This is a genomic window from Streptodolium elevatio (assembly GCF_040649515.1).
Classification (GTDB): domain Bacteria; phylum Actinomycetota; class Actinomycetes; order Streptomycetales; family Streptomycetaceae; genus Yinghuangia; species Yinghuangia elevatio.
In genome coordinates this window covers 1-46,798 of the sequence record NZ_JBEZFP010000068.1, presented here as the reverse complement: position 1 = coordinate 46,798, position 46,798 = coordinate 1, and the positions used below count along the sequence as shown (strand labels likewise).

Annotated in this window: 42 protein-coding genes; 32 read left to right on the top strand and 10 right to left on the bottom strand. The window is 71.3% G+C overall.

Annotation, left to right across the window (positions count from 1 at the left end; translation table 11 throughout):
* Positions 1–710 precede the first annotated feature (710 nt).
* Positions 711–1,355: a DedA family protein gene (locus tag AB0C36_RS24585; protein ID WP_358357471.1), complete on the top strand. Its 645-nt coding sequence runs from the start codon at positions 711–713 to the stop codon at positions 1,353–1,355.
* A 46-nt stretch (positions 1,356–1,401) separates the two neighbouring features.
* On the opposite strand, the gene AB0C36_RS24580 is transcribed toward AB0C36_RS24585, so the two are convergent.
* From AB0C36_RS24580 to AB0C36_RS24570, 3 genes are all read right to left on the bottom strand, one after another.
* Positions 1,402–2,085, bottom strand: a complete 684-nt coding sequence (locus AB0C36_RS24580; protein WP_358357469.1) for a DUF305 domain-containing protein — start codon at positions 2,083–2,085, stop codon at positions 1,402–1,404.
* A complete protein-coding gene (locus AB0C36_RS24575; RefSeq protein WP_358357466.1) occupies positions 2,082–2,786 on the bottom strand; it encodes a DUF3105 domain-containing protein in 705 nt (234 codons plus the stop codon). Before AB0C36_RS24575 ends, AB0C36_RS24580 begins: the two co-directional genes overlap by 4 nt.
* 98 nt (positions 2,787–2,884) lie before the next feature.
* Complete coding sequence (locus tag AB0C36_RS24570; RefSeq protein WP_358357465.1) at positions 2,885–3,283, bottom strand: hypothetical protein; 399 nt, start codon at positions 3,281–3,283, stop codon at positions 2,885–2,887.
* Positions 3,284–3,567: 284 nt separating this feature from the next.
* Between AB0C36_RS24570 and AB0C36_RS24565 the strand changes: the two genes are divergently transcribed.
* The 7 genes from AB0C36_RS24565 to AB0C36_RS24535 all read left to right on the top strand — a co-directional run bounded on the left by AB0C36_RS24565 (position 3,568) and on the right by AB0C36_RS24535 (position 11,976).
* On the top strand, positions 3,568–5,112 hold the full coding sequence (locus AB0C36_RS24565) for a DUF4153 domain-containing protein (RefSeq protein WP_358357463.1): 1,545 nt from the start codon (positions 3,568–3,570) through the stop codon (positions 5,110–5,112).
* Between the two features lie 50 nt (positions 5,113–5,162).
* Positions 5,163–6,608, top strand: coding sequence for a DUF4153 domain-containing protein (locus AB0C36_RS24560; RefSeq protein WP_358357460.1), 1,446 nt, complete (start codon positions 5,163–5,165; stop codon positions 6,606–6,608).
* A 100-nt stretch (positions 6,609–6,708) separates the two neighbouring features.
* Positions 6,709–8,688, top strand: coding sequence for a threonine--tRNA ligase (gene thrS, locus AB0C36_RS24555; protein WP_358357458.1), 1,980 nt, complete (start codon positions 6,709–6,711; stop codon positions 8,686–8,688).
* A gap of 147 nt (positions 8,689–8,835) precedes the next feature.
* Positions 8,836–9,414 carry a TetR/AcrR family transcriptional regulator gene (locus AB0C36_RS24550; protein WP_358357456.1) on the top strand — a complete coding sequence of 193 codons (579 nt, stop codon included), beginning with the start codon at positions 8,836–8,838 and terminating at the stop codon, positions 9,412–9,414.
* Positions 9,415–9,496: 82 nt separating this feature from the next.
* Complete coding sequence (locus AB0C36_RS24545; RefSeq protein ID WP_358357453.1) at positions 9,497–10,258, top strand: SDR family NAD(P)-dependent oxidoreductase; 762 nt, start codon at positions 9,497–9,499, stop codon at positions 10,256–10,258.
* 680 nt (positions 10,259–10,938) lie between these two features.
* On the top strand, positions 10,939–11,487 hold the full coding sequence (locus tag AB0C36_RS24540; RefSeq protein WP_358357452.1) for an HIT family protein: 549 nt from the start codon (positions 10,939–10,941) through the stop codon (positions 11,485–11,487).
* A gap of 87 nt (positions 11,488–11,574) precedes the next feature.
* Positions 11,575–11,976, top strand: a complete 402-nt coding sequence (locus tag AB0C36_RS24535; RefSeq protein ID WP_358357450.1) for a thiol-disulfide oxidoreductase DCC family protein — start codon at positions 11,575–11,577, stop codon at positions 11,974–11,976.
* On the opposite strand, the gene AB0C36_RS24530 is transcribed toward AB0C36_RS24535, so the two are convergent.
* Together AB0C36_RS24530 and AB0C36_RS24525 are read right to left on the bottom strand one after the other, a co-directional pair.
* Positions 11,946–12,911, bottom strand: a complete 966-nt coding sequence (locus tag AB0C36_RS24530) for an HTTM domain-containing protein (protein WP_358357447.1) — start codon at positions 12,909–12,911, stop codon at positions 11,946–11,948. The two genes, AB0C36_RS24535 and AB0C36_RS24530, sit on opposite strands and share 31 nt — an antisense overlap.
* Positions 12,908–13,369 carry a hypothetical protein gene (locus AB0C36_RS24525; protein WP_358357445.1) on the bottom strand — a complete coding sequence of 154 codons (462 nt, stop codon included), beginning with the start codon at positions 13,367–13,369 and terminating at the stop codon, positions 12,908–12,910. The genes AB0C36_RS24530 and AB0C36_RS24525 overlap by 4 nt, the downstream gene beginning before the upstream one ends.
* Positions 13,370–13,637: 268 nt before the next feature.
* Between AB0C36_RS24525 and AB0C36_RS24520 the strand changes: the two genes are divergently transcribed.
* Complete coding sequence (locus AB0C36_RS24520; RefSeq protein ID WP_358357442.1) at positions 13,638–14,882, top strand: hypothetical protein; 1,245 nt, start codon at positions 13,638–13,640, stop codon at positions 14,880–14,882.
* A 107-nt stretch (positions 14,883–14,989) separates the two neighbouring features.
* Here AB0C36_RS24520 and AB0C36_RS24515 read toward each other — a convergent pair whose 3' ends face one another.
* Positions 14,990–17,152, bottom strand: coding sequence for an elongation factor G-like protein EF-G2 (locus tag AB0C36_RS24515; RefSeq protein ID WP_358357439.1), 2,163 nt, complete (start codon positions 17,150–17,152; stop codon positions 14,990–14,992).
* Between the two features lie 426 nt (positions 17,153–17,578).
* Here AB0C36_RS24515 and pgsA point away from each other — a divergent pair, with 426 nt between their 5' ends.
* From pgsA to AB0C36_RS24475, 8 genes are all read left to right on the top strand, one after another.
* Positions 17,579–18,232 (top strand): phosphatidylinositol phosphate synthase, encoded by a 654-nt coding sequence (pgsA, locus tag AB0C36_RS24510; protein WP_358357437.1) that lies wholly within the window; start codon positions 17,579–17,581, stop codon positions 18,230–18,232.
* A complete protein-coding gene (locus AB0C36_RS24505; RefSeq protein WP_358357436.1) occupies positions 18,229–19,188 on the top strand; it encodes a phosphatidylinositol mannoside acyltransferase in 960 nt (319 codons plus the stop codon). Before pgsA ends, AB0C36_RS24505 begins: the two co-directional genes overlap by 4 nt.
* Positions 19,185–20,318 carry a glycosyltransferase family 4 protein gene (locus AB0C36_RS24500; RefSeq protein WP_358357434.1) on the top strand — a complete coding sequence of 378 codons (1,134 nt, stop codon included), beginning with the start codon at positions 19,185–19,187 and terminating at the stop codon, positions 20,316–20,318. The genes AB0C36_RS24505 and AB0C36_RS24500 overlap by 4 nt, the downstream gene beginning before the upstream one ends.
* A gap of 94 nt (positions 20,319–20,412) precedes the next feature.
* On the top strand, positions 20,413–21,087 hold the full coding sequence (locus AB0C36_RS24495; protein WP_358357433.1) for a histone deacetylase: 675 nt from the start codon (positions 20,413–20,415) through the stop codon (positions 21,085–21,087).
* 97 nt (positions 21,088–21,184) lie between these two features.
* Positions 21,185–21,730, top strand: coding sequence for a hypothetical protein (locus tag AB0C36_RS24490; protein WP_358357430.1), 546 nt, complete (start codon positions 21,185–21,187; stop codon positions 21,728–21,730).
* A gap of 174 nt (positions 21,731–21,904) precedes the next feature.
* Positions 21,905–22,828: a pyridoxal 5'-phosphate synthase lyase subunit PdxS gene (gene pdxS, locus AB0C36_RS24485; protein ID WP_358357428.1), complete on the top strand. Its 924-nt coding sequence runs from the start codon at positions 21,905–21,907 to the stop codon at positions 22,826–22,828.
* Between the two features lie 242 nt (positions 22,829–23,070).
* Complete coding sequence (gene pdxT, locus AB0C36_RS24480; protein ID WP_358357425.1) at positions 23,071–23,676, top strand: pyridoxal 5'-phosphate synthase glutaminase subunit PdxT; 606 nt, start codon at positions 23,071–23,073, stop codon at positions 23,674–23,676.
* A gap of 79 nt (positions 23,677–23,755) precedes the next feature.
* Positions 23,756–24,508: a YebC/PmpR family DNA-binding transcriptional regulator gene (locus AB0C36_RS24475; RefSeq protein WP_358357422.1), complete on the top strand. Its 753-nt coding sequence runs from the start codon at positions 23,756–23,758 to the stop codon at positions 24,506–24,508.
* A gap of 103 nt (positions 24,509–24,611) precedes the next feature.
* Here the strand turns inward: AB0C36_RS24475 and AB0C36_RS24470 are convergent, their stop codons facing one another.
* Positions 24,612–25,889: a mannosyltransferase family protein gene (locus AB0C36_RS24470; protein WP_358357420.1), complete on the bottom strand. Its 1,278-nt coding sequence runs from the start codon at positions 25,887–25,889 to the stop codon at positions 24,612–24,614.
* Between the two features lie 361 nt (positions 25,890–26,250).
* On the bottom strand, positions 26,251–26,745 hold the full coding sequence (locus tag AB0C36_RS24465; RefSeq protein WP_358357418.1) for a group III truncated hemoglobin: 495 nt from the start codon (positions 26,743–26,745) through the stop codon (positions 26,251–26,253).
* A 155-nt stretch (positions 26,746–26,900) separates the two neighbouring features.
* On the opposite strand from AB0C36_RS24465, the gene ruvC reads away from it, so the two are divergent.
* The 8 genes from ruvC to AB0C36_RS24425 all read left to right on the top strand — a co-directional run bounded on the left by ruvC (position 26,901) and on the right by AB0C36_RS24425 (position 36,874).
* Positions 26,901–27,449 carry a crossover junction endodeoxyribonuclease RuvC gene (gene ruvC, locus AB0C36_RS24460; protein WP_358357415.1) on the top strand — a complete coding sequence of 183 codons (549 nt, stop codon included), beginning with the start codon at positions 26,901–26,903 and terminating at the stop codon, positions 27,447–27,449.
* A 4-nt stretch (positions 27,450–27,453) separates the two neighbouring features.
* On the top strand, positions 27,454–28,074 hold the full coding sequence (gene ruvA / locus AB0C36_RS24455) for a Holliday junction branch migration protein RuvA (RefSeq protein WP_358357413.1): 621 nt from the start codon (positions 27,454–27,456) through the stop codon (positions 28,072–28,074).
* A gap of 244 nt (positions 28,075–28,318) precedes the next feature.
* On the top strand, positions 28,319–29,422 hold the full coding sequence (gene ruvB / locus AB0C36_RS24450; protein WP_358357411.1) for a Holliday junction branch migration DNA helicase RuvB: 1,104 nt from the start codon (positions 28,319–28,321) through the stop codon (positions 29,420–29,422).
* Positions 29,423–29,561: 139 nt separating this feature from the next.
* Positions 29,562–29,990, top strand: coding sequence for a preprotein translocase subunit YajC (yajC, locus tag AB0C36_RS24445; protein ID WP_358357408.1), 429 nt, complete (start codon positions 29,562–29,564; stop codon positions 29,988–29,990).
* 151 nt (positions 29,991–30,141) lie between these two features.
* Entirely contained in the window at positions 30,142–32,079 is a 1,938-nt protein-coding gene (secD, locus tag AB0C36_RS24440) for a protein translocase subunit SecD (RefSeq protein ID WP_358357404.1), read from the top strand.
* Complete coding sequence (secF, locus tag AB0C36_RS24435) at positions 32,079–33,275, top strand: protein translocase subunit SecF (RefSeq protein WP_358357401.1); 1,197 nt, start codon at positions 32,079–32,081, stop codon at positions 33,273–33,275. Before secD ends, secF begins: the two co-directional genes overlap by 1 nt.
* A 91-nt stretch (positions 33,276–33,366) precedes the next feature.
* The gene (locus tag AB0C36_RS24430) at positions 33,367–33,903 is read left to right on the top strand and encodes an adenine phosphoribosyltransferase (RefSeq protein WP_358357399.1); all 537 of its coding nucleotides are present in this window, start codon (positions 33,367–33,369) and stop codon (positions 33,901–33,903) included.
* Positions 33,904–34,405: 502 nt separating this feature from the next.
* The gene (locus tag AB0C36_RS24425) at positions 34,406–36,874 is read left to right on the top strand and encodes a RelA/SpoT family protein (protein WP_358357396.1); all 2,469 of its coding nucleotides are present in this window, start codon (positions 34,406–34,408) and stop codon (positions 36,872–36,874) included.
* A gap of 330 nt (positions 36,875–37,204) precedes the next feature.
* On the opposite strand, the gene AB0C36_RS24420 is transcribed toward AB0C36_RS24425, so the two are convergent.
* Positions 37,205–38,434 carry a DUF349 domain-containing protein gene (locus AB0C36_RS24420; RefSeq protein WP_358357394.1) on the bottom strand — a complete coding sequence of 410 codons (1,230 nt, stop codon included), beginning with the start codon at positions 38,432–38,434 and terminating at the stop codon, positions 37,205–37,207.
* A gap of 124 nt (positions 38,435–38,558) precedes the next feature.
* On the bottom strand, positions 38,559–39,377 hold the full coding sequence (locus tag AB0C36_RS24415; RefSeq protein ID WP_358357391.1) for a peptidylprolyl isomerase: 819 nt from the start codon (positions 39,375–39,377) through the stop codon (positions 38,559–38,561).
* A 428-nt stretch (positions 39,378–39,805) separates the two neighbouring features.
* Here AB0C36_RS24415 and AB0C36_RS24410 point away from each other — a divergent pair, with 428 nt between their 5' ends.
* The 7 genes from AB0C36_RS24410 (at position 39,806) to AB0C36_RS24380 (ending at position 46,486) form a co-directional block, all read left to right on the top strand.
* Complete coding sequence (locus AB0C36_RS24410; protein WP_358357388.1) at positions 39,806–40,501, top strand: MBL fold metallo-hydrolase; 696 nt, start codon at positions 39,806–39,808, stop codon at positions 40,499–40,501.
* A 13-nt stretch (positions 40,502–40,514) separates the two neighbouring features.
* The gene (hisS, locus tag AB0C36_RS24405) at positions 40,515–41,774 is read left to right on the top strand and encodes a histidine--tRNA ligase (RefSeq protein WP_358357385.1); all 1,260 of its coding nucleotides are present in this window, start codon (positions 40,515–40,517) and stop codon (positions 41,772–41,774) included.
* On the top strand, positions 41,771–43,624 hold the full coding sequence (gene aspS, locus AB0C36_RS24400; RefSeq protein ID WP_358357382.1) for an aspartate--tRNA ligase: 1,854 nt from the start codon (positions 41,771–41,773) through the stop codon (positions 43,622–43,624). Before hisS ends, aspS begins: the two co-directional genes overlap by 4 nt.
* Before the next feature lie 207 nt (positions 43,625–43,831).
* Entirely contained in the window at positions 43,832–44,461 is a 630-nt protein-coding gene (locus tag AB0C36_RS24395; RefSeq protein ID WP_358357380.1) for a hypothetical protein, read from the top strand.
* Between the two features lie 97 nt (positions 44,462–44,558).
* Entirely contained in the window at positions 44,559–45,044 is a 486-nt protein-coding gene (locus tag AB0C36_RS24390) for a hypothetical protein (protein ID WP_358357378.1), read from the top strand.
* A gap of 55 nt (positions 45,045–45,099) precedes the next feature.
* Positions 45,100–46,092: a phosphotransferase gene (locus AB0C36_RS24385; RefSeq protein ID WP_358357376.1), complete on the top strand. Its 993-nt coding sequence runs from the start codon at positions 45,100–45,102 to the stop codon at positions 46,090–46,092.
* Between the two features lie 67 nt (positions 46,093–46,159).
* A complete protein-coding gene (locus AB0C36_RS24380; RefSeq protein ID WP_358357374.1) occupies positions 46,160–46,486 on the top strand; it encodes a cupin domain-containing protein in 327 nt (108 codons plus the stop codon).
* Positions 46,487–46,798: the final 312 nt, after the last annotated feature.

Sequence of the window (46,798 nt, the reverse complement as noted above, 5' to 3'; positions counted from 1 at the left end):
CTTCGCGGTGGTGGGCTCGCCTTCGGCTTCGCGGTGGTGGGCTCGCCTTCGGCTTTGCGCTGGTGGGCTCGCCTTCGGCTTCGCGCTGGTGGGCTCGCCTTCGGCTTCGCGCTGGTGGGCTCGCCTTCGGCTTCGCAGCTGCGGAACGTCGTTGTTGCTCGCCTTCGGCTTCGCGCTGCTCGGTGATGGCTCGCCTTCGGCTTCGCGGCTAGGTGGTGCTCGCCTTCGGCTTCGTGTGGTGGCTTGCCTGCGCGACGCTTTCCGAAGCCCACGCAATCCTGTCCGGCGCTTCAGCGGCTGGCCGAGGGATCTGCAGCTCGAGGTGCGCGCGGTGTTGATGCGCTGGTCGGAGCAATCGCCGTACTCGGACGTCTTGACCGTCGCTCGCGGCAAATCCGCGCTCGCCGATGCGAGTTGCTCCTCGAACAGCAGCCGCTACTGTTCGGCACCACGATCAAACCCCGAGGACGCAACCCGCGAACGAGAACTTCCACCAGTCCGAAGCCGTAGGCGCTCTCCGTCGCAAGGCCGAAGGTGGGGGTACGGCTGGGGCCGTGGGTCTGCTGTGGGTGGGGTGTCGGGGGTGGGCTGGTGTCGTTGGCGGGTGGGGTTTTGGGACCCGCTGTCGGTGGTGGTCGGGCGGCGCGCGATGATCGGTCGGTGACCGACACCGACCATCCCTGTACAAACCGGTGGACCGGAGGCACGCAGTGACCGCGGCCGGGACAGGCCTGCTGTTCTCGCCCTGGCTGTGGCTCGTACTTCCGCTGACTGTCTGCGCCGACTCTGTTGTGCCGGTGATTCCGGGCGACGAACTGGTGATGGCCTCTTCGGCCGTGGGGCGCGGAAACTTCGGCTACTTGGCGTTGGTGCTGCTGCTCGCGGTGGTCGGTGCCTTTGTCGGTGACCAGTGCGCTTACGCGGTGGGTCGCGCGGGATTGCGGCGTGGTGGCGACATGACGTTGGGGCCTCGCCGGCAGAAGGCCTTCGACCTTGCGGAACGCGCGCTCAATCGGGGCGGGATGGCCGCGTTGGTCGCGGCGCGGTTTCTGCCCGGGGGGCGTACCGCGGTGAACATACTCGCGGGGCGCGTGGGTTATCCGCCGAGACAGTTCCGCGCGGCGACGCTGGTAGGGGCCGGCATATCCGTGTCGTACGCGCTGACTCTGGGGGCACTCGCCGGCAAGTACGTGCACGACAGCCCGCTGTTCGTGGCTGTGTGCGGCATGCTGCTGGGGGCGTCCGTACCGCTGCTGGTCGGCATACCCGCGCGCATCGTCAAAGTCGTGCGGCGCCGGCGGGGTGTGGCGGCGCAGGAAGAGGTTGCTGCGGAGGCCGGGGCGGAGGCCGGCTGACCGACGGCGAGGGCCGGGTACGCGGTGCGTACCCGGCCCTCTCGCGTCAGGCGCCGCGCTTGGCCAGCAGGTCGCGCATCAGGTCCATCTCGGACGTCTGTCCGTTGACCATCTTCTGCGCGAGGTTCTTGACCTGCGGGATCGTGGCGCGGTTGGCGGCATCCTGGGCCATGGCGACGCCCGCGGCGTGGTGCTTGATCATCAGTTGCAGGAACAGCACCTCGGCCTCGCGGCCCTTGACCTGGGCGAGGCGTTCCATCTCGGCCTTGGTCGCCATGCCCGGCATGCGGGGGGTGTCCGGGCCCGGAGTGCCCATCTGGTGGCCCATGGCCGCCATGCCCTCGGGTGACATCCAGGTCATCGGCGGGCCGGTGGTCGTCTGGGTCAGGCCCCAGAGGTCCAGCCAGCCGAACATCTGGCCTTCCTGGTTCTTCTGGGTGGTCGCGATGTCGTACGCGAGGCTGCGTATCTCCTCGTCCTCGGTCTGCACCCGGACGATCATCGACATGTCCACCGCCTGCGCGTGGTGCTCCTTCATGTCGCGGGCGAATCCGGCCTCGACGGAGTTGTCGGCGGGCGGGTTCGCCACCGCGGCGGGCGCCAGGCCGATGACCGTGGGCGGTGCCGACGGCGCCGAGGCCTTGCCGTCGTCGGAGTCGCAGGCCGCGAGTACGGGCAGGGCTATGAGGGCGGTCGCGGCGAGCGCGATCGCCTTGGTGCGGAAGGTCACGCCGGCTTCCCCACTCCGCCCGTGCACGCCGCGCCCTGTTCGGGGGTCTGCGGGCCGTTGCGGTACAGCTTGATGAACTCGTCCAGGCGCGGGTCGTCGACGCTGTCCAGCGGGAGCTGGAGGCCCCAGGCGGTCGCGTTGACCGGCTTGGGCATGCCCGAGTAGGGCGTGAGCAGCATGTACGGCTGGTTGGCCTTCGCCTTCAGCTTCTCGATCTGGTCGGCGGGCAGGCTGGGGTCGTAGGTGATCCACACGGCCCCGTGCTCCAGCGAGTGCACCGCGTTGCGGTTCTGGACGGGCTTGTCGTATATGCCGCAGTTCAGCCAGCGCTGGTCGTGCTTGCCGCCGACCGGCGGGACCTGCTTGTAGTCCACGCCCGAGCCGACGTGGTCGCGCGACGCGGTGTAGGCGACGACGCCGGGGATGGTGCTGGAGACGTTGCCTGCGACGGTGACCTCGGCGTCGATGGAGCCCGCGGGGCCGCTGTCGCCGTCGTCGGAGGTCATGACGATCGCCGCGAGTCCCGCGATCACGCCTATTGCGACGACCGCGGCCGCCGAACCGATGAATATCGAGCGTCGGCGCGCGGCCTTGGCCTCGCGCTCGCGCTGTTCCGCGACGCGCTGGCGCGCGGCGGCCATCTTCGCGTTCTTTGCGGCTTTGTTCTGCTTCTTCGAGCTGCCCGGCTGCTGCGGCCCCATGGTTCCCTCCGGGGAAAAGTGTGTGGGTGTAAGCGGGTGTGCGGACGCGGCCGTCCTGGCCCTGCGGGTGCGGGGCCGGGCGGTCGCAGGGGCCGCTTCTAGGTGCGACTGACGCAGAGGCCGGTCAGATCGGTGGGCACCGCGCTGGGCGAGGTGGCGAGCGCGGGGCCGGTGCCGTCCGGGTCGAGCAGCCACGGCGGGACGAACGAGCCGAGGGGTGCCGGGAGTACCGGCGGGATCGGCGGGACCGTCGACGGCGTGCAGACGCTGACCTCGGATCCGCAGCCCTGGGGGTTGCCCTGCGAGTCGCTCGGGCTCTTCGCGTGGTACGGGCAGGCCAGGGGGCCTGCGGAGGACGGCGGCGGTGGCGCGGGGGCCGGCTCGGCCTGGGCGGGGAAGGTCCCGCCGATAAGCGCGCCCAGCATGAGCAGCGCCACGGCCAGCGCTCGGACGGCGGGCCGCAGCGGTGCGGCCTCTGGGTCCGTCCGATGCATCACGCGCCCATTCTCACCCGAACGGGCGAGCGATCTCGACGCCGGGAGGGATATTTACCCGACTGGAAGGGTAGAGCCGGCCGATTACATGCGACAAAGCGGTTGATGGGGGTCACTCCCGGCGGAGAATCGTCCGCCGATTCCGCACATGATCTTCACGGGCGCTCCGCAGAAGAGCCCCGGAATCCGCGCATCGCCCTTCTACGGTTCTCGTCAAGTCGCCGACGGGGGCGGTGCCTTCGGCGGTTCCCCCGGCATCGGCAGACGGGGACGATGCAGGGGGAGCCGTGGACGACGCGCATGCGCCGATGTACGACGAGGGGCCCGGAACGGGCATATCCGGCCACAAGGAATCGGCGCAGGGGGCGCCTGCGGCGGTGCTGGCGGGCACCGTGGTCACGGCGCTGCTGGCTGCGGTGTTCGCGGTGTCGGAGGGTCTGGGGGCCAACGCGCTCATCATCGCTGCGGCCGTCGCCGTGACGGCGGCGGTGGGCGTACGCGGCCGCCGAATACGCCCGTGGACGCTGGTCTGGGCCCTCGGAGGCGCGGCCCTCGTCGCCGTCCCGCTGTGGCACGGCGACACCTGGCTCCACCCCCTGACCCTGGCCGTGGCCCTCGGGGCCGCCTCGGTGGCGTTGGCCGGCGGCCGGACCTGGTGGCAGATCGCCACCCGTCCGTTCGCGGTGCTGCTCCTCGCGCCGCGGGGTGTGCTGTGGGTCTACCGGGGGCTGGCCAGGGTCCTGCCGCGGAGGCGGGGCAGCGCGGGCGCGGCGTTTCGGGCGGTCGTGCTGACCGCCTTGGTGACGGCCGTGTTCGCGGCGTTGTTCGCGGCCGCCGACGCGGTGTTCGCCGAGTTGCTGAGCGGACTGGTGCCCGGGGGCGAGATATTCGTCCGGGCCTTCCTGGCGGCGCTGGGTGTTGCGTTGGCCGCGGGTGCAGCGTCGGTCGCGTTCGATCCGCCGCACGGGGCTTTGTGGCGGGAGCCGAACGTTCCGCGCGTACCGGTGCGGGGGCGCATGGAGTGGGCGGTGCCCCTGGCGGTGCTCGACGTGCTGTTCGCGGGTTTCGTCGTGGTCCAGGTCGTGGTCCTCTTCGGTGGTGTCGACGGGCCGCTCGACGACGCGGACACCACGCGCGCCGAGTATGCGCGCGAGGGGTTCTGGCAGTTGCTGTGGGTCACGGTGCTCACGCTCGTCGTCATCGCGCTGGTGATGTACGCCGTGCCGCGCGACCGGCCGGCCGACCGCAGCCTCGCGAAGTGGCTGGTCGGCGTACTGGCGGTGCTCGCGCTGGTGGTCGGTGCCGCGAGCCTGTACCGCACGGACGCGTACATCGACGACTTCGGCCTCAGCCGCTCGCGCCTGGTGATGGCCGGTGCCGAGTTGTGGATGTGCGTCGTGCTCGTGTCGGTACTGGCCGCGTTGGTGTGGCGGGCGGTGGTGGCGGTGCTGCCGCGTACGACGGCCGTGGCCGCGCTGGTCACCGTCGTGGTGATCGCGGCGGCCTCGCCGGACGCGATGGTGGCCGATCAGCGCGTCAGCCTGTACGAGCGGACCGGGCGGCTGAACCTGGAGTACGTGCGGGGGCTGGGGGTTGACGCGGTCCCCGCCCTCGACCGCCTGCCCGAGCCGGTCCGGTCGTGCGCGCTGCGCGACATAGCCGCCGATCTCGCCGACGGCGATCGGCCCTGGTACGCGACGAGCCTGGCCCGCGAGCGCGCCGAGCGGCTCCTGCGCGATAGGCCGGTGCGAGCGAGCGCGAGCTGCCCGTCTCTGCTGTCGCCGGGCTACGGAACGACCCGCGCGGGGGACGTCCCGGCGGGGCGGCGGTGATCCCGGACGACGGCGAGGCGTTGCGACACTCCCGTGATGTGCCGCAGCCTGTGGCTCTTGTTGCCGTGCTCGGCATTGCGGTGGCCGCGGGTGCCTGGTCGGCGGCCACGTTCCATGACGCGATGGGCGCCAACCTGCTCGTGGCGGCCGTTCTCGCGGCCTGTGCGGCGGTGGTGTCGCGGGCGGGTACCGGGCAACTTCGGGTGCGCGGCGGGTGGGGAATCGTGTGGGCGGTCGTGGCACTCGCGTTCGCGGCGCTGCCCACCTTGCGGGACGACAGCTGGCTGCACGTGTACACGACCATCGCCGCATTGGGCTTCGGTTCGCTCGCCTTGGCCGGGGGCGTCGGGTGGCGGGCCGTGCTGGCACGGCCGTTCGCGGTGGTGGGGGCGTTGAAGCCGGGTCTGGGGTGGGCCGGGCGGGGGTTGGCGGCGGCGGTCGCGCGGCGTACCTCGGCCCGTCGCCTGGCGTGGGCGCTTGTCGCCACAGTCGTGGTGGTCGTGGTGTTCGGCGGATTGTTCGCGGCTGCCGACGCGGTGGTGGCGGCGTTGGCCGACGACGCGTTCGGGGCGGTCGATCCGGCCCGGGAACCGGTGGCGTACACGACGGGCACAATGGCGTTCGTGTTCGTGCTGGCCGCCGCGTCCCTCGCCGCGCGCCCGCACACCGTCGAGCACAGCGCACGGCGGGGCCGCGTTCTGCGGGTGATCGAGTGGGCGTTGCCGCTGTTCGTGCTGAACGCCGTCTTCGCGGTCTTCGTCTACGTGCAGATTGCGGTGGTGGTTTTCGACGGCTACCAGGACGTGTTGGCGCGCAAGGGCGTCAATTACGCCGACTATGCCCGCCAGGGGTTCTTCACGTTGCTGGTGGTCACCGCGCTCACGCTCGCGGTCGTCGCCACGGCGTCGCGCTTCGGGCCTCGGAGGGGCGCACCCGGGCGACGGCTGTTCGAGGCGCTCTTGGCCACACTGTGTGTCCTGGCCCTGGCGGTGGTCGTCGCCGCGCTGCACCGGCTTGAGCTGTACGTCGAGTACTCCGGCCTCACACGCCTGCGGATCTGCGCGGCCACGCTCGAACTGTGGCTGGGCGTGCTCTTCGTGCTCGTCCTGGCCACCGGCCCGTGGGAGCGTGCCGCACGGCAGCTCCCGCGGCTCGCGGGCGTCACGGGCGCGGCGATCCTGTTCGGACTCGGCCTCGCGTCCCCCGATCAACTGATTGCGCGCGTCGGTGTCGAACGCCAGCGCGACACGGGCGTGGTCGACGTCCGCGACCTGCACGGCCTGTCCGCGGACGCCGTGCCGTGGCTCGACCGGCTCCCGGAGCCGCAGCGGTCGTGCCTGCTGCGGCCGATCGCCGCGGACCTCGGCAGGGCGGACGAGCCGTGGTACGCCACCAACGCGGCCCGCGCCCGGGCCCGCGACCTGCTCGCCGAACGCCCGCCGCGGCCCGGACCGCTGTGCGAGGAACGGGAGTACCGGCCGTCGTCCCGCTACTAGCCGGCCGGCAGGGCGCCGGCGGCGGATCGACCGAGGCGCGAGGTGCCTCCGTACCCCGATAGCATCGGAGCACCAATCACCCCCATGTCAGGAGATGGCCGTGTCCGACGCCCGAGTGATCATCAAACGCGACCCGGAGCGGGAAGAGCGCTTGGTGGCCACGGGCACGACGGCCGCCGACCTCTTCGACGGCGACCGTTCGGTGGTGGCCGCTCGTGTGGGCGGTCAGCTCAAGGACCTCGCGTACGTCGTGGCGGACGGCGACGAGGTCGAGCCCGTCCCGATGGACTCCGAGGACGGCCTGAACATCCTGCGGCACTCCACCGCGCACGTGATGGCGCAGGCCGTGCAGGAGCTCTTCCCCGAGGCGAAGCTCGGCATCGGCCCGCCCATCAAGGACGGCTTCTACTACGACTTCGACGTCGAGACCCCGTTCCACCCCGACGACCTCAAGCGCATCGAGAAGAAGATGCAGGAGATCATCAAGCGCGGCCAGTTGTTCTCGCGCCGCGTGGTCGCCGACGAGGAGGCGCGCGCCGAACTGGCCGGGGAGCCGTACAAGCTGGAGCTGATCGGGCTCAAGGGGTCCGACGCGACCAGCGACGACGGCGCGAACGTCGAGGTGGGCGGCGGCGAGCTGACCATCTACGACAACCTCGACGCGAAGACCGGCGAGCTGTGCTGGAAGGACCTGTGCCGCGGCCCGCACCTGCCGACGACGCGCAACATCCCGGCGTTCAAGCTGATGCGCTCGGCGGCGGCGTACTGGCGCGGCAGCGAGAAGAACAAGCAGCTCCAGCGCCTGTACGGCACCGCGTGGCCGAGCCGCGACGCGCTCAAGGCGCACCTGACCTTCCTGGAGGAGGCCGAGAAGCGGGACCACCGCAAGCTCGGCAGCGAGCTGGACCTCTTCTCGATCCCCGAGGAGATCGGGTCGGGCCTGGCGGTCTTCCACCCCAAGGGCGGCATCATCCGCCGTGTGATGGAGGACTACTCGCGCCGCCGCCACGAGGAGGCCGGCTACGAGTTCGTCTACACGCCGCACGCGACCAAGGGGAAGCTGTTCGAGCTCTCCGGGCACCTGGACTGGTACGCCGACGGCATGTACCCGCCCATGCAGCTCGACGAGGGCATCGACTACTACCTCAAGCCGATGAACTGCCCGATGCACAACCTGATCTACCGGGCGCGCGGCCGTTCCTACCGTGAACTCCCCATGCGGCTCTTCGAGTTCGGCACGGTGTACCGGTACGAGAAGTCGGGTGTCGTGCACGGCCTCACACGCGCGCGGGGCTTCACGCAGGACGACGCGCACATCTACTGCACCAAGGAGCAGATGGCCGGCGAGCTGGACTCGCTGCTCACCTTCGTGCTGAACCTGCTGCGCGACTACGGCCTCGACGACTTCTACCTCGAGCTCTCGACCAAGGACCCGGAGAAGTACATCGGGTCGGACGAGGACTGGGAGGAGGCCACCGAGACGCTGCGCGCCGCCGCCGAGAAGCAGAACCTCGACCTGGTGCTCGACCCGGGTGGCGCGGCGTTCTACGGCCCGAAGATCTCGGTGCAGACGAAGGACGCGATCGGGCGCACCTGGCAGATGTCGACCATCCAGGTCGACTTCCAGCTGCCCCAGCGCTTCGACCTGGAGTACCAGGGCGCGGACGGCAACCGGGCCCGCCCGGTCATGATCCACCGCGCGCTGTTCGGCTCGATCGAGCGGTTCTTCGCGGTGCTGCTGGAGCACTACGCGGGCGCGTTCCCGGCGTGGCTGGCGCCGGTGCAGGTCGTCGGGATCCCGATCACCGACGCGCACATCCCGTACCTCCAGGAGGTCGCGGCGAAGCTGCGCGCGAAGGGCATCCGCGTCGAGATCGACACGGCGGACGACCGCATGCAGAAGAAGATCCGCAACGCGCAGAAGGCGAAGGTGCCGTACATGCTGCTGGCGGGCGACGAGGACGCCTCCAACGGCGCCGTGTCCTTCCGCTACCGCAACGGCGAGCAGAAGAACGGCATCCCGGTCGACGAGGCGGTCGCCGAGATCGTGAAGGCGGTCGAGGAGCGGGTGCAGGTCTGAGCAACCGGCGGCAGGCTCCCCGACGGGCGCCTGCCGCCGCGGTGCATTGTGCGGGGTCGGACACCACTGGGTGTCCGGCCCCGCAGCCGTCTGCCTGGACGGCCTTCTTTCTTGACCAAGCGTTCTGGATACGGATAGGTTTCCGGCATGGCGAGGACCAAGGAGTTCGACCCGGACGCGGTGTTGCAGCGGGCCCTGGAGCTGTTCTGGCAAAAGGGGTACGAGGCGACGTCGATGGCCGATCTGGTCGAGCATCTGGGCATCGCCCGGGCGAGCATCTACGCGACGTACGGCGGCAAGCGGGACCTGTACGCCAAGGCGCTGGACCGCTACCTGGAGAACGGCATCGACTTCGTGGGCCTGATGTCGCAGCCCGGCCCGGTGCTGCCAGCGATCCGCGCGCTGGTCGGGCGGTTCGCCGAGGAGGCCGGCCGGGACACCGCGAAACGCGGCTGCTTCCTGGTGAACACGGCTGTCGAGATGAGCGCGCACGATGCCGGGCTGGCCCACAAGGTCGCCTCGACGTGGGACGTCATCGAGGCCGCGCTGCTGTCCGGGCTCACCCGCGCGCAGGCGCAGGGCGAGATCCCGCCGGACCGCGATCCGCGCGCGATCGCCCGGTTCCTGCTCACGGTGCTCCAGGGCATGCGCGTGATGGGGAAGGCCAGTGCCGACCCCGCGCGAATGCGGGCGACCGCGGAGCAGACCCTTTCGGTGCTCGTCTGACCCGTACACGTTTCCGGCGTGGTCCGTCGGGCTGTTTTTGTGTCCGAATACCAGATCGATCGTTCTTGAATAAGGAGTCGTCATGTCCGCTCGATTCACCGGCAAGGTCGCCGTCGTCACCGGCGGAGGCAGCGGCATCGGCCGTGCCACCGCGATCGCGCTGGCCGAGGAGGGCGCCGCGGTCGTCGTGGCCGGCCGTACCGCCGCCGAACTCGCCGACACCGTGGCGCTCGTGGAGAAGGCCGGCGGCACCGCGACCGCGGTCGTCGCCGACGTGACGCGCGAGGACGACGTCGCACGCCTGGTCGCCACCGCCGTCGAACGCCACGGGCGTCTCGACGTGGCCGTCAACAACGCGGGTGTCTTCGGTCCGGCCGGCCCGCTCGCCGAACTCGACACCGACGCGTTCCGGCACGTGCTCGACGTCAACGTGACCGGCGCCTTCCTCTCGATGAAGCACGAGATCGCGCACATGCGCCGCAACGGCGGGGGCACGATCGTCAACGTCGCGTCGAACATCGGCAACCACGTGCGCCTGCCAGGCGTTTCGGCGTACGCGGCATCCAAGAGCGCGGTCAGCGTCCTGACGCGCGCCGCCGCGCTCGATCACATCGGGGAGGGCGTACGCATCAACGCGGTCAGCCCCGGCGCCAACGACGGACCGATGTCGTCGCTGCCCGGCGAGACCCCGGAACAGCGCGACGCCCGCATCACGCCGCGCATCCCGCTCGGCCGGGTCGGCGCGATGCACGAGGTCACCGGCACGATCCTGTGGCTCGCGTCGGACGAAGCGGGGTTCGCGGTCGGCACCGACGTGGTCGTCGACGGCGGCGCGAGCGCCTGAGAGGGCGTGGCGGCCGGCTCCGCGCCGACCCCGTTGAGCACCACGGTTCCGGACTCGTGGTGCAGGTAGACGGCGGAGTCCGAGCCCCGCACCCAGGTCCCGGAGGCCGGCACCAGGGCCGCGAGGGGCGCCGGGAGGACGGCGCCGGGCGCGGCGGCCGGCAGCCACGGGCCGGGCAGCGCGGACTCCACGTGCGCGGGGTCGGCGCGGACCACGGCGTAGTAGGCGAGGTCGGCGGGATCCGCCTTGCTGATGCGCCCGTACGCGGGGGAGCCCGGCACCTTGGTGCACCACGTCGCGGCCCGGATCGGGCCCAGCACCGGAAAGGCGGCGGCGAGGCCGCCGGGGTTGTCCGCGACCGGATCGCAGCGGTACAGGGCGTCGTCGGCGGCCTCGTCCTTCATGGCCCTCTCGGCCACGGCGGCGACGGAGTACGCGCCCACCGCGACGACCGCCAACGCTCCGAGCACTCCCACGGAAGCACGCAGCCGTCGACCTGTTCCCATCAACGCCCCCGAGCCCGCGACCGCACTGCGCCAACGGGGACGAGTATGCCGTGCCCGGCCCCGCGCCACCTCGGTGGACCGGTCCGCGCGGGCACTTGCGCGCGCTCCGGACCAGTGTGGCGTCGGTCCACCCGTGCGCTGATCGCCGGGGCTCGGGGTCATAGGATTCCCATCATGACGAGCGAGCCGGAGCAGCAGACCGGGGTGGGCGAGCCGGACGCGTTTCAGCGTCTTTGGACCCCGCACCGCATGGCGTACATCAAGGGGGAGGGGAAGCCGACCGGCCCTGCGCCCGACGACGGGTGCCCGTTCTGCCAGATCCCCAAGATGGACGACGAGTCCGGCCTGATCGTGCGACGCGGCGAGGCCGTGTACGCGGTGCTCAACCTGTACCCGTACAACGGCGGCCACCTCATGGTCGTCCCTTACCGGCACGTCGCCGACTACACCGACCTCGACCCCGCGGAGACCCTCGAGCTCGGCGAGTTCACGAAGCGGGCGATGACCGCGCTGCGCAAGGCGTCCGGCGCGCAGGGGTTCAACATCGGCATGAACCAGGGCCACGTCGCGGGGGCCGGGATCGCCGCGCACCTGCACCAGCACCTCGTGCCGCGCTGGGGCGGCGACACGAACTTCATGCCCGTCGTCGGCCACACCCGTGTGCTGCCGCAACTGCTCGCCGAGACGCGGGCGATGGTCGCGGACGCGTGGCCGTCGGACTGAGCCGTCCCTGAACCGCCACCGAGCCGCCGACGAGCCGGACCCAGCGCGCTCGTCCGCGCCCGCCGCACCATTGATCCAGGAGGAACCATGACCACGCGACCGGTACTGGTGTTCGACGGTGACTGCGGCTTCTGCACGAAGTCCGTCGAGGCCATGGAGCGCTGGATCGACCCCGACATCGAGATCACCGCCTGGCAGTTCGCCGACCTCGGCGAGCTCGGCGTGACCGAGGAGCGGGCCATGCACGAGGTCCTGTGGGTCACGCCCACCGGCGACGTGTACGGGGGCGCCGAAGCGGTCGCCAAGTTGCTCGCGTACCGCCGGGGTGTGTGGACGGTGCCCGGCGCGGTGTTGCAGATCCCGCCGGTCAACCTGCTGGCGGAGAAGGCGTACCGGCTGATCGCCGACAACCGCTACAAGCTGCCCGGCGGGACGCCCGCCTGCGCGCTGCCCCCGGATCAGCGCCCGGGGGCCAGGACCGCCGCCTGAGCGTCCTCCCGGCGGCGGGAGCCGCGGAGTCCGGAGAGTCGCGTCCCGACCTTCTCCCAGGGCACGAACGCGGTCAGGCAGATGATCGTCGGGAGGAAGTGGATCCCGATGGAGAGCCACGTGGCCAGGTGGAAGCCGAGCCAGAAGACCAGTCCGGCGGCCAGCCACCAGCGCCGCAGGAACAGGATGACGGGGGCGCACAGCTCGGCGAGGAAGATCACCCACTGTCCGAAGCGCAGCAGTTCGGGGTGGTCCAGGAACCACTTGCCGAACGGAGTGCCGCGCCGCTCGATGGCCCAGTAGAACGTCGCCCCGCTCGCCCATCCCCAGCCCGCCTCGCGGATCTTGGCCCAGGCCGCGAGCGAGTACGTCGAGATCGCCGCGACCTGCATGCAGCGCAGCGTCCAGGCCGCCGCCTCGCTCGGGGTGTCGTCGCGGAAGCGTGCCTTCCCGGCGGTGGGGAGCACCCATACGGCGATGACGATCGCGAAGTGGTCGTGGTCGACCTTGCCGTAGCCCATGTTGATGAGCTGCCACCACGTGAACGCGCCGGCCACCACCAGGCCGAGCGAGCGGTGGAACCGGCCGGTCGCGGCGAGCGGCGCGGCGATGAGCAGGACCCATTGGAGCGTGTCGGCGATGCCCGTGGTCGGGGTGGGCAGGTGCAGCCAGCGCGCCACCATCGTGGGCTGGTAGAACTCGGCGGGCAGCGCGGCGGTGCCCTTGACATCCTGCGTGATGACGAGGATGTCGTACGGCACGAACAGGTACACCAGGGCGCGCACCCACGCCAGGCGCGAGCCGGGCACCGGATCGAACCACCAGCGGCGGACCGCCTTCACCGCCCCGCGCACCGGCGAACCGCCGCCGCGTGCGCCGACCGGCTCGGGCACCGCCTCGGCGGCGGGAGGCGGTCCGGAGGTCTGCGTGCTCATGTGACCTTCCAATCCGCCAACTGCTCGGTGACGACGTGGTCCTTCGCGCCGTCCCGCAGCACCGTGCGGTCGCGCATGACGTAGATGTGCACGTAGTGCGGAGTGTCGGGGTGCAGGCGGCGCTGGGTGTCGGCGAGGTTCTGGAGCAGCGAGGGGTCGGCCATGATCTTGAAGAGCTGGCCCTCCAGCTCGGCCCGTCCCATGCCCGCGCCGTTGCGCGACATCGGCACCTTGACGCGCGTGCCCGCGTCGGTGTCGGCCTCCAGGTAGTGCGAGTCGATGTTGCCGTTCGGGTCGGTGCGGAACGCGAACATCGACATCGGGGCGAACGGGAACTGGTCGTCGTTGCCCAGCAGGCTGCCGTGCACGATCAGCGCGATGCCCAGCGCCGCGGCGACGGCACGCCACCAGCGCTGGAACGCGGACAACGACTTCGCCTCGGCGGGCGCTGAAGTCACTGTTCCCCCGTGGGAGTTCGGTCGGCACGGCCGGTCGTCGAAACTACGGGCCCGCCCTCGTACGGAGGTGGGCGGCCTCGCCAACTGTACCTACCGCGTATGCGTATGGGCGGTCGGCCATCCACAAACGGGCGTACACGCCACGCAGCTCGGCCGAAGGCGTTCGTACACTGATCACATCAGTCTTGCCCGCCGACCCGAGCCGCGGCGACGGGGCGCGGAAGGGCGGCGGCGGATGTGGCGCGGAGTTCGGTGGATCGCTTTCGCGGTGGCCTTCGCCATGGCCTGCGGCGGCGTCGTGGCGGCCCTCGCGGCGAGCCCCGCCGAGAAGCCCGTGCCACGGCTCCTCCAGGGCGGCGTGGCCGCCGATCCCGGGGCCCCCGGCGGTAGGCGCTCGTTGCCTGCCGACACGGCGCCGACGCCGCCGGACGCCGCCGAGACCGAGTGGCTGGCCGCAGGGTGGGTGCCCGGCGGTGACGCGTACCGCGGCATGGCCGAGCGCGCACTGCTCGACCTGCGCCTGCTGACCTCACCCGACGGCACCGTCGCGGCGGCATGGCACCCGGTCTGGGACTACATGTGGCCGCGAGACGCCGCCTGGGTGGCCGCGGCCTACTCCGCGACCGGGCACGGCGACAACGCCCTGACCGTGCTGCGCAGGCTCGCCGCCCTGCAGAACCCGCAGGGCACCTGGGAGGCCCGCTACCGGCTGGACGGCGGGCACGTCGGAGACGGCCGCGACGCCCAACTCGACGGCAACGGATGGGTGCCGTGGGCCGTGTGGTTCTGGTACTCCCACCAGGATCCGGCCGACCCCGCCACAGCCGCCGCGCTGGACGAGCTGTGGCCCGCCGTCGCCAAGGCCGCGGACCGCGCGGCCGCCGCACTGCGCGGCAACGGCCTGCCGCCCGCAGGCCCGGACTACTGGGAGACCCGCACCGACCAGGTGACGCTGGGCACTGCCGCCCCGCTGCTGGCCGGTCTGCGCGGTGCCGCCGCGTTGGCCGCCGCCCGCGGCGACGGGACGGCGGCCGAGCGGTGGTCGCAGGCCTCACGGCGGCTCGACGAGGCGATACGCACCGAGTTCGGGCCGTACGGCTACCCGCGCACCGCCGACGCGGGCAGCGGCGCGGACACCGCGGTCACCTGGCTCGGCCCGCCCTTCGCCGCGCCGTCCGCGGACGTGGCGGCCGCGGTGCGCGGTGCCGAGAGCGAACTCACCCTCGCCAACGGCGGCATCCTGCCCGGCGGCGACTGGGGCGGGCGAAAGGACGTGGCCTGGACCCCGGAGACGGCGTCATTCGCGCTGTTCGACGCGGCGTCCGGGCGGCGCGAGGCCGCCGACCAGCGCCTGGCGTGGCTCGACCGGCACCGCACCGCACGGGGCTCGCTGCCCGAGAAGGTCGACCCGGACGGCCGTCCGGCGTCCGTCGCCCCGCTGGCGTGGACGGCAGCCGCCGTGGTCCTGGCCCTGACGGCACAGGAGACCCCGCTGCCGGTTCCGCCACCCTGACCGGTTCCGTATGAGCAGCCGAGGCAGGGCCGCGCGACAACCGGACCGACCCGCGGACGAGCGGCGCGGCCGGAGACACCGTCGTACGCGCCCCCGGCCACGACGGCTCAGGACGACAACTCCGCCTTGACCTTGGCGGCGAGCTGGTGGGGCATCGGCTCGTGGCGGGCGTACGAGCGGCTGAACTGGCCGGTGCCGTGCGACAGCGAGCGCAGGTCAATGGCATACCGGCTGATCTCGATCTCGGGGATCTCGGCGCGCACCAACGTGCGGCCGGAGCCGACGGGTTCGGTGCCGACCACACGCCCCCGCCGGGAGGACAGGTCGCTCATCACCGCGCCGACATACTCGTCCGAGATGACGATCGACGTCTCGGAGACCGGCTCCAACAGGTGCACTTCGGTGGCCGCGGCGGCCTCGCGCAGCGCGAGCGACCCGGCCATCTGGAACGCCATGTCGGACGAGTCGACCGAGTGCGCCTTGCCGTCCACCAGGGTCACGCGCAGGTCGACGACGGGGTAGCCGGCCGCGACGCCGCGCGCCATCTGGGCGCGCACGCCCTTCTCTACGGACGGGATGAACTGCCGGGGCACCGAACCGCCGAACACCTTGTCGACGAACTCGAAGCCGCCTCCGTTGGGCAGCGGCTCCACCTCGATCTCGCACACCGCGAACTGGCCGTGCCCGCCGGACTGCTTCACGTGCCGGCCGCGCCCGTGCGCCTTGGCGGCGAACGTCTCGCGCAGCGACACCCGGTGCGGGATCGCGTCCACGGCGACGCCGTAGCGGACGCGCAGCCGGTCGAGGAGCACGTCGACGTGCGCCTCGCCCATGCACCACAGCACCAACTGCCGTGTGTCGGCGTTGTGTTCGAGGCGCAGCGTGGGGTCCTCGGCGACCAGCCGGGCCAGGCCCTGGGACAACTTGTCCTCGTCGGCCTTGCTGTGCGCCTGGATCGCGATGGGCAGCAGCGGGTCGGGCATCACCCACGGCTCCATCAGGAGCGGGTTGTCCTTGTCGGAGAGGGTGTCGCCGGTCTCCGCGCGCGTCAGCTTCGCGACCGCGACGACGTCGCCGGCGATGCCCCGGTTGAGCTGGCGCTGCGTCTTGCCGAGCGGGGACGACAGCGCGCCCACCCGCTCGTCGACGTCGTGGTCCTCGTGGCCGCGGTCGGCCAGTCCGTGCCCGGACACGTGCACGGTCATGTCGGGGCGCAGCGTGCCGGAGAACACGCGTACGAGGCTGATCCGGCCGACGTACGGGTCCGAGGTCGTCTTGACCACCTCGGCGACGAGCGGGCCCTCCGGGTCGCAGGTCAGCGGGTCGCGCGGCTTGCCCTCGGGCGTCGTCACCGCGGGCACCTCGTGCTCGGGCGGCGACGGGCACGCGCGGACGATGCCCTCCAGCAGCTCCACGGTGCCGAGGCCGTGGACCGTCGACGACGCCAGGATCGGATAGAACGAGCCGCGTGAGACGGCCAGCTCCAGGTCGGCGACCAGCGTCTCGACGTCGATCTCGTCGCCGCCGAGGTAGCGGTCCATGAGGGACTCGTCCTCGCTCTCCGCGATGACGGCCTCGATGAGCCGGTTGCGGGCCTCCTCGATCAGCGGCAGGTGCTCGGGGTCGGGGTCACGTGTCACCCGGGTCCCGGACGAGTAGTCGTACACCCGCTGGGTCAGCAGGCCCATCAGGCCGACCACCGACTCGTCGTCGCCGTGCAGCGGCAGGTAGAGCGGCAGCACGCGGTCCGAGTCGCCGTCGCCGAACACCCGCTGGCAGATCGCGGTCATCTCGTCGAAGTCGGCGCGCGGCGAGTCCAGCTTGGTGACGACGATGGCGCGCGGCATGCCGACCGCCGCGCACTCGTCCCACAGCATGCGGGTCGAACCGTCGACGCCGTCGGCAGCCGACACCACGAAGAGCGCCGCGTCGGCGGCGCGCAGGCCGGCCCGCAGGTCGCCGACGAAGTCCGCGTACCCCGGAGTGTCCAGGAGATTGATCTTGACGCCGTCGAACTCGACCGGCGCGAGCGACAAGGCCACCGAGCGGTGCTGCCGGTGCTCGATGTCCTCGAAGTCCGACACCGTGGTTCCGTCCTCGACGCGACCGGGGCGCGAGATGGTTCCGGTCGCCACGAGCAGGGACTCCACGAGCGTCGTCTTTCCGGCGCCCGTATGACCGACGAGTACGACGTTGCGCACCCTGTCGGGGCCGTCCACGGTAGGGCCTGCTCCTGCGGCCCCGGTTGAACCACCAGACCTGTCCGCCAATGCGCCCACCTCCTCCAAACGTCGTGGAGGCGCGGGAAAGGCCGGGAAGTCGGCCTCTCAAGTCCGCACATCCGGTTCCTCACGGGAAGCTTTCCGCCCAAAGCGGGGCGAGCACAAGAGCAGCGGCCGAACCAGTCACGACGGCCGCCGCGGACCCGCACGCCGATCGGACTTCAAGTCTCCGCCCGGAACCGGTCCGCAGCCAATACGGCGGGCCCGGCGACCCGCCTGCCGCCGATTCGGCGTGCGCCGGGGCCCACCCCGCGGCTGATTCGGGGGGCCGGGCGCCACGCGCGGACATCCGGGGGACATCCGAGTGTCGTCGCGTCAGTACGATGGCGTGACCGGGCGGGGTGCGGCGGAGGTCCTTCGGATCCCGCGGCCTCCGCGTTCCAGACGGTCCTCAGGCGATCCTTCGGGAAGGCGATGCTCAACAAATACGCACGCGCTTTCTTCACCCGCGTGCTCAATCCGTTCGCGAGCTTCCTCGTCCGCAAGGGGGTCAGCCCCGACACCGTCACTTTGCTCGGGACGCTCGGTGTGGTGGCGGGTGCTCTGGTGTTCTTCCCGTTCGGCCACTTCTTCGTCGGAACGCTGGTGATCACCGCGTTCATCTTCTCCGACCTGGTCGACGGCAACATGGCCCGGCAGATCGGCAAGTCGACGAAGTGGGGGGCCTTCCTCGACTCGACGCTCGACCGCGTCGCGGACGCCGCGATCTTCGGCGCGCTCGCGGTGTGGTTCGCGGGCGACGGCGACAACCTGCGGCTGGCCGTGCTGTGCGTGTTCTGCCTGGCGTCCGGGCAGGTCGTGTCGTACACGAAGGCGCGGGCCGAGAGCCTGGGCCTCAAGTGCGACGTCTCCGGGCTCGTGGAGCGCGCCGAGCGCCTGGTGGGCGTGCTGGTGGCGACCGGCTTGGCGGGGCTGGGAGTGCCGTACATCCAGGAGGTCGCGCTCTGGGCCATCGCGGTCGGCAGCTTCGTGACGATCTTCCAGCGCATGCTGGCGGTCCGCAAGGAGGCCGACGGCCTGGAGATGACGCGGCCCGGCGCCGCGCCGGAGGGCGGTGGCACGGCGTGAGGCAGCGCCTGGTCGACGCGGGGTACGGACTGGGCTGGTCGCTCGTCAAATGGCTGCCCGAGGCCGTCACGCGCCCGGTGTTCAACGCCGCCGCCGACGTGGTCTGGTACCGGCGCGGGGGCGGCATCGAGCAGTTCGAGGCGAACCTGCGCCGCGTGCTGCCGGACGCGAGCGACGAGGAGATCAAGAAGGTCTCGCGCGAGGGCATGCGCTCGTACCTGCGCTACTTCCAGGAGGCCTTCCGGCTCCCGGTGTGGGACGAGAAGACCGTGCTGGAGCGCATGACCATCGCGCACCTGGACCGCCTCGAGGAGGCATCCGCGCGCGGCAAGGGCGTCATCTTCGCGCTGCCCCACATGGGCAACTGGGACCTCGCCGGCGCGTCCATCACGGCACGCGGATACCCGTTCACCACGGTCGCCGAGCGCCTCAAGCCCGAGTCGCTGTACGAGCGGTTCCTCGAGTACCGACAGTCGCTCGGCATGGAGGTGCTGCCGCTGACCGGCGGCGACGGCAACATCTTCGGCGTGCTGGCCCGCCGCCTGCGCGAGGGGCGGCTGATCTGCCTGCTCGCGGACCGCGACCTGACGCGCAACGGCATCCCGGTGCAGTTCTTCGGTGAGCAGACGCGCATGCCGGCCGGGCCCGCGGCGCTGTCGATCCAGACGGGTGCGGCGCTGATCCCGGTGACGCTGGCCTACCGCCGGGTCGGCATCCACGCGACGCTGCACCCGGTGGTCGCGGTGCCGGAGGAAGGCGACCGCAAAAGCAAGATCGCCGCGATGACGCAGGGGGTCGCGGACGCCTTCGCCGCCGGGATCCGCAAGCACCCGCAGGACTGGCACATGCTGCAGCGCCTGTGGCTGTCCGACCTGGACGCGGAGCGCCTCGCGCGTATCGAGGGCGCCGTCGACGCCAACGGCAACGGCACCGCCCCGCAGCGGAGCGACGCGTGAGGATCGGCGTGGTCTGCCCCTACTCGTGGGACGTCCCCGGCGGGGTGCAGTACCACGTGCGCGACCTCGCCAACTGGCTCATCGCGCACGGCCACGACGTGTCGGTGCTCGCGCCCGCGGACGACGACACGCCGCTGCCGCCGTACGTCGTCGGCGCGGGCCGCGCGGTCCCGGTGCGCTACAACGGCTCGGTCGCGCGGCTGAACTTCGGCTTCCTGTCGGCCGCGCGCGTACGCCGGTGGATCCACGACGGCGGCTTCGACGTCCTGCACATCCACGAACCGGCCACGCCCAGCCTCTCGTTGCTGGCGTGCTGGGCGGCGTCGGGGCCGGTCGTCGCGACGTTCCACACGTCGAACCCGCGCTCGCGCGCGATGATCGCCGCGTACCCGATCCTGCAACCCGCCCTGGAGAAGATCAGCGCGCGCATCGCGGTGAGCGAGTACGCCCGCCGGACCCTGGTCGAACACCTCGGCGGCGACGCGGTCGTCATCCCCAACGGTGTCGAGGTGGCCTTCTTCGCCGACGCCGAGCCGGAGCCGTCCTGGCAGGGCACCGCCGACGCACCGACCCTCGGCTTCATCGGCCGCATCGACGAGCCGCGCAAGGGCCTCCCGGTCCTCCTGGACGCCTTCCCGCGCATCGCCGAGGCCTTCCCCGGGGCCCGCCTGCTCGTCGCCGGGCGCGGCGACACCGAGGAGGCCGCCGAAGGCCTGCCCGATTCCGTACGCGACCAGGTGACCTTTCTCGGCATGGTCAGCGACGCGGACAAGGCCCGGCTGCTGCGCAGCGTCGACGTCTACGTCGCCCCCAACACCGGCGGCGAGAGCTTCGGCATCATCCTCGTCGAGGCGATGTCGGCCGGCGCCCCGGTACTGGCGAGCGACCTCGACGCCTTCCGCCAGGTGCTGGACGGCGGACGCGCCGGCGAACTCTTCCCGGTGGAGGACTCCGCCGCCCTCGCCGACGCCGCGATCGGCCTCCTGCGCGACCCCGACCGCCGCGCCGGCCTCCGCGAGACGGGCCTGCGGCACGTCCGCCGCTACGACTGGGAGACCGTCGGCGCCGACATCCTCGGCGTCTACGAAACGGTCACCGCGGGTGCGGTGCTGCCCGGCCGCGCGGACTGACCCGGCACCCGTCCGCGGCCGTCCGCTCCGGTCGCCGCCGTTGCGTGCGGCGTACGGTGGACGAGAGGCCGCCGAGTCGCGGGAGGCAGATCGCGTGGGCAGGGGCAAACAGACCGCCGCGGGGCGGTCGGACCTCGTCTGGTACGCCGCGTACGGCTCCAACATGCACTTCGACCGGCTCGCCTACTACCTGTCCGGCGGGCGCCCGCCGGACGCGGCGCGCACGTACCCCGGCTGCCGGGACAGCGCACGCCCGCTCCGCACGGCACCGGTTTTCCTCCCGGGTCAGGTCGTGTTCGCCCTCGAATCGCACGCCTGGACAGGCGGGTTGGGGCTCTACGCGCCGGACGTCGGCGGATGGACGCCCGCGCGCGCGTACCTGATGAGCGCGGCGCAGTTCTCCGACGTCGCCGCCCAGGAGATGTACCGCGAGACGGGCTCGCACCTCGACCTCGGCCGCGTTCTGGCCGAGGGGCGCGCGACGTTCGGGCCGGGGCGCTACGAAACCCTGGCCTGCGCTGGGAACCTCCACGAACACCCCGTGCTCACCTTCACGTGTGCAAAGCCCCCTCGGGCGGCCGAACTCAACAGCCCGGCGCCCGACTACCTGCGCCATCTCGCGTCCGGACTCGCCGAGGCCCACGGCTGGGACGCCCGGCGCATCGCCGCCCATCTGGCCCGGCGCCCCGGTGCGGCGGGCCGCTGGCGCGCCGCCGACATCGCCGACCTGATCGGGTCGCCGGCCGCCGTCGCGCGCAACCACGCCTGAAAGTCCGGACGTTCGACCGCGCGTGCGCGCGCAGTGGATGCCGCGCGGGCGGGCCGTGGGGGGACGGGGGTGGCGGCCGGAGATAATGCTCGGTGTGATGACAGCCGTGTGGATCATCGTCGCCGTGATCGCGATCGGGATCTACCTCAGTTGGACCGCGGGGCGGCTGGACCGGCTGCACGCGCGGGTGGACTCCACGCGCGCCGCGCTCGACGCGCAGTTGGTGCGGCGGGCCTCGATCGCGCTGGAGATTGCGACGTCGGGGCTTCTGGACCCGGCCAGTTCGCTGGTGCTCGCGGGCGCCGCGCACGACGCGCGGGGTGCGGAGGAAGACGACCGCGAGATGGCGGAGAGCGAGCTGACCCGTGCGCTGCGGATCGTGTTCGAGGAGCCGGGGCAGGTCGAGGACCTGCGGGCGCGGCTCGGCGGCGACGAACTGGTGGGGGAGTTGCAGACCGCGGTGCGGCGGGTGCCGATGGCACGGCGCTTCCACAACGACGCGGTGCGGTCGGCGCGGGCGGTTCGTCGGCACCGGCTCGTGCGGTACCTGCGGCTCGCGGGTCATGCGCCGTACCCGGTGACGTTCGAGATGGACGACGAGGAACCGCCGACGCTGCTGCCGGGCGGGAGCGCGGCGACCTGAGCGCGGCCGCCCTGCGGTCGCCGGAACGGCCGTCGGTCGCGCGGCGGGCCGGAGTGGTACGCCGCGGGCATCGCAAAGTGGTCCGGTTTTTCGCCCCTCGAGTGGCGTGAGAAGGCAGTACCGATCACCCGTACGATGGATTCGTACCGTCATCCACGTCGTGTGAGGTCAAGCGTGTCCACCACCCCTGCAAACCCCGAGTCGTCCGGCAACGCCCCCAAGACCGGCACCGAACTGGTCAAGCGCGGCATGGCCGAGCAGCTCAAGGGCGGTGTGATCATGGACGTGGTCACGCCGGAGCAGGCCAAGATCGCCGAGGACGCCGGCGCGGTCGCCGTCATGGCCCTCGAGCGGGTCCCCGCCGACATCCGCAAGGACGGCGGCGTCTCCCGGATGTCCGACCCGGACATGATCGACGGCATCATCGAGGCCGTCTCGATCCCGGTCATGGCCAAGGCCCGCATCGGCCACTTCGTCGAGGCCCAGGTCCTGCAGTCGCTCGGCGTCGACTACATCGACGAGTCCGAGGTCCTGACGCCGGCCGACGAGGCCAACCACATCAACAAGTGGAAGTTCACGACGCCGTTCGTGTGCGGCGCCACCAACCTGGGCGAGGCGCTGCGCCGCATCGCCGAGGGCGCGGCCATGATCCGCTCCAAGGGCGAGGCCGGTACCGGCAACGTCGTCGAGGCGACCCGCCACATGCGCACCATCCTGGGCGACATCAAGAAGCTCGCCGCCCTGGACGAGGACGAGCTGTTCGTCGCCGCCAAGAACCTCCAGGCGCCGTACGCGCTGGTCAAGGAGGTCGCCGGGCTCGGCAAGCTCCCCGTGGTCATGTTCACCGCGGGCGGCATCGCCACGCCGGCCGACGCCGCGATGATGATGCAGCTCGGCGCCGAGGGCGTCTTCGTCGGCTCGGGCATCTTCAAGTCCGGCGACCCGGCCAAGCGCGCCAAGGCGATCGTCGACGCCACGATGCACTTCGAGGACCCGGACATCATCGCCAAGGTCTCGCGCGGCCTCGGCGAGGCGATGGTCGGCATCAACATCGACACCCTGCCGGAGAGCGAGCGGTACGCCGGCCGCGGCTGGTGACGCCCCCGCGCACGCGGCTGTAGCCGCACCCTCCGGGCCCGGTCGCCGTACGGCTGCCGGGCCCGGTCCCGTGCCGCACCCCGCGGATCCGCCCCCGGCCCCGCGCAGTCGCACGCACCGAACTTCAGCACCGAACTTCAGCACCGAACTTCAGCACCGAACTTCAGCACCGAACTCCAGCACCGAACTCCAGCACCGAACTCCAGCACCGAACTCCAGCACCGAACTTTCCCGAGGTCGCAGTGTCTTCACCCACCATCGGCGTACTCGCCATCCAGGGCGACGTGCGCGAGCACGCCGTCGCACTCGCCGAGTCCGGCGCGCTCGCCCGCCCGGTCCGCAAGGCCGAGGAGATCGCCGAGGTCGACGCGCTGGTGATCCCGGGTGGCGAGTCGACCACCATGTCCAAACTGGCCGTGTCCTTCGGCCTGTTGGCGCCGTTGCGCGAGCGCGTCAAGGCCGGCATGCCGGTGTACGGCTCGTGCGCCGGGATGATCATGCTGGCCGACAAGATCCTGGACGGCCGCGAGGACCAGGAGACCGTCGGCGGCATCGACATGACCGTGCGCCGCAACGCCTTCGGCCGGCAGAACCAGTCCTTCGAGGCCGACGTCGCGTTCGCGCACGCCCCGGGCGCGCCCGTGCACGGCGTGTTCATCCGCGCCCCGTGGGTCGAGTCGGTCGGCGCCGGGGTCGAGGTGCTCGCCACGCTCACCGCCGAGCTGCATGCCGGACGCATCGTCGCGGTCCGCCAGGGCAACCTGGTCGCCACCTCCTTCCACCCCGAGCTGACCGGTGACCGCCGGGTGCACGCGTACTTCGTGGACCTGGTCCGCGACGCGGTGTGACGCCGACGTCTCGGTAGGATCTTCCGCGTGGCCTTCGCGGCCGCGCGCATCAGCAGGTGACCTGAAGGAGTAGAGGCGGATGTCCGGCCACTCAAAGTGGGCGACCACCAAGCACAAAAAGGCCGTCGTCGACGCCAAGCGCGGAAAGCTCTTCGCCAAGCTCATCAAGAACATCGAGGTGGCGGCGCGGACCGGCGGCGGTGACATCTCCGGGAACCCGACGCTGTACGACGCCATCCAGAAGGCGAAGAAGAGCTCGGTCCCCAACGACAACATCGACCGCGCGGTCAAGCGCGGTTCCGGTGCCGAGGCCGGCGGCGCCGACTACCAGGCGATCACGTACGAGGGCTACGGCCCCAACGGCGTTGCGGTCCTCATCGAGTGCCTGACCGACAACCGCAACCGCGCGGCGTCGGACGTGCGCGTGGCGATGACCCGCAACGGCGGCTCGATGGCCGACCCGGGCTCCGTCTCGTACATGTTCACGCGCAAGGGCGTCGTGATCGTGCCGAAGAACGAGCTGACCGAGGACGACGTGCTCGGCGCGGTCCTGGACGCCGGCGCCGAGGAGGTCAACGACCTCGGCGAGGCCTTCGAGGTGGTCAGCGAGGCGTCCGACCTGGTCGGCGTGCGCACCGCGCTGCAGGAGGCGGGCATCGACTACGACTCCGCCGACGCGAACTTCCTGCCGAGCGTCACCGTCGAGCTCGACGAAGAGGGCGCGCGCAAGATCTTCCGGCTGATCGAGGCGCTGGAGGACTCCGACGACGTGCAGAACGTCTACGCGAACTTCGACGTGTCCGACGAGGTCATGGAGAAGATCGACGCCTGACCGCCGGCACCGCGCGGCGAGTGCCGGGCAGCGCCGTAGGCGAAGGGGGCCGACCGCACCGCGCGGTCGGCCCCCTCGCATGTGCGCGTGGCTGCGCGGCGGGTCAGGGGTTGGTGTTGACGACGTACAGCAGGTAGCTCACGTACCAGCCGGAGAACGCCGCTCCGGCCAGCAGTACGACGCCCGCGACCTTGCGCGGCCACCGGGCCATCAGCGCGGCGAGCGGCAGCGCGATGGTGAAGGCGGGCAGCATGAAGCGCGGCTTGGACTGGAAGAACCAGCCGTTGCTGGTGGTCAACGCGAGGAACATGACCAGGGCGCCGTACACGTGCACGGGCAGCGGCACCTTGCGGTTGCGGAACGACCACACCATCAGCGCGACCGACAGGATGATCACGAACGTGCACACGACGTAGATCGGCCTGCCCAGGTGGGTCAGGTACTTGTTCATCCACTGCACGGTGCTTATGCCGAAGTCGAACCGCAGGTTGAACGCCTTGTCCTGGATCCAGAACCACGCGTCCCAGCGCTTGCCGATGAAGCCGACCCACACGATGAACCCGAGCACGCCCAGCGGCGCGAGCACCGTCGCGACGACCGGACGCCGCGCCTCGGCACCCAGCAGCCCCACGCGCGTGCCGTCGTCCCGCCTGGTCAGCATCACCTGCAGCGCCGCCACGCCGAGTGCGGCGACCAGCGCGAACGCGGTGTTGCGGGTCAGCCCCGCGCACAGGCACAGGATGAGCGCCGCGGTCCACTGCCGCTTCACGATCGCCAGCAGTCCCCACGAGGCGAACGCCACGAACAGCGCCTCGGAGTAGACCATCGTCAGCACCATCGAGCCCGGGGCGACCGCCCACAGCAGCGCGAAGATCGTCGCGGTGCGGTGGCTGCCGGTCAGGTGCTTGCCGAGGGCGTACAGGCCCCACGCCGCGACCGCGCCGGACGCGAACGTCACGACCATGCCCGCGTTGAGGCTGTCGAGACCGGTGATGTTGGAGACCAGCCGCACCAGGTACGGGTAGCCGGGGAAGAACTCGACGTTGACCCAGTAAGGCTTGCCGGCCGGCGAGACCGGCAGCTTGTCGACGTAGCCGAAGTCGGCGATGTCGCGGAACCATTTGCCGTCCCACGAGCCCACCATCGACCAGAACGGCTTCTTCGCGGCGTGCGCCATCAGGGCGAGCACCACGAGGTTGACCGCGCGGGCGATGAGGTAGCCGATGATCGCGGGGAGTGCGGGGCGTACCGCCGTCACGAACCGCCTGCCCGACGCAACCGCCGCCGCCCGCGCCCGCTCCTTGAGGTCGGCGCCCCGGGAGGTCGGGTCAGCGGGCAGCTTGGCCGCGTCCGGGGCGACCGGAGTTGACGGTGACGGCATGAGGGCCCTTCTGCAAACTCGGGGTACTCGGGGTCGCCGGCCCTGCTACGCGGCCCGGCCAAGGCCACGCGGGCGCGGGACGCGCCGGGCGTGATCGACCGGACACAGCCTAGCGCCGCAGGTGGCAGCCCCGGCCCGGGTCCCGAGCGGTAACCGCCTGCCGGAGACCGATGGTGACGCACCCGTCACCTGGGTGTTATCCGCGCGCAGCCCGCTTCCCGGTTGGCCGGGGGCGGTGAGGCTGCCTCGGCCGCGGCCAAGTCCCGGAAAGTTGCCAAGCCCCTGAAAGCTGCTTGCTCCCCGCTGCGGCCGACCGTCGCAATTCGGCGCCGACGTACGTCCCGTCGCGTGCCGCGGGCGGTCAGCGGCGGGTGCTGAGGGGGAGTTCGGGGCGGCCGTCGGGGCCGTCGGCCCACGCGGCGGGGGAGTCGGCGATCTGCAGCCGCTTGCGCATCGCGGCGGCGACGCGGCCCGCCTGCGCCACGGCACGCCGCGTGGTCGGACCGCTGTGGCGTGCCTCCACCGCGTCCGTCCACAGGCGCATCCAGCGCTCGAAGTGCTCTGCGCTCAGGGGGAATTGCGTGTGCAGCGCGCGGTGCGGCTCCAGGGCGTTACCCCGGTACTCGCCGCTGCGCAGCAACGTCACTTCCCAGAAGTCCGCAAGCCGGGGGAGATGCGCTTCGAGGTCCATCTGCGCGACCTCGACGAAGATGTGGCCGAGGGCGTCGTCCGCGAACGCGGCGGCGTAGAAGTCCTCCAGCAGCAGGATGATGTCCTCGCGCGTCTCGATGTCGGGACGCCGAACCGCGGGGTCGTCGTGGGACACGGACTCGCCGTGGCGGGGCTGCGCTGGCATGGCCACCAGGGTATGCGGCGTGGCAGCGCCGCGACGAACCGATCCTTCGCTAGGCTCTCGATTGAGGCGAACAGATGTTCGCATGAGGCGTTCGGTCAGGCCCCGCGTGAGAGGTTCGCGCGAGGTGTTCGGGTGAGGCTGCCAGGGGAGTGCGCGTGCGGGTGTTCGGAGTCGACCCGGGGCTTACGCGCTGCGGGCTCGGGGTGGTGGAGGGCGGTGTGGGGAAGCCGCTTCGGCTGGTCGAGGCAGGAGCCGTACGTACGCCCGCCGACGCGGCCATCGACGCCCGCCTGCTGGGCGTCGAGCAGGGCATCGAGGAGTGGCTCGACCGGCACAAGCCCGACTGCGTCGCCGTCGAGCGCGTGTTCAGCCAGCACAACGTGCGTACCGTCATGGGTACCGCCCAGGCCTCCGCCGTCGCCATCGTCTGCGCGGCCCGCCGCGGCCTGCCGGTGACGTTGCACACGCCCAGCGAGGTCAAGGCCGCGGTCACCGGGAGCGGACGCGCGGACAAGGCGCAGATCGGCGCGATGGTCGCGCGCATCCTGCGCCTCGACTCGCCGCCCAAGCCCGCCGACGCCGCCGACGCGGTGGCCCTCGCCATCTGCCACATCTGGCGTGGCGGCGCGACGAACCGCCTCGCGGCCGCGGTGGCCGCGGCCCGCACACCTGCGCCGCGCCTGCCGCGCGGTACGCGAGGATGACCCCGTGATCGCCTTTGTCAGCGGCCCCGTCGCCGCGCTCGGTCCCGAACTGGCCGTCGTCGAAGTCGGCGGCGTCGGAATGGCCGTCCTGTGCACCCCCGCCACCCTCGCCGGCCTGCGCGTCGGGGAGCCCGCACGCCTGGCCACGAGCCTGGTCGTGCGCGAGGACTCCCTCACCCTGTACGGCTTCGCCGACGACGACGAGCGCTCGACCTTCGAACTGCTGCAGACCGCGAGCGGCGTCGGGCCGCGCCTCGCGCAGGCCATGCTCGCCGTGCACAGCCCGGACGCCCTGCGCGCGGCCGTGGCCGGCGGCGACGAGAAAGCGCTCACCGCCGTGCCCGGCATCGGCAAGAAGGGGGCGCAGAAGCTGCTCATCGAGCTCAAGGACCGGCTGGGCGCGCCGACGGGTGGCGCGGGGGCGGCCCGCATCGGGGCGCCCGTCTCGCTGTCGTGGCGCGACCAACTGCATGCGGCGCTGGTCGGCCTCGGTTATGCGACGCGTGAGGCCGACGAGGCGGTCGGGGCCGCGGCTCCGGAGGCCGAGGCGGTCGTCGCGGAGGGCGGGACCCCGGACGTGGGTGCGTTGCTGCGTACCGCGTTGCGCAGCCTCAACCGCCGGTGAAGAGGGTGTTCGCGGACATGGCGGTCAGTCGATATATCTGTGCGGACGGTGGTACGCACAGGCGTACGGACAGTCGGGCGCAAAGCCGTGCGTGTGTCCGGGCGGAAGGTCTTCGTGGCTCCTGCGTGAGCGGCGGGGACGGCACGACGTGTCCGTCGGGTGCGCAAGGATGGCGCTCGGGCACGCACGGCGACGGGAGCCTGCCCGCGCGACGCGACTTCAGGGGATTCAGGGGCGAGACGGCATGACGCACGATGGGGACCGCCTCGTCACCGCCGAGGCCGACGGCGATGACCAGGCCGTCGAGGCCGCGCTGCGCCCGCGCAGCCTCGACGAGTTCATCGGCCAGGAACGCGTGCGCGAGCAGCTGTCGCTCGTGCTGCGGGCGGCCAAGGCACGCGGCGGTACGCCCGACCACGTGCTGCTGTCCGGCCCGCCCGGGCTCGGCAAGACCACTCTGTCCATGATCATCGCGGCGGAGATGGGCGTACCGATCCGCATCACCTCGGGCCCGGCGATCCAGCACGCCGGCGACCTCGCGGCCATTCTCTCCTCGCTCGCCGAGGGCGAGGTGCTGTTCCTCGACGAGATCCACCGCATGTCGCGGCCCGCCGAGGAGATGCTGTACATGGCGATGGAGGACTTCCGCGTCGACATCATCGTCGGCAAGGGCCCCGGCGCCACCGCCATTCCCCTGGAACTGCCGCCGTTCACGCTCGTCGGCGCGACGACCCGGGCCGGCCTGCTGCCGCCGCCGCTGCGCGACCGGTTCGGCTTCACCGGCCACATGGACTTCTACGCGCCCGCCGAGCTGGAGCGCGTGCTGCACCGCTCGGCGCGACTGCTGGACGTGCCCATCCACGAGGACGGCGCCGCCGAGATCGCCGGCCGGTCGCGCGGGACGCCGCGTATCGCCAACCGCCTGCTGCGCCGCGTACGCGACTATGCCCAGGTCCGCGCCGACGGGGAGGTGACGCGCGAGGTGGCCGGGCTCGCCCTCGACGTCTACGAAGTCGACAAGTCAGGACTGGACCGGCTGGACCGGTCGGTGCTGCGCGCGCTGGTGACGCTGTTCGGCGGCGGCCCGGTGGGGCTGTCGACGCTCGCGGTCGCGGTCGGCGAGGAAACGGAGACCGTCGAGGAGGTGGCCGAGCCGTTCCTGGTGCGGAGTGGTCTGCTCGCCCGGACGCCGCGCGGCAGGGTGGCGACGGCCGCGGCGTGGACGCACCTGGGGCTCGTACCGCCGCAGAACACCGCGAGCGGACAGTCGGGGCGTACCGCTCAGCCGGGATTGTTCGGGGACGAAGGCCCCTCGGCCGGATCGGGCGGCGGCGCGGCGAACGGGTGACCGCCGGGAACGCCTGCGCCCCGCGATCGTTGTTCCTTGTGTATCCGTCCGTCTAGACTCCGCCGAGGCCACACGTCGGCCTTGATCAACGTCATGATCCGAGCCGCCGAGCGGCCCCGGAAAGGAACCGTTTCCAGCCGTGGACATCCTCAGCCTTCTGCCCATCCTGCTCATTTTCGTCGTGATCTATTTCTTCATGATCAAGCCGGCGAAGAAGCGCCAGCAGGAGGCAGCGCAGACGCAGAACTCGTTGCGCCCCGGGTCGGAGGTCCGTACGATCGCGGGTCTCTTCGCGACCGTCACCGAGGTCGAGGACGACTCCGTCATCCTGGAGATCGCCCCGGACGTCCACTGCCGCTACCTCAAGAGCGCGATCGCCGCGGTGCTGAGCACCGGCGAGGACGACGGCGACCACGACGATGACGAGGACGACCACGACGAGACTCCGGCGGGCGGTACGGACGGAGCGCAGGACGGCTCGGACGCCGACCCGATCGACCTCGGCAAGAAGCCGGGCAGCGGGGCGGCCAACGGTGACAACGGCGAACAGCCGCGTAGGGATGCCTAGTTCCTGAAATCGCGGTGAGGGCGGCGGCCCGCTGGGTCGTCGTCGGCAATACAGTCATGTCCAGGCCACGGATGCACCCGGATACGGGTCCGGGCGCTGTGCCGTGATCCGGCGACGTACCGGACCGGCACCAACAGGGAGATGGGCGAAGGTGGCAGCACCGAAATCAAGCACACGAGGGCACCCCGGACGGGCCCTGGTCTTCATCACGGTGGTCATCGCCGCCCTCTACGGGATCATGTTCGCGACCGGCGACACCACGCCGCGGCTCGGCATCGACCTTGCGGGCGGCACCAGCGTGACGCTGAAGGCCAAGCCCGACCAGGGCGCGGGCAAGAACGCCGTCAACCCGGACAACATGAACACCGCGGTGGCGATCATCCGCGACCGCGTCAACGCGTTCGGCGTGTCCGAGGCCGAGGTGCAGACCCAGGGCAGCGACCACATCGTCATCAACATCCCCAAGGGGAAGGGCGAGAAGGAAGCCGCCGCGCAGGTCGGGCAGACCGCCAAGCTGTACTTCCGGCCGGTGCTGAAGGCCGAGCAGCAGGCGGTCGTCGACACCCCCGCGACGACCCCGCCGCCGAGCCAGACGCCGGGCACGACGCCGCCCGCGTCCTCGGCGCCGCCCGCCGCGTCCAACCCGCCGCAGGGTCAGGGCGCGGCCTCGTCGCCGCCGCCCGCCGCCGGGACGCCCTCGGGTTCCACCCAGCCGACCGCCACGGGCTCCGCGACGAGCACCGCCTCGAACAAGGCGACCCCGACGTCGAGCAGCTCGACGTCGTCGAAGCCGCAGGGCCGGGTCATCCCGGACCTGAAGGAGGCGACCCCGCCGCCGTCCGCGAACCCGCCGGGCAACCCGACGCCGACGCCGTCCGCCACCACCGCGGCGCCGTTCGACATGACGCAGCCGATAACGGAAACGCCCACGCAGCCGAACGCCGACCTCGCGGCCTTCGGTGTCTCGCCGGAGCTGCAGGCCAAGTTCGACGCGCTGGACTGCTCGAACCCGGCGAACCGCGGTATCGGCAACACCACCGACCCCGCGCAACCGACGGTCGCGTGCGACAAGGACATCAACAAGGAAACGCAGACGATCGAGAAGTACATTCTCGGTCCGGCCGCGATCGACGGCACCGACCTCTCCTCGTCGCAGGCGCAGCTCCCGGGCGCCGGCCAGGTCGGCGGCTGGGAGGTCGCGCTCAACTTCGACGGCACCGGCACCGACAAGTTCACCAAGATCACCGGTGAGCTCGCGAGCAGCCAGTACCCGACGAACCGCTTCGCGGTCGAGCTGGACGGCGCCGTGGTCGTCGCGCCGACGGTCAGCCAGGAGCTGCCCGGCGGCCAGGCGGTCATCACCGGCGACTTCAGCCAGAAGGAAGCCAAGTCCCTCGCGAACGTCCTGAAGTTCGGCGCGCTGCCGCTGTCCTTCGAGCAGAGCGAGGTCAGCACCGTCTCCGCGGCGCTCGGCGGCGACCAGCTCCGTGGCGGTCTGATCGCCGGTGCGATCGGCCTCTTCCTGGTCGCGCTGTACTCGATCATGTACTACCGCGGCCTCGGCGTCGTGAGCCTCGTCAGCCTCGCGATCTCCGGCCTGCTGACGTACGCGATCATGTGCCTCCTCGGCCGCGGCATCGGCTTCGCGCTGAACCTGCCCGCGGTCTGCGGCGCCATCGCGGCCATCGGCATCACCGCCGACTCGTTCATCGTCTACTTCGAGCGCATCCGCGACGAGGTACGCGAGGGCAAGTCGCTGCAGCCCGCCGTCGCCCGCGCCTGGCCGCGTGCCCGGCGCACCATCCTGGTGTCCGACTTCGTGTCGTTCCTCGCCGCCGCGGTCCTGTACTACGTGTCGGTCGGCAAGGTGAAGGGCTTCGCGTTCACGCTCGGCCTCACCACGCTCCTCGACGTCGTGGTGGTGTTCCTGTTCACCAAGCCGCTGATGGTGATCCTGGCGCGCAAGAAGTTCTTCGCGTCCGGCCACCCGTGGTCGGGCCTCGACCCGTCGCGCCTGGGTGCCAAGCGGGCCCTGGCGTACCGTGCGACGCGCCGGCCCCGGCCCACCGTCGAACCCAAGGAGGCCTGATGCCACGCCTCTCCGGCCTGCGCAGCGTCGGCCACAAGCTCTACACCGGCGAGCTCGAGTACGACTTCGTCGGCAAGAAGAAGCGCTGGTACGCGCTGTCCGCGCTGATCCTGGTGCTCGCGGTGGCCGGCCTCCTGGGCCGCGGGCTGTCGCAGGGCATCGAATTCAAGGGCGGCGCGGTCTTCACCGTCAACAAGCCCGGGATCTCGGTCTCGCAGGCGCACGACGCCATAGGGGAGTTCACCGGGTCCCACGAGCCGATCGTCCAGAAGGTCGGCGGCGACCAGGTCCGCATCCAGATCGCCAGCAAGGACACCGGCAACTTCAACAAGATCAGGGACGCGCTGAGCGAAAGGCTCGGCGTCGCGCCCGACAAGATCGACAGCGAACTGGTCGGTCCGAGCTGGGGCAAGGAGATCTCCAACAAGGCCTTGCAGGGCCTGCTGATCTTCATGGTCCTGGTGGTGATCTACCTCAGCATCGCCTTCGAGTGGCGGATGGCGATGGCGGCGCTGGTCGCGCTCATCCACGACATCGTCATCACGATCGGCGTGTACGCGCTGGTCGGCTTCGAGGTGACGCCGGGTACGGTCATCGGCCTGCTGACCATCCTCGGTTATTCGCTCTACGACACCGTCGTCGTGTTCGACACGGTGAAGGAGACGACCCGGGGCATCACCAAGCAGAACAAGATCACCTTCAGCCAGGCCGCCAACCGGGGCCTCAACCAGACCCTGGTCCGGTCGATCAACACCTCCGTGGTGGCGCTGCTGCCGGTCGCGTCGCTGCTGTTCGTCGGCGGCGGCCTGCTCGGCGCGGGCATGCTCAAGGACATCGCGCTGTCGCTGTTCGTGGGCCTGGCCGCGGGTGCGTTCTCGTCGATCTTCATCGCCACGCCGATGTTCGCCGACCTCAAGGAGCGCACGCCGGAGATGCGGCAGCTCGCCAAGCGGGTCGCGCAGCACCGGGCGGCGCAGGCCAAGGCGGCCGCGCGCGGCGAGGGCGACGCGTCCGCGAAGCCCGCGGCGTCGGCGGCTGCCGACGCCGACGAGGACGGCAACACCGACGAGGAGGAGGGCGACGGCGAGCCGGCCGCCGCCGGGTCCTCGTCGCGGGGCACGGGTTCGGGAGGCGTACGCCGCCAACCGTCGCGCAACCGCTCGCGCAACCGCCCGAGCGGCAAGCGCAAGCACTGACCACCGGAGACCGGGTGGCGTACGGGACAGCCCTCGTGCTGCACCGCACGCCACCCGGTCGCCGCTTTTTCCGGGAAAGGACCCCCGAACCGTGGAACTGAGCGACCTGCTCACCAGCCGAATCCGCGACGTCCCCGACTGGCCCAAGCCCGGCGTGGTCTTCAAGGACATCTCACCGCTGCTCGCCGACCACGAGGCGTTCACGGCACTCGTCGACGCGCTCGCCGACCAGTGCGCCGAGGCCGGGGTGCAGAAGGTCGTCGGCATCGAGGCCCGCGGCTTCATCCTGGCCGCACCGGTCGCCTACCGGGCCGGCGCCGGGTTCGTGCCGGTCCGCAAGCAGGGCAAGCTGCCGTGCGCGACCTTTGCGGAGAGCTACGACCTGGAGTACGGCTCCGCGACCTTGGAGGTACACCAGGACGCGTTCGCGCCCGGCGAACGCGTGCTCGTCATCGACGACGTGCTCGCCACCGGAGGCACCGTGGCCGCCACGATCGCCCTCGTCCGGCGCGCCGGAGCCGAGGTCGCGGGGGTGTCCGTGCTGCTGGAGCTGGGGTTCCTGGCGGGGCGCGCGAAGCTCGACGGGCTGCTGCCCGACACGTCGGTGCGGTCCTTCCTGACCATCTGAGACCCGCGGACGCGAACCCGCGCCGGGCCACTCTCGTTACGATGGAGGTCCAGTGAGGTTTTTCGACGATGACACAGCGGAGCGGCCGAGCCACCAGGCCCCGCCTCCGGCGGGTCGCCCGCGGAAGACGACGCAGCAGTAACCGGCGGGAGGAGTGCCGTTGCCGGACGAGGTCGTGCCCGTGGCGCCGACACCGGGAGAGTCCGCACCGGACACCTCCCGTGCCCCTTTGCGGGCCGCGTCGGACCGGGCCAACCGGCAAGCACCGGGAGACGGATCCGACCGCGCGGACGATTCGACGGGCGGATCCGCCCCGCCCGCCGACACCCCCGCGCCACCCGCTCCCGGTGATGCATCCACCACCGCCGCCGTACGCGCGCCGGAGGCGCCTTCCGGCGTCCTGTCCACCGCAGGGGAGGGGGCGTCGGCTGCCGAGCCTGCCTCGGCCTCGGCGCCGGACCCGGAGCCCCGTAGGGAGCCCGGCACGGAGCCCGGCACGGGCATGAACGCGGAGTCGGCCCCGGAGTCGCCCGCCGAGCCGGCCCCGGACCGCTCCGAGACGGTGGGTGCCGACCACGGCGCCGCCGCCGCCGGAGCCCCCGGCCCGGAGTCACGCCCCGCACCCGCGCGTCCGCCGGTCGTCCGCCGCACCACCTCCGGCGACCGCGTACGCAGCCTGCGCGGCGACACCGGCGGCCGGGTGCGGGCCCGCCTCGCCCGGCTCGGGGTGCAGCGCAGCAGCGTCTACAACCCGGTCCTGGAGCCGCTCCTGCGGATCGTGCGGGTCAACGACCCCAAGGCCGACCTGCGCCAGATCGAGAGCGCGTACACGACGGCGGAGCGCTGGCACCGGGGGCAGCGGCGCAAGAGCGGCGACCCGTACATCACCCACCCGCTGGCCGTCGCCACGATCCTGGCCGAACTGGGCATGGACCCGCCGACGCTGATGGCGGGTCTGCTGCACGACACGGTCGAGGACACCGACTACGGCCTGGAGACGCTGCGCCGCGACTTCGGCGACACCGTCGCGATGCTGGTCGACGGCGTCACCAAGCTCGACAAGGTCAAGTTCGGCGAGGCCGCGCAGGCCGAGACCGTGCGCAAGATGGTCATCGCGATGGCGAAGGACCCGCGTGTCCTGGTCATCAAGCTCGCCGACCGCCTGCACAACATGCGCACGATGCGCTACCTGAAGCGTGAGAAGCAGGAGCGCAAGGCGCGCGAGACGCTGGAGATCTACGCGCCGCTGGCCCACCGCCTGGGCATGAACACCATCAAGTGGGAGTTGGAGGACCTGGCCTTCGCCATCCTCTACCCGAAGATGTACGACGAGATCGTGCGCCTGGTCGCCGAGCGCGCCCCCAAGCGCGACGAGTACCTGGCCGTCGTCATCGACCAGGTGCAGCAGGACCTGCGCGGTTCGCGGATCAAGGCGACCGTCACCGGTCGGCCGAAGCACTACTACTCCGTCTACCAGAAGATGATCGTCCGGGGCCGCGACTTCGCGGAGATCTACGACCTGGTCGGCATCCGCGTACTCGTCGACTCCGTCCGCGACTGCTATGCGGCGCTCGGGACCATCCACGCGCGGTGGAACCCGGTGCCGGGGCGGTTCAAGGACTACGTCGCGATGCCCAAGTTCAACATGTACCAGTCGCTGCACACGACGGTGATCGGGCCCGAGGGGAAGCCCGTCGAGCTGCAGATCCGCACCTTCGATATGCACCGGCGTGCGGAGTACGGCATCGCGGCGCACTGGAAGTACAAGGCGGAGGCGGTCGGCGGCAACCGTGCGGCGACCGACGCCAAGGCGTCCAAGAAGGACAACGGCCAGGTCGGCGACATGGCGTGGCTGCGCCAACTCCTCGACTGGCAGCGGGAGACCGACGATCCGGGCGAGTTCCTGGAGTCGCTGCGGTTCGACCTGTCCTCGCAGGAGGTCTTCGTCTTCACCCCCAAGGGCGACGTCATCGCGCTGCCCGCGGGATCCACGCCGGTCGACTTCGCGTACGCCGTGCACACCGACGTCGGGCACCGCACCATCGGCGCCCGCGTCAACGGCCGCCTCGTGCCGCTGGAGAGCCGCCTCGACAACGGCGACCTGGTCGAGGTGTTCACCTCCAAGGCCGAGAACGCCGCGCCCAGTCGCGACTGGCTGGGCTTCGTCAAGTCGCCGCGCGCCCGCAACAAGATCCGCCAGTGGTTCTCCAAGGAGCGCCGCGAGGAGGCGATCGAGCACGGCAAGGACGCCCTGACACGCGCGATGCGCAAGCAGGGCCTGCCCTTGCAGCGCCTCATGACCAGCGGCGACACACTCGTGACGCTGGCCCACGAGCTGCGCTACCCGGACATCTCCGCGCTGTACGCCGCGATCGGCGAACAGCAGGTCTCCGCCCAGCACATCGTGCAGCGCCTGGTCGCTTCGCTGGGCGGCGAGGAGGGCGCGACCGAGGACCTGGCCGAGGTCACCACACCGACCGCGACCCGGCGTTCGCGGCGGGCCAGCGGCGACCCGGGCGTGATCGTCAAGGGCGTCGAGGACATCTGGGTCAAGCTGTCACGGTGCTGCACGCCGGTGCCGGGTGACCCGATCATCGGCTTCGTGACGCGCGGCAGCGGCGTCTCGGTGCACCGCAAGGACTGCGGCAACGTCGAGTCGCTGTCGCAGCAGCCGGAGCGCATCGTCGAGGTCGAGTGGGCGCCGACCGCGTCCTCGGTGTTCCTGGTCGCGATAGAGGTCCAGGCGCTGGACCGGTCGCGGCTCCTGTCGGACATCACGAGGGTCTTGTCCGACCAGCACGTCAACATCCTGTCGGCGTCCGTGACCACCAGCCGCGACCGGGTGGCGCTCAGCCGCTTCACGTTCGAGATGGGCGACCCCAAGCACCTCGGACACGTGCTGAAGGCGGTACGCGGCGTCGAGGGCGTCTTCGACGCGTACCGCGTCACGAGCGGGCGGCAGCAGGGCTGAGCCGCGGGCTTCGCGGCGCTTGTAGGTTCCGCGGCCCCGTTGTCTCGTGGCTTTGTGCGCGGCGTGGGCTGCGTGGTTGCGCGGGCTGCGTGGCCTTCGGGGCCTTTGGGGGCTCCTGTCGGCTTCGTGGTCGCCAGGAGCCCACGCCTATGCGGGACGTGACGGAGGGTCAGGCCCCCGCGCGGCCACGTGGGCCCGCCACAGCGCGTACGAAGGCACCGCAGGCCACGGGGCAGCGCGTACGGCAAAGGGGCCGGGAACAAGCGTTCCAGGCCCCTTCACCACGTCACCGCACTCCCACACGGGATCCCGGGGGATCCCCGCAGAGCCTCAGCCCCCGAACTCCTCCAGGGCCTTGCGCGCCTCGGCCAGCCACTCCTCACGGGCGGCCACGGCCTCGTCGGCCTCGCGGACCTTGCGCTCGTTGCCCGCCGCCCGCGCCTTCTCGCCCTGCGCGCGCAGCTTGTCGATCGACGCCTGCAACTGGTCGACGGTGGCCTGCGCACGGGCCCGGGCCTCCGGGTTCGTACGCCGCCACAGGTCCTCTTCCGCCTCGCGGATCGCGCGCTCGACCGCGTGCAGCCTGGCCTCCATCTTGGGACGCGCGTCGCGCGGCACGTGCCCGATGTCCTCCCAGCGCTCGTTGACCGAGCGCAGCGCGGCGCGGGCGGACTTGACGTCCTCGATCGGCAGCAGCGCCTCGGCCTCGACGAGCAGCTGCTCCTTGAGGTTCTGGTTGTCGCGCTGCTCGGAGTCGCGCTCGGCGTACACCTCGCTGCGCGCCGCGAAGAACACGTCCTGCGCGGCGCGGAAGCGCTGCCAGAGCTGTTCCTCGACGTCGCGCTGCGCGCGGCCCGCGGCCTTCCAGTCGCGCATCAGGTCGCGGTAGCGCGCCGAGGTGTCGTTCCAGTCGGTCGAGGTGGACAGCGCCTCGGCCTCGGCGACCAGGCGCTCCTTGGTGCGGCGCACCCCTTCGCGCTGCTGGTCCAGCTCGGCGAAGTGGCTCTTGCGGCGCTTGGCGAACACCGAGCGGGCCTGCGAGAAGCGGTGCCACAGCTCGTCGTCCGTCTTGCGGTCCAGGCGCGGCACGGCCTTCCAGGCGTCGACCAGCGCCCGCAGGCGCTCGCCGGCCTGGCGCCAATCGGTGCTCTGCGACAGCTGTTCGGCCTCGGTGACGATCCGCTCCTTGGCGGCGTGCGCCTCCTCCTGCGCCTTCGCGCGCGCGACCTTGCGTTCCTCGCGGCGCGTGTCGACCACGCCGGTCAGCGCGTCGAGGCGCTTGACCAGGGCGTCGAGGTCGCCGACCGCGTGCGCGTCGACGATGTTCGCGCGCAGGTGCTCGATCGCGGTGGCCGCGTCCTTGGGAGCCAGGTCGGTGGTCCGCACACGCCGTTCGAGGAGCTCGACCTCGACGACGAGCCCCTCGTACTTGCGCCGGAAGTAGGCAAGGGCCTCGTCCGGGGAACCCGCCTGCCACGAGCCGACGGAACGCTCACCGTCCGCGGTCTTGACAAAGACGTTTCCCTGCTCGTCGACGCGGCCCCACGGGTCGCTGGTCACAGCGGCCTCCTTCGATGCTGAATGCGGCGCACTTTACACAGGAGTCGGGGGCGGCGGGCGTGCCGCCGCCCCGTTGCGGATGCGATTTCGGCTGCATTTTCGGCTGGACGGAGCCCGACCGGGGTCAGGGCTTCTTCGCGACGGTCACCGAGTTCAGCACGACGTTCTCGTGCGGGGCGCCGTCGCTGCTCAGGTCCGCGGTACCGGAGGACACGATCTTGTCCAGTACTTCCATGCCGCCGGTGATCCTGCCGAACGGCGTGTAGTTGGGCGGCAGTCCGGACGCCTCCTTGACCAGGAAGAACTGGCTTCCGTTGGTGCCGGGGCCGGAGTTGGCCATGGCGACGGTGCCCGCCGGGTACGTCGCGCCGTTCAGGTTCTCGTCCTCGAACTGGTAGCCGGGGCCACCCGACCCCGACGCCGTCGGGTCGCCGCACTGCAGCACGGCCATTGCGCCCGTGGTCAGGCGGTGGCACGACGTGTGGTCGAAGTACTTCTTCTCCGCCAGGAAGTTGAACGAGTTGACAGTCTTCGGCGCCTTCGCAGCGTCGAGGGCGATCGTGATGTCCCCGCACGTGGTCTTGAGGACCATGTCGTACGCGGCCTTCGTGTCGATGGTCATCGCCGGCGCGGTCGGGAAAGTCTGCGGGACCACGTCGCCCGGCGCCGGGGCCGCACACGTCTTGGGCGCGGTGTTGGTCGCCTGCTCGGTCGGCATCGCGGTCGGGTTGTCGGCCGCGTTCGTCGCGTCGCTCTTCTTGTCGTCGTCGTTCATCGCGGTCGCGATCCACGTTCCGCCGCCCGCGACGACCAGGACGGCGACCACGGCACCGATGAGCGAGTTGCGCTGCTTGGCGCGGGCGCGGGACTGCTCCCGGCGTAGCTGCTGCCGCTCGTGCTTGGCGCGCGCGAGATGGCGCTGGCGCTGCTCCTTGCTGACCACCGCGTGTTCTCCTGGTTGGCTTGTGGTTGTTCGTGGACGGCGATTGTGGATGGCTCAGTTGACGGGTGTGTTGACTGGCTGTGGTGACTGGCTCGGTTGACTCGCTCGTGCGCCCGGCGGGACGGGCCGGTTCGGTCGACGTACTCGGGTGACGCTGCGGTGTCCGTCGCCCGACTGTCGGACGGCCGGGCGATCGACCGGTCATCCGGGTCTCGACCTGCGGTGATGTACCGGCACGGCGAAAGCGGGCGACTGGCGCACAGTGTAGGCGCGCCATCCGAACCGGTTCGCTAACCGCCCCCGCGCGCCGGTACCCTCGGACGAGGATTCCCACGTCCGCCGCATACTGCCGTCTGATCGTCCGCCCCGGAAGACCCTCGGGTCGTCGTACGGGTCGCGATCTTCCTTCGAGACAGCCGAGGACCAACGTGATCATCGCCGGGTTCCCCGCCGGGGCTTGGGGCACCAACTGCTACGTGGTGGCCCCCGCCGCAGGCGAGGAGTGCGTGATCGTCGACCCCGGTCAGGACGCGTTCGACGGGGTCCAGGAGATCATCCGCGAGAACCGGCTGCGCCCGGTCGCCGTGCTGCTCACGCACGGCCACCTCGACCACATGTGGTCGGTCGTCCCGGTCTGCGAGGAGCACAAGGTGCCCGCGTGGATCCACCCGGACGACCGCGAGCTGCTGTCCGATCCGGGCAAGGGCATCTCGCGTGCGCTCGGCCGGCAGATCTTCGGCGGCATGACGTTCACGGAACCCGACGAGGTCCGCGAGCTGACCGACGGCGCCAGGCTGGAGCTCGCGGGGCTGGAGTTCCAGGTGAGCCATGCGCCCGGCCATACCGAGGGGTCGGTGACGTTCGGCACCGGAGCGGAGGCGGACATCCCGCCGATCCTCTACTCCGGAGACCTGCTGTTCGCCGGCTCCATCGGACGCACGGACCTGCCCGGCGGCGACCACGCGAAGATGCTGACGTCGCTGTCCCGGGTGGTCCTGCCGCTGCCGGACGAGACCGTCGTCCTGTCCGGGCACGGCCCCCAGACCACGATCGGCCGCGAGCGCGCCACCAATCCGTACCTGCAGGAGCTGGCGCCCGGGTCGGGACCTCGCCGAGGAATGTGACGGAACGCAAGACGTGAGTACCTTCTCCGCCCCCAAGGGCACCTTCGACATGCTCCCGCCGTATTCGGAGACGTTCAATCGCATCCGGATCCAGTTCGGCCTCGAACTGCGCGACGCGGGCTTCCAGTACATCGAGACGCCGGCGTTCGAGGACACCGGCCTGTTCGTGCGCGGCGTCGGTGAGTCCACCGACGTCGTCTCGAAGGAGATGTACACCTTCAACGACCGTGCCGGACGCTCGCTCACCCTGCGGCCCGAGGGCACCGCGGCGGTCGTGCGCTCGGTGCTGCAGCACAACCTCCAGGCCCAGCGCCTGCCGGTGAAGTTGTGGTACTTCGGCCCGTTCTTCCGCTACGAGGCGCCGCAGGCGGGCCGGACCCGGCAGTTCCACCAGGTCGGCGCCGAGGCGATCGGCAGCTCCGACCCGCTGGTCGACGTCGAGATGATCGCGCTCGCCGTCGAGGGCTTCCAGAAGCTCGGCCTGCGCGACTTCCGGCTGCTGCTGAACTCGCTCGGCTGCAAGGAGTGCCGTCCGGTCTACCGGGCCAAGCTCCAGGAGTTTCTGCGCGGGCTCGACCTCGACGAGGACACGCGCGCCCGCATCGAGATCAACCCGCTGCGGGTGCTCGACGACAAGCGGCCCGAGGTGCAGGCGCAGCTGACCGACGCGCCGCTCATCACGGACAGCCTGTGCGAGGCGTGCGCCGCGCACCACGCGTTCGTCCGGTCGATGCTCGACGACCTGAAGATCGACTACGAGGACGCCCCGAAGCTGGTGCGCGGCCTGGACTATTACGTCCGCACCATCTTCGAGTTCGTGCACGACGGCCTCGGCGCGCAGTCCGCGATCGGCGGCGGCGGCCGCTACGACGGCCTCGCGCAGGACCTCGGCGGACCCGAACTGCCGTCCGTGGGCTGGGCGCTGGGCATCGGCCGCACCATGCTGGCGATGGAGGCCGAGGGCCAGGAGATCGAGACCGGCGCCGACTGCGACGTCTACGGTGTGGCCTTGGGCGACGCCGCGCGCCGCGAGGTGTTCAAGCTCGTCACCGCGCTGCGGCTGGCCGACATCCCGGCGGACATGGCGTACGACGGGAAGAAGCTCAAGGGCGCCATGAAGGCCGCCGACCAGTCGGGCGCGCGCTACGCCATCGTCGTCGGCGAACGCGATCTCGCCGAAGGCGTCGCCCAGTTGAAGGACCTCACGACCGGCGACCAGACGGCCGTCCCCCTGGACGCCGTGGTCGACACCCTGAAGGAGAAGCTCCAGTGATCCGCACCCATGACGCCGGCACGCTCCGCGCGGAGCACGCCGGAACCACCGTGACGCTCGCCGGCTGGGTCGCCCGGCGCCGCGATCACGGCGGCGTGGCGTTCGTGGACATCCGGGACGCCTCCGGGACCGTCCAGGTCGTCTTCCGCGACCTGGACGCGGTCCACGACCTGCGCGGCGAATACTGCGTCAAGGTCACCGGCGACGTGCGCATCCGCCCCGACGGCAACGAGAACACCGAGATCCCGACGGGCGCGGTCGAGGTCCTGGTGACCGACTTCGAGGTGCTGTCGGAGGCGGCTCCGCTGCCGTTCCCGATCGAGGAGTACACGCCGGGTTCGGTGAACGAGGAAGTCCGGCTGCGCTACCGGTACCTCGACCTGCGCCGCCAGCAGATGTCCCGCAACCTGCGCCTGCGCTCGCAGGTCACGCGGATCATTCGCGAGGTGCTGGAGGAGAACTCCTTCCTCGACATCGAGACGCCGTACCTGACGCGCTCGACGCCCGAGGGCGCCCGCGACTTCGTCGTGCCGGTGCGCCTGCAGCCGGGCACCTGGTACGCGCTGCCGCAGTCGCCGCAGCTGTTCAAGCAGCTGCTGATGGTCGCGGGCATGGAGCGCTACTACCAGATCGCGCGCTGCTTCCGGGACGAGGACTTCCGCGCCGACCGGCAGCCCGAGTTCACCCAGCTCGACGTCGAGATGTCCTTCTGCGACCAGGACGACGTCATCGCGCTCACCGAGGCGTTGATCGCGCGCATCTGGCGCGAGGTGCACGGCGTCGAGGTCGAGCTCCCGCTGCCGCGCATGTCCTACGCGGACGCGATGGCCAAGTACGGCTCGGACAAGCCGGACCTTCGCTTCGGCGTCGAGATCGCGGACCTGACGAAGTACTTCGCGGGCACCGAATTCCGGGTGTTCCAGTCGGAGTTCGTGGGCGCAATCGTCATGCCCGGCGGTGCCTCGCAGACGCGCAAGGAACTGGACGGCTGGCAGGACTGGGCGAAGGCGCGTGGCGCGCGCGGGCTGGCGTACGTGCTCGTCGACGCCGAGACCGGCGAACTGCGCGGCCCGGTGGCCAAGAACCTGTCGCAGGAGCACCTCGCGGGGCTCGTGGAGGCGGCCGGTGCGGCCCCGGGCGACGCGATCTTCTTCGCCGCGGGCCGACGTACCGCGTCGCTCGAACTCCTGGGCGCCGCCCGCCTGGAGATCGGCAGGCGCGGCGGCCTGATCGACGAGTCGGCGTGGAACCTGCTGTGGGTCGTCGACTTCCCGATGTTCGAGCCGATCGAGGACGACAAGGGCGTGTTCCAGGGGTGGCACGCGATCCACCACCCGTTCACGGCACCGACGGCGGAATACCTGGACACGTTCGACAAGGACCCGGGGGCCGCGCTGTCGAACGCGTACGACCTGGTTTTGAACGGCACCGAGGTGGGCGGCGGTTCGATCCGTATCCACCGGGCGGACGTGCAGAAGCGGGCGTTCGAGGCCATCGGGTTGTCGGACGAGGAGGCGCAGTCGCAGTTCGGGTTCCTGCTGGACGCTTTCCAGTACGGCCCGCCGCCGCACGGCGGGATCGCCCTCGGCCTCGACCGGCTCGTGGCGCTCCTGGCGGGCGCGGACTCGATCCGCGACGTGATGGCGTTCCCGAAGACGGCCACCGGCGGCGACCCGCTGACCGGCGCGCCGACGCCGATCACCGCGGCGCAGCGGCGCGAGGCGGGTATCGACGCGAAGCCCAAGGACGAAACCAAGGACGCGGCCGGGAACGGGGCCAAGGACGCGGCGAAGGACGGGTCCAAGGACGGGTCCAAGGCTGCCGCCGTGGACGGCGCCAAGTCCGAGTAGCACTTCAGCAGATGGCCCGGTCCCCAGGTATGGGGGCCGGGCCATCCGTGTATGGCGGGTGTGTATGGCCGGACGGCAAAGGCGGACTTTTGCCGAATCGATTCTCCACAGATTCGCGCTGCGTCGCTTTCCGAGGCTGTCCGACTCCGTAGCGTTGTCTCCGTGCCCGGTCGATCGGCCGGGCGGGACCGACGGGGAGGTGCCACCGTGCCGAACACCAAGGCGGGCAGGGCGGATACGGAAGCTAAAGACGGTAAGGCGGGCAAGGCAGGCAAGGCGGGAAAGGTCGGCAGGGTCGCAAGGGTCGGCAAGGGACACGAGGTCGGCAAGGGAAGCGAGACCGGCAAGGGAAGCGAGACCGGCAAGGGAAGCGAGACCGGCAAGGGAAGCGAGACCGGCAAGGGAAGCGAGACCGGCAAGGCGCGCAAGCAGGAGCGGCGTGAACGCCGGCAGAGCAAGGACGCCGAGGCGCGCGGGGCCAGAGGCACCGACCGTCGGAAGGACACCGAACCAGCTTGCCGCAGACCGCTGTTCCTACCGCGGGGCAGTTTGCGCCGACGAGGCTGGACCGACAGCGGCATCCTGCGCTTCCTCGGCGAGCCCGACGCCCACGCGCCGAATCCGGTCGTGCCGTCGGCGGCCCGCATGCGGCTGTACGACGAGGCGCGCGTCGCCGCCGTCGAGGCGACCGAGACCTGGCGCGAATGGCGTGTCGCGTCCGAGCACCGGCGCGAGGCGGCCCGCATCCGGGCTGAGGAACGCGCCCAGGAACGGGCGGAGCGCATCGCGCGGACAGGTGTCTACGCCGAGTTGGCGTCCCATGTCGCGAACCGCTGACGCCCGCCGACACGTTCGCCGTGCGGCGCGCCTGACGGCACGTCAATGTCCTTGCCATGCACGATCATGGGGCGGGGGACTCGGGACGGAGGGACGCATGAGCACGACCGTGCACGTCAACGCGCTGCGCTGGTTCGCGGAGCAGGACGGTGGCGCCGAGTTCGTGAGATCGCACGGTGACCCGCTCGACGACGACGCGATGGCCCGCGCCCAGGCATCGGCGTATCCCGACGCGATCCAGGTCGTCACCACGCTGCGGGAGGCCGGCGTCGGTGCCGAGTGCTGGTTCACCCTGTCCGCGCCCGATACCGCGCGGGGGCTCCTCGACCCCGGTTCGGACACCGTGTCGCTCGGCGGGCTCGCACTGTCGGTAGGCGGCGACCGCGAACACATATCCGCACACGTCGCCGTCACGGGGCTGACCTGCACCGACCCCGACGACGAGGCGATAGCCCGCGCCGCGACCGCGTTGGCGCGCGCGTTCGGTCCCCAGGTCGTCTGGGACGACGGACTCGCCGACGTCATGCTGGTCGACTCCGACATGCCGATCGAGAACGTCCGCGCCCGCTGGCGCACCCACTGACACCACTACGCCGACATCACGGCGCTCCCATGCGCCGATCACGGGGGAGAACACCATGAGCGACTCCGCCATGCCCGTCACCGCCCAGACCCTCGCCGGCGCCGTTCGTGCGGCTTTCGGCACCGACCAGCGCGTTGTCTCACTGACCCGGTTGCCGGGTGGGAGCAGGAAGGGGGCGTACCGCCTCAGGCTCGCCGACGACTCGACCGCCGTCGCGTATGTCTGGGACGACGCGGAGAACTACTGGCCGGATTCCGGCCCGGGCAACGACGACGCCGACCCGTTCGCACCCGCCACCGGGCACGCCTTGTTCGAGAGCGCCCACCGCCACCTGCGTGCCGTCGACGTGCGCATTCCGGAGCTGTACCTCAGCGACGACACGCACACCTACTTCCCCGCCGACCTCGCGATCGTCGAGGACATCCGCGGTCCCGGGCTCGCCACCATCCTGCGCGAACGCGCCCAGCGCGCCACGCCGATCATGGACCGCCTCGCCGCCGCCCTCGACCGCATGCACGCGCAGACCTCACCGGCCTTCGGCCGGCCGTCCGCGATCGCACGCGGCCGCCTTCCGGACGCCGAGTCCTGCGAAGAGCTGGTCTTCGACCGCGCCCGCACCGACCTGGCCGAAGCGGCCGACCGAGAGCCGTCCATCGCCGCCGCGCACGACCGCCTCGCCGAAGCCCTGGCCGCGCTCCGCGCCGCCGTGGCGCCCCGCACCCGGTACGCCCTGATCCACGGCGAACTGGGCCCCGAACATGTCCTCGTCGACGCACACGACGAACCGGTGCTCATCGACATCGAGGGCCTGATGTTCTTCGACGCCGAATGGGAGCACGTGTTCCTCCGGCTCCGGTACGAGGACTACTACAGCCACCTCCAGAGCCGGGACCTCGACGACGCTCGTATGGCCTTCTACAGCCTGGCGATGCACCTGTCCCTGGTGGCCGGCCCCCTGAGGCTCCTGGACGGCGACTTCACCGACCGCGGTGCCATGCGCGGGATCATCGACCACAACCTGGGCAAGGCCCTCCGGTTCGCGGCATGACGCGGCAGCGGTGGGTAGCTCCCGAAGATCGGGGTACGCGTAGGAACCGACATCAAGGAGGACGACCATGGACAACGTCGCCGCCCTGGCACGCGAACACCTGCAGAAGGCCGCCGCCTCCGAGCACGGCCGCAGCGCTCACCTGTTCCTGCACGAGGGACCACTGCGCCAGACCGTGATCGCGCTGACCGCCGGGTCCGCCCTGGACGAGCACAACGCCCCTGTGGCCGCCAGCATCCACGTCCTGGTTGGATCGGTCCGCATCACCGCCCCGCGCGGCGACATCGACGTACCGGAAGGCGCCGTGCAGGCGATCCCGCAGGAGCGCCACGGTCTGACCGCGTTGGAGGACGCCGCAGTTCTCCTCACCGCCGTTACGGAGGTGGCCGGCTGACTGCCGACGCATGGGCAGGACGCAGTCCGAGCGGGCGGCGGTGCCGCTGATCGGCGGACCGTCCCGGTGAGCGCGCGGCCCGGCACGTCTTCTACTCCGATGCCGACCCGGTGTACGAAAGCGGCGCCGTGCCGCACATGATCCGGACGGACACCGGTGACCCGGTGCGGGGCGGGGGTGCGGGGCGGGCTGGAACCGCCGGTCGAGGCGATACCGGAGACACCTGATGTGCCCGTGCCGTTGTCCGCCACCGGATCGTTGGACACGGCACGGGGGGTTGCGCGGGGCCCCCCCCCGGGCGGGGGGGCCCCC

Bases quoted from the DNA above. Each gene is read 5' to 3' on its own strand.
- AB0C36_RS24575 (WP_358357466.1), bottom strand. From the start codon at position 2,786: ATGGGGCCGCAGCAGCCGGGCAGCTCGAAGAAGCAGAACAAAGCCGCA.
- AB0C36_RS24550 (WP_358357456.1), top strand. From the start codon at position 8,836: ATGGCGAGGACCAAGGAGTTCGACCCGGACGCGGTGTTGCAGCGGGCC.
- AB0C36_RS24545 (WP_358357453.1), top strand. From the start codon at position 9,497: ATGTCCGCTCGATTCACCGGCAAGGTCGCCGTCGTCACCGGCGGAGGC.
- AB0C36_RS24540 (WP_358357452.1), top strand. From the start codon at position 10,939: ATGACGAGCGAGCCGGAGCAGCAGACCGGGGTGGGCGAGCCGGACGCG.
- AB0C36_RS24535 (WP_358357450.1), top strand. From the start codon at position 11,575: ATGACCACGCGACCGGTACTGGTGTTCGACGGTGACTGCGGCTTCTGC.
- AB0C36_RS24530 (WP_358357447.1), bottom strand. From the start codon at position 12,911: ATGAGCACGCAGACCTCCGGACCGCCTCCCGCCGCCGAGGCGGTGCCC.
- pgsA (WP_358357437.1), top strand. From the start codon at position 17,579: ATGCTCAACAAATACGCACGCGCTTTCTTCACCCGCGTGCTCAATCCG.
- AB0C36_RS24490 (WP_358357430.1), top strand. From the start codon at position 21,185: ATGACAGCCGTGTGGATCATCGTCGCCGTGATCGCGATCGGGATCTAC.
- AB0C36_RS24475 (WP_358357422.1), top strand. From the start codon at position 23,756: ATGTCCGGCCACTCAAAGTGGGCGACCACCAAGCACAAAAAGGCCGTC.
- AB0C36_RS24470 (WP_358357420.1), bottom strand. From the start codon at position 25,889: ATGCCGTCACCGTCAACTCCGGTCGCCCCGGACGCGGCCAAGCTGCCC.
- AB0C36_RS24465 (WP_358357418.1), bottom strand. From the start codon at position 26,745: ATGCCAGCGCAGCCCCGCCACGGCGAGTCCGTGTCCCACGACGACCCC.
- ruvB (WP_358357411.1), top strand. From the start codon at position 28,319: ATGACGCACGATGGGGACCGCCTCGTCACCGCCGAGGCCGACGGCGAT.
- secF (WP_358357401.1), top strand. From the start codon at position 32,079: ATGCCACGCCTCTCCGGCCTGCGCAGCGTCGGCCACAAGCTCTACACC.
- AB0C36_RS24425 (WP_358357396.1), top strand. From the start codon at position 34,406: ATGAACGCGGAGTCGGCCCCGGAGTCGCCCGCCGAGCCGGCCCCGGAC.
- AB0C36_RS24390 (WP_358357378.1), top strand. From the start codon at position 44,559: ATGAGCACGACCGTGCACGTCAACGCGCTGCGCTGGTTCGCGGAGCAG.
- AB0C36_RS24385 (WP_358357376.1), top strand. From the start codon at position 45,100: ATGAGCGACTCCGCCATGCCCGTCACCGCCCAGACCCTCGCCGGCGCC.
- AB0C36_RS24380 (WP_358357374.1), top strand. From the start codon at position 46,160: ATGGACAACGTCGCCGCCCTGGCACGCGAACACCTGCAGAAGGCCGCC.